At 62.3% G+C, this 56,106-nt stretch carries 55 protein-coding genes, 1 tRNA gene and 1 pseudogene (1 of these 57 only partly in view); 21 read left to right on the forward strand and 36 right to left on the reverse strand.

Going from position 1 to position 56,106, the window contains the following annotated elements:
• Positions 1-108: 108 nt before the first annotated feature.
• Positions 109-528, reverse strand: coding sequence for a response regulator (locus tag BLT42_RS11985; RefSeq protein ID WP_091771117.1), 420 nt, complete (start codon positions 526-528; stop codon positions 109-111).
• A gap of 302 nt (positions 529-830) precedes the next feature.
• Here BLT42_RS11985 and BLT42_RS11990 point away from each other — a divergent pair, with 302 nt between their 5' ends.
• Positions 831-1,307, forward strand: a complete 477-nt coding sequence (locus tag BLT42_RS11990) for a Tat pathway signal protein (protein WP_143024135.1) — start codon at positions 831-833, stop codon at positions 1,305-1,307.
• A 56-nt stretch (positions 1,308-1,363) separates the two neighbouring features.
• Here BLT42_RS11990 and BLT42_RS11995 read toward each other — a convergent pair whose 3' ends face one another.
• Complete coding sequence (locus BLT42_RS11995; RefSeq protein WP_091771121.1) at positions 1,364-1,660, reverse strand: 4a-hydroxytetrahydrobiopterin dehydratase; 297 nt, start codon at positions 1,658-1,660, stop codon at positions 1,364-1,366.
• 98 nt (positions 1,661-1,758) lie between these two features.
• Between BLT42_RS11995 and BLT42_RS12000 the strand changes: the two genes are divergently transcribed.
• A complete protein-coding gene (locus BLT42_RS12000; protein WP_091771123.1) occupies positions 1,759-2,031 on the forward strand; it encodes a histidine kinase in 273 nt (90 codons plus the stop codon).
• On the opposite strand, the gene bioB is transcribed toward BLT42_RS12000, so the two are convergent.
• Positions 2,032-3,024, reverse strand: coding sequence for a biotin synthase BioB (gene bioB / locus BLT42_RS12005; RefSeq protein ID WP_091771125.1), 993 nt, complete (start codon positions 3,022-3,024; stop codon positions 2,032-2,034).
• Positions 3,025-3,109: 85 nt separating this feature from the next.
• On the opposite strand from bioB, the gene BLT42_RS12010 reads away from it, so the two are divergent.
• On the forward strand, positions 3,110-3,433 hold the full coding sequence (locus tag BLT42_RS12010) for a VanZ family protein (protein WP_091771127.1): 324 nt from the start codon (positions 3,110-3,112) through the stop codon (positions 3,431-3,433).
• A 60-nt stretch (positions 3,434-3,493) separates the two neighbouring features.
• Here the strand turns inward: BLT42_RS12010 and BLT42_RS12015 are convergent, their stop codons facing one another.
• From BLT42_RS12015 to BLT42_RS12045, 7 genes are all read right to left on the reverse strand, one after another.
• A complete protein-coding gene (locus tag BLT42_RS12015) occupies positions 3,494-4,981 on the reverse strand; it encodes an alanine/glycine:cation symporter family protein (RefSeq protein WP_091771129.1) in 1,488 nt (495 codons plus the stop codon).
• An 88-nt stretch (positions 4,982-5,069) separates the two neighbouring features.
• Positions 5,070-5,636: a putative pterin-binding protein gene (locus BLT42_RS12020; protein WP_091771131.1), complete on the reverse strand. Its 567-nt coding sequence runs from the start codon at positions 5,634-5,636 to the stop codon at positions 5,070-5,072.
• 68 nt (positions 5,637-5,704) lie between these two features.
• Positions 5,705-6,775 (reverse strand): NAD-dependent epimerase/dehydratase family protein, encoded by a 1,071-nt coding sequence (locus BLT42_RS12025; RefSeq protein WP_091771134.1) that lies wholly within the window; start codon positions 6,773-6,775, stop codon positions 5,705-5,707.
• Between the two features lie 4 nt (positions 6,776-6,779).
• Complete coding sequence (locus BLT42_RS12030; protein ID WP_091771136.1) at positions 6,780-7,355, reverse strand: TetR/AcrR family transcriptional regulator; 576 nt, start codon at positions 7,353-7,355, stop codon at positions 6,780-6,782.
• A 199-nt stretch (positions 7,356-7,554) separates the two neighbouring features.
• Positions 7,555-7,631 (reverse strand) — tRNA-Arg (locus BLT42_RS12035).
• 62 nt (positions 7,632-7,693) lie between these two features.
• The gene (locus BLT42_RS12040; protein WP_091771137.1) at positions 7,694-8,035 is read right to left on the reverse strand and encodes a hypothetical protein; all 342 of its coding nucleotides are present in this window, start codon (positions 8,033-8,035) and stop codon (positions 7,694-7,696) included.
• Between the two features lie 89 nt (positions 8,036-8,124).
• Positions 8,125-9,084, reverse strand: a complete 960-nt coding sequence (locus BLT42_RS12045; RefSeq protein WP_091771139.1) for an ABC transporter ATP-binding protein — start codon at positions 9,082-9,084, stop codon at positions 8,125-8,127.
• A 78-nt stretch (positions 9,085-9,162) separates the two neighbouring features.
• Here BLT42_RS12045 and BLT42_RS12050 point away from each other — a divergent pair, with 78 nt between their 5' ends.
• Positions 9,163-9,360 carry a zinc-finger domain-containing protein gene (locus BLT42_RS12050; protein WP_091771141.1) on the forward strand — a complete coding sequence of 66 codons (198 nt, stop codon included), beginning with the start codon at positions 9,163-9,165 and terminating at the stop codon, positions 9,358-9,360.
• A gap of 48 nt (positions 9,361-9,408) precedes the next feature.
• The gene (locus BLT42_RS12055) at positions 9,409-10,944 is read left to right on the forward strand and encodes an SLC13 family permease (RefSeq protein WP_091771143.1); all 1,536 of its coding nucleotides are present in this window, start codon (positions 9,409-9,411) and stop codon (positions 10,942-10,944) included.
• A 3-nt stretch (positions 10,945-10,947) separates the two neighbouring features.
• On the opposite strand, the gene BLT42_RS12060 is transcribed toward BLT42_RS12055, so the two are convergent.
• Positions 10,948-11,232: a type II toxin-antitoxin system RelE/ParE family toxin gene (locus tag BLT42_RS12060; RefSeq protein ID WP_091771145.1), complete on the reverse strand. Its 285-nt coding sequence runs from the start codon at positions 11,230-11,232 to the stop codon at positions 10,948-10,950.
• Positions 11,229-11,498 carry a type II toxin-antitoxin system ParD family antitoxin gene (locus BLT42_RS12065; RefSeq protein WP_091771146.1) on the reverse strand — a complete coding sequence of 90 codons (270 nt, stop codon included), beginning with the start codon at positions 11,496-11,498 and terminating at the stop codon, positions 11,229-11,231. Before BLT42_RS12065 ends, BLT42_RS12060 begins: the two co-directional genes overlap by 4 nt.
• 156 nt (positions 11,499-11,654) lie before the next feature.
• On the opposite strand from BLT42_RS12065, the gene polA reads away from it, so the two are divergent.
• Complete coding sequence (gene polA, locus BLT42_RS12070; protein ID WP_091771147.1) at positions 11,655-14,441, forward strand: DNA polymerase I; 2,787 nt, start codon at positions 11,655-11,657, stop codon at positions 14,439-14,441.
• 240 nt (positions 14,442-14,681) lie between these two features.
• On the opposite strand, the gene BLT42_RS12075 is transcribed toward polA, so the two are convergent.
• On the reverse strand, positions 14,682-15,011 hold the full coding sequence (locus BLT42_RS12075; RefSeq protein WP_091771148.1) for a GIY-YIG nuclease family protein: 330 nt from the start codon (positions 15,009-15,011) through the stop codon (positions 14,682-14,684).
• Positions 15,012-15,354: 343 nt separating this feature from the next.
• Between BLT42_RS12075 and BLT42_RS12080 the strand changes: the two genes are divergently transcribed.
• A complete protein-coding gene (locus BLT42_RS12080) occupies positions 15,355-16,200 on the forward strand; it encodes a CPBP family intramembrane glutamic endopeptidase (protein ID WP_091771149.1) in 846 nt (281 codons plus the stop codon).
• Between the two features lie 101 nt (positions 16,201-16,301).
• On the opposite strand, the gene gyrB is transcribed toward BLT42_RS12080, so the two are convergent.
• The 9 genes from gyrB to mutM all read right to left on the reverse strand — a co-directional run bounded on the left by gyrB (position 16,302) and on the right by mutM (position 26,938).
• Entirely contained in the window at positions 16,302-18,701 is a 2,400-nt protein-coding gene (gene gyrB / locus BLT42_RS12085) for a DNA topoisomerase (ATP-hydrolyzing) subunit B (protein WP_091771150.1), read from the reverse strand.
• A 62-nt stretch (positions 18,702-18,763) separates the two neighbouring features.
• Positions 18,764-19,387, reverse strand: coding sequence for a LysE family translocator (locus tag BLT42_RS12090; protein ID WP_091771151.1), 624 nt, complete (start codon positions 19,385-19,387; stop codon positions 18,764-18,766).
• Between the two features lie 10 nt (positions 19,388-19,397).
• A complete protein-coding gene (gene recF / locus BLT42_RS12095) occupies positions 19,398-20,516 on the reverse strand; it encodes a DNA replication/repair protein RecF (protein ID WP_233342466.1) in 1,119 nt (372 codons plus the stop codon).
• A gap of 65 nt (positions 20,517-20,581) precedes the next feature.
• Positions 20,582-21,700 (reverse strand): DNA polymerase III subunit beta, encoded by a 1,119-nt coding sequence (gene dnaN / locus BLT42_RS12100; protein WP_091771153.1) that lies wholly within the window; start codon positions 21,698-21,700, stop codon positions 20,582-20,584.
• Positions 21,701-21,845: 145 nt separating this feature from the next.
• Complete coding sequence (dnaA, locus tag BLT42_RS12105; protein ID WP_091771154.1) at positions 21,846-23,273, reverse strand: chromosomal replication initiator protein DnaA; 1,428 nt, start codon at positions 23,271-23,273, stop codon at positions 21,846-21,848.
• A 486-nt stretch (positions 23,274-23,759) separates the two neighbouring features.
• Positions 23,760-24,026, reverse strand: coding sequence for a 30S ribosomal protein S20 (gene rpsT, locus BLT42_RS12110; RefSeq protein WP_091771155.1), 267 nt, complete (start codon positions 24,024-24,026; stop codon positions 23,760-23,762).
• A gap of 108 nt (positions 24,027-24,134) precedes the next feature.
• The gene (locus BLT42_RS12115) at positions 24,135-24,911 is read right to left on the reverse strand and encodes an enoyl-CoA hydratase (protein WP_091771157.1); all 777 of its coding nucleotides are present in this window, start codon (positions 24,909-24,911) and stop codon (positions 24,135-24,137) included.
• Between the two features lie 118 nt (positions 24,912-25,029).
• Positions 25,030-25,971, reverse strand: coding sequence for a TraB/GumN family protein (locus BLT42_RS12120; protein WP_176780352.1), 942 nt, complete (start codon positions 25,969-25,971; stop codon positions 25,030-25,032).
• 103 nt (positions 25,972-26,074) lie between these two features.
• Complete coding sequence (gene mutM, locus BLT42_RS12125; protein ID WP_091771161.1) at positions 26,075-26,938, reverse strand: bifunctional DNA-formamidopyrimidine glycosylase/DNA-(apurinic or apyrimidinic site) lyase; 864 nt, start codon at positions 26,936-26,938, stop codon at positions 26,075-26,077.
• A 232-nt stretch (positions 26,939-27,170) separates the two neighbouring features.
• Between mutM and ubiE the strand changes: the two genes are divergently transcribed.
• Positions 27,171-27,965, forward strand: a complete 795-nt coding sequence (gene ubiE, locus BLT42_RS12130; protein WP_091771163.1) for a bifunctional demethylmenaquinone methyltransferase/2-methoxy-6-polyprenyl-1,4-benzoquinol methylase UbiE — start codon at positions 27,171-27,173, stop codon at positions 27,963-27,965.
• An 11-nt stretch (positions 27,966-27,976) separates the two neighbouring features.
• Here the strand turns inward: ubiE and BLT42_RS12135 are convergent, their stop codons facing one another.
• A complete protein-coding gene (locus BLT42_RS12135; protein WP_143024137.1) occupies positions 27,977-28,378 on the reverse strand; it encodes a hypothetical protein in 402 nt (133 codons plus the stop codon).
• A gap of 128 nt (positions 28,379-28,506) precedes the next feature.
• Here BLT42_RS12135 and ubiB point away from each other — a divergent pair, with 128 nt between their 5' ends.
• The 5 genes and pseudogenes from ubiB (at position 28,507) to cysK (ending at position 33,524) form a co-directional block, all read left to right on the forward strand.
• A complete protein-coding gene (ubiB, locus tag BLT42_RS12140) occupies positions 28,507-30,045 on the forward strand; it encodes a 2-polyprenylphenol 6-hydroxylase (RefSeq protein ID WP_091771167.1) in 1,539 nt (512 codons plus the stop codon).
• A gap of 54 nt (positions 30,046-30,099) precedes the next feature.
• Positions 30,100-30,657 carry a protoglobin domain-containing protein gene (locus BLT42_RS12145; protein WP_091771169.1) on the forward strand — a complete coding sequence of 186 codons (558 nt, stop codon included), beginning with the start codon at positions 30,100-30,102 and terminating at the stop codon, positions 30,655-30,657.
• A gap of 104 nt (positions 30,658-30,761) precedes the next feature.
• Positions 30,762-31,944: pseudogene (gene coaBC, locus BLT42_RS15360) on the forward strand (bifunctional phosphopantothenoylcysteine decarboxylase/phosphopantothenate--cysteine ligase CoaBC).
• A 90-nt stretch (positions 31,945-32,034) separates the two neighbouring features.
• Positions 32,035-32,490 carry a dUTP diphosphatase gene (gene dut / locus BLT42_RS12155; RefSeq protein ID WP_091771171.1) on the forward strand — a complete coding sequence of 152 codons (456 nt, stop codon included), beginning with the start codon at positions 32,035-32,037 and terminating at the stop codon, positions 32,488-32,490.
• An 83-nt stretch (positions 32,491-32,573) separates the two neighbouring features.
• The gene (gene cysK, locus BLT42_RS12160) at positions 32,574-33,524 is read left to right on the forward strand and encodes a cysteine synthase A (RefSeq protein WP_091771173.1); all 951 of its coding nucleotides are present in this window, start codon (positions 32,574-32,576) and stop codon (positions 33,522-33,524) included.
• Here cysK and BLT42_RS12165 read toward each other — a convergent pair.
• Positions 33,494-34,837, reverse strand: a complete 1,344-nt coding sequence (locus BLT42_RS12165; protein WP_091771241.1) for an ATP-dependent DNA helicase — start codon at positions 34,835-34,837, stop codon at positions 33,494-33,496. The genes cysK and BLT42_RS12165 overlap by 31 nt on opposite strands.
• A gap of 82 nt (positions 34,838-34,919) precedes the next feature.
• Here BLT42_RS12165 and BLT42_RS12170 point away from each other — a divergent pair, with 82 nt between their 5' ends.
• Positions 34,920-35,666, forward strand: a complete 747-nt coding sequence (locus tag BLT42_RS12170; protein ID WP_091771175.1) for a HesA/MoeB/ThiF family protein — start codon at positions 34,920-34,922, stop codon at positions 35,664-35,666.
• A gap of 3 nt (positions 35,667-35,669) precedes the next feature.
• Here the strand turns inward: BLT42_RS12170 and BLT42_RS15255 are convergent, their stop codons facing one another.
• Both BLT42_RS15255 and BLT42_RS12180 read right to left on the reverse strand, forming a co-directional pair.
• Entirely contained in the window at positions 35,670-35,846 is a 177-nt protein-coding gene (locus BLT42_RS15255; protein WP_233342469.1) for a hypothetical protein, read from the reverse strand.
• Positions 35,847-35,964: 118 nt separating this feature from the next.
• Complete coding sequence (locus tag BLT42_RS12180; protein ID WP_091771179.1) at positions 35,965-36,885, reverse strand: MBL fold metallo-hydrolase; 921 nt, start codon at positions 36,883-36,885, stop codon at positions 35,965-35,967.
• 168 nt (positions 36,886-37,053) lie between these two features.
• Between BLT42_RS12180 and BLT42_RS12185 the strand changes: the two genes are divergently transcribed.
• From BLT42_RS12185 to BLT42_RS12205, 5 genes are all read left to right on the forward strand, one after another.
• Entirely contained in the window at positions 37,054-37,614 is a 561-nt protein-coding gene (locus tag BLT42_RS12185; protein WP_091771180.1) for an SH3 domain-containing protein, read from the forward strand.
• Positions 37,615-37,707: 93 nt separating this feature from the next.
• Positions 37,708-38,232, forward strand: coding sequence for a 3-hydroxyacyl-[acyl-carrier-protein] dehydratase FabA (fabA, locus tag BLT42_RS12190; protein ID WP_091771181.1), 525 nt, complete (start codon positions 37,708-37,710; stop codon positions 38,230-38,232).
• A gap of 14 nt (positions 38,233-38,246) precedes the next feature.
• Positions 38,247-39,461, forward strand: a complete 1,215-nt coding sequence (fabB, locus tag BLT42_RS12195) for a beta-ketoacyl-ACP synthase I (protein ID WP_091771183.1) — start codon at positions 38,247-38,249, stop codon at positions 39,459-39,461.
• A 38-nt stretch (positions 39,462-39,499) separates the two neighbouring features.
• Complete coding sequence (locus BLT42_RS12200; protein ID WP_091771243.1) at positions 39,500-40,318, forward strand: enoyl-ACP reductase FabI; 819 nt, start codon at positions 39,500-39,502, stop codon at positions 40,316-40,318.
• Positions 40,318-41,094 (forward strand): BglII/BstYI family type II restriction endonuclease, encoded by a 777-nt coding sequence (locus BLT42_RS12205; RefSeq protein ID WP_091771185.1) that lies wholly within the window; start codon positions 40,318-40,320, stop codon positions 41,092-41,094. The genes BLT42_RS12200 and BLT42_RS12205 overlap by 1 nt, the downstream gene beginning before the upstream one ends.
• Here BLT42_RS12205 and BLT42_RS12210 read toward each other — a convergent pair whose 3' ends face one another.
• The 3 genes from BLT42_RS12210 to BLT42_RS12220 form a co-directional block, all read right to left on the reverse strand.
• Positions 41,095-41,724: an MT-A70 family methyltransferase gene (locus BLT42_RS12210; protein WP_091771187.1), complete on the reverse strand. Its 630-nt coding sequence runs from the start codon at positions 41,722-41,724 to the stop codon at positions 41,095-41,097.
• A 215-nt stretch (positions 41,725-41,939) separates the two neighbouring features.
• A complete protein-coding gene (locus BLT42_RS12215; RefSeq protein ID WP_091771189.1) occupies positions 41,940-44,399 on the reverse strand; it encodes a prolyl oligopeptidase family serine peptidase in 2,460 nt (819 codons plus the stop codon).
• Between the two features lie 108 nt (positions 44,400-44,507).
• Positions 44,508-45,725 carry an acyltransferase family protein gene (locus BLT42_RS12220; RefSeq protein WP_091771191.1) on the reverse strand — a complete coding sequence of 406 codons (1,218 nt, stop codon included), beginning with the start codon at positions 45,723-45,725 and terminating at the stop codon, positions 44,508-44,510.
• 181 nt (positions 45,726-45,906) lie between these two features.
• Here BLT42_RS12220 and BLT42_RS12225 point away from each other — a divergent pair, with 181 nt between their 5' ends.
• Positions 45,907-46,758, forward strand: a complete 852-nt coding sequence (locus BLT42_RS12225; protein ID WP_091771193.1) for a LytTR family DNA-binding domain-containing protein — start codon at positions 45,907-45,909, stop codon at positions 46,756-46,758.
• A 66-nt stretch (positions 46,759-46,824) separates the two neighbouring features.
• Here the strand turns inward: BLT42_RS12225 and pnp are convergent, their stop codons facing one another.
• The 4 genes from pnp to rbfA form a co-directional block, all read right to left on the reverse strand.
• Positions 46,825-48,954: a polyribonucleotide nucleotidyltransferase gene (pnp, locus tag BLT42_RS12230; RefSeq protein WP_091771195.1), complete on the reverse strand. Its 2,130-nt coding sequence runs from the start codon at positions 48,952-48,954 to the stop codon at positions 46,825-46,827.
• A 29-nt stretch (positions 48,955-48,983) separates the two neighbouring features.
• Positions 48,984-49,253 carry a 30S ribosomal protein S15 gene (gene rpsO / locus BLT42_RS12235; RefSeq protein WP_091771197.1) on the reverse strand — a complete coding sequence of 90 codons (270 nt, stop codon included), beginning with the start codon at positions 49,251-49,253 and terminating at the stop codon, positions 48,984-48,986.
• 9 nt (positions 49,254-49,262) lie between these two features.
• Positions 49,263-50,237 (reverse strand): tRNA pseudouridine(55) synthase TruB, encoded by a 975-nt coding sequence (gene truB / locus BLT42_RS12240; protein WP_091771199.1) that lies wholly within the window; start codon positions 50,235-50,237, stop codon positions 49,263-49,265.
• 76 nt (positions 50,238-50,313) lie between these two features.
• Positions 50,314-50,733 (reverse strand): 30S ribosome-binding factor RbfA, encoded by a 420-nt coding sequence (rbfA, locus tag BLT42_RS12245; protein ID WP_091771201.1) that lies wholly within the window; start codon positions 50,731-50,733, stop codon positions 50,314-50,316.
• Positions 50,734-51,041: 308 nt separating this feature from the next.
• On the opposite strand from rbfA, the gene BLT42_RS12250 reads away from it, so the two are divergent.
• Positions 51,042-51,536 carry a nuclear transport factor 2 family protein gene (locus tag BLT42_RS12250; RefSeq protein ID WP_091771203.1) on the forward strand — a complete coding sequence of 165 codons (495 nt, stop codon included), beginning with the start codon at positions 51,042-51,044 and terminating at the stop codon, positions 51,534-51,536.
• A 78-nt stretch (positions 51,537-51,614) separates the two neighbouring features.
• On the opposite strand, the gene infB is transcribed toward BLT42_RS12250, so the two are convergent.
• From infB to nusA, 3 genes are all read right to left on the reverse strand, one after another.
• The gene (gene infB / locus BLT42_RS12255) at positions 51,615-54,224 is read right to left on the reverse strand and encodes a translation initiation factor IF-2 (RefSeq protein ID WP_091771205.1); all 2,610 of its coding nucleotides are present in this window, start codon (positions 54,222-54,224) and stop codon (positions 51,615-51,617) included.
• 159 nt (positions 54,225-54,383) lie between these two features.
• The gene (locus BLT42_RS12260) at positions 54,384-55,028 is read right to left on the reverse strand and encodes an RNA-binding protein (RefSeq protein ID WP_407657306.1); all 645 of its coding nucleotides are present in this window, start codon (positions 55,026-55,028) and stop codon (positions 54,384-54,386) included.
• On the reverse strand, positions 54,985-56,106 hold the 3' portion of the coding sequence (nusA, locus tag BLT42_RS12265) for a transcription termination factor NusA (RefSeq protein ID WP_091771209.1). 597 nt of this gene lie beyond the right edge of the window; the window shows 1,122 of its 1,719 coding nt (coding positions 598-1,719); the start codon falls outside the window, past its right edge; the stop codon is at positions 54,985-54,987. Before nusA ends, BLT42_RS12260 begins: the two co-directional genes overlap by 44 nt.

A 56,106-nucleotide genomic window follows, 5' to 3' on the forward strand; every position in this document is an offset into this window, starting at 1 on the left:
GGCCCGACACTCTTCCGAGCGAAGGATGTCCCGCCGAAGCCAGAGGCGCAGGCGGACACCCCGTTTCCCCGTACATCACCGGACTTGGCGCTCGCGCGCGACGCCGGCCTATGCGCCGGCCAGATCGGGCAGGGCCTGGCTGATGCGGGCGACGGAGCTGATGACGCGGCGCCAGGCCAGTTCATCGACCGGTCTCTCCAGGGCGCCGACCACATTAGAGAAGACGCGCGCGCGTTCCGACATGCCGGCTTCGCGTGAGAGCGCAATCACCGGCAATTGACGAAACCGCCGGTCTTCCTGCATTCGCTCCAGCAGCCAGAGGCCGTCACGCGGTCCGGTCAATTGCCCCAGCAGGACGCAGGCCGGCCGCCGGCCGCCTGGTGCCATGGCCCAGCATTGCATCATCTCCCACGCCAGCTGGGTCGAGCGGGCGTGCTCAAGCTGGACATCGAGCGAAAACCGCTCGAACGCCGCCTTTATCTCGGCGGAGTCGGCTTCATGATCTTCAACCAGCAGGATGCGCTTCATTGCTCTTGCACTCCATCCGGCAGGCCCGGCGGGCCGTAACTCGTCAAGCGGCCCTTGCGGGCGGGGCTGTGGGCAGGCCGTCACAAGGACGACCCTGCCGGTTGACCGGCGCATCAGGAATCCGCGCAACTGGCTCGGGCAGGACAGCAACATAAAACATCCTGACCTGCCCATGACCGCGATCACGGAGGGCGCAAAATATTCAATAGTTTCGGGCCCCTTTTTGGAGCCGGGGGGCGTGAGGTGCGCGGTTGAGCCGTGCGCGAACGCTTCTTTTACCGGTCTTGCGCTAGGGTGCAGGCATGAAACATTCAACCGCACTTCCGATACGATCCGTGCTGACCCTCGGCCTGGCGCTTGGCCTGATGCTGGCCCCAGGCGAGATGGCGCTTGCGAAAAGCGGTGGTGGCGGTGGTGGCGACGCGGCTCCGGCCGAGGACAGCCGGCATCGCAGCGTGACATCGTCAGACAATTACCTGCCCCTGCCGCCCCTGATGGCGACGGTGCAGGCGAATTATCGCGCCCGCGGCAATCTACAGATTGAGGCGGGGCTCGAGGTGGAAGATTCCCGGCTTCGCCGCCAGGTGGAGCAGGCCATGCCGCGGCTGCGCAATGCCTATGTCACCGCGCTGAGCGTCTATACCGGCGTCAATTACCGCTATGGCGCCGTGCCCGATGCGGACCGGATCGCCCAGCTGCTGCAGGACGCCACCGACATGACGCTGGGCACGGATGGCGCCCGCGTTCTGATCGGCATGGTGATTGTCAATTCCGACTGAGCCGCCCCAATCCTTGAGGGTCACGGCAAGCCCGAGATCAGGCCCTGGATCTGCAATCACCCGGCAATCGAATCCATGAAACGCGCCAGTTCCAGATCGAGCGTCGTGACGCCGCCGGCGTCATGAGTGGTCAAGGTCACATCGACCCGGTTCCAGACATTGAACCATTCGGGATGGTGATTCATCACCTCGGCCCGGATCGCCACGCGGGCCATGAAGCCCCAGGCTTCATTGAAATCGGCAAAACGGTAGGATTTGTGGATCGCATCCTTGCCCTCGACCGGCGCCCAGCCTTCCAGCTGCGTTGCTGCGGCGGCGGCGCCTACACTCTGGCCCGTGGTCGGTGTCGTCATTGCCTGGCTCCATCCATTGGCAGCGCAATCGCGCGTGAGGCGAAATTTAACTCTCTTGCGAGCATATTACCGGTCAAACCGATGCATGGAGCAAGGGCATGACCCATTTTCTCGTATCCGAGGACAATCCCGACGGGCGCAAGCTCGAGGACATCCTGGTTGAGCTGCGCGCTGACATCCTCACCCGCTGCACCAAGATCTCCAGCGATTTGCGACCTGAAGCCCTGGAAGTAATGGCCAATAACATGGCCATCCTGCAGCATGTCTCCGATGCAATCGAACTGGCCATGGACTCCACAGCCCTGCTCGACCGGGCCTTCGGACCGTCGCAGACGATGAAGGGTGGCCCGCCACGCATTGGCGAAGGCTGATTACTCCGCTGCCGGCAAGGTCGAGGCCTGCAAACCGAGCGCCTTGAACATCGCCATGTCATCATGCTGGTCCGGATTGGGCGTGGTCAGCAATTCCTCGCCGACAAAGATTGAATTGGCCCCGGCCAGGAAGCAGAGCGCGTGCAGTTCACGGCTCATCTCCTCACGCCCGGCCGACAGCCGCACGAAGGATTTCGGCATCATGATGCGGGCCGTCGCAATGGTCCGCACAAAATCGATCCCGTCGAGCGGCTTGCTGTCACCCAGCGGCGTGCCCGGCACGGCGACAAGATGGTTGATCGGCACGCTTTCCGGCTGCGGCGACATGATGGCGAGCTCGGTCAGCAGACCGATGCGCGCATCCTCGCTCTCGCCCATGCCGACAATGCCGCCGGTACAGACATGAATGCCCGCACCGCGCACCTGGGCCAGGGTGTCGAGCCTGTCCTGATAGGTCCGCGTCGAGATCACCCGGCCATAATCTTCCGGCGCGGTATCGAGATTATGGTTGTAATAGTCCAGCCCGGCATCGCGAAGCTTCTCGGCCTGACCATCATCGAGCATGCCGAGCGTGACACAGGTCTCCATGCCCATCGCCTTGACGCCGGAAATCATGGCGCAAACCTTCTCCTCATCGCGCGGCTTCAGCGAGCGCCAGGCGGCGCCCATGCAGAAGCGCGTCGCGCCGCCGGCCTTGGCGCGTTCGGCAGCGACCAGCACTTCGTCGAGCGGCATCAGTTTGGACGCGCTCAGACCCGTGTCGAAATGCGCCGACTGGCTGCAATAACCACAATCCTCGGCGCAACCGCCGGTCTTGATCGACAGAAGCTGGCTGGTCTGGACCTGGTTGGCGACATGGCACCGTCTGTGCACAGACTGGGCTGTGAAGACCAGGTCGTTAAACGGGGCGCGGTAGATTTCCGCAGCTTCAGCACGCGTCCAGTCGGAACGGGCTTGCAAGAGGCGGTCGATATCATTGAGTAATGTGGTCATGGATCATCAGTCCCGAAACAATTCCGGCGACCCTAGAAACAGTGGAGCCGCGCGTCCAGATGCGGGACTGCGCTGGGCCGGTCGTGTGCTGTTTGTGACCACCGGATTGCTGATCACGGATCTGGCGCTGCAACCCGGCCTGCCGACGCCGCCCGAGCTGTTTGGCCCTGACAAGATTGAACATTTGCTGGCCTTCTTCGGGCTCACCGTCCTGGCGCGCATGGGGTGGCCGCGGCGGGTCTGGCTCACATCGATCTTTCTGCTGTCTTACGGTATTGGCATCGAGCTGGTGCAGGGATCGACGATTTTCGGTCGCACCGCTTCGGCCGCGGATTTTGTCGCCGACCTGATCGGCATCAGTCTGGGCCTGGTTTTCGCCCACCTGATCACCCGCCACGCACCGCGCTGACATCCCGACATGAAAAAGGCCCCGCCGAAGCGGGGCCCTCTCACAGTCACAGGTCCAGGCCTATTCGGCGGAGGACGCAGCCTCGGCCTTGGCCGCTTCCAGCTTGGCGAAATACTCCTTGGTCATCTTGAAGACCAAGGGGGACAGGGCCAGCAGGGCCACCAGATTTGGTGCTGCCATCAGTCCGGTCAGAGTATCCGTCGTCAGCCAGATAGTGTTCATCAGCTCGGTGATGTTATCGCCCGCATAGAGCAGCATGGTCGCAGCCATGATCATCGCGATCCACAACCAGCGGAATGGCGTGACGACTTTCTCGCCGAGCAGATACTCCGCACAACGCTCGCCATAATAGGACCAGCCCAGAATGGTCGTGAAGGCGAACAGGGCCAGCGCCGCAGCAACAAAGTGCTGCCCGAAGCCCGGCAGGGCCGAGGCAAAGGCATCACTGGTGATGCGGGCGCCGGTCTCGCAGATCTCCGGTGAACTGCCACCGAGGGCGAACAGGCCGGCATCGCATTCCGCCGGGATCACGCCCGAGGTCAGGATGGCCAGACCGGTGATCGTACACACCATGATGGTATCGATGAAGGTGCCGAGCATGGCGATAATGCCCTGGTCGACCGGATCATTATTCTGTGCCGCCGCGTGAGCGATTGGCGCCGAACCCTGACCCGCTTCGTTGGAGAAGATACCGCGGGCAACGCCGCGCTGCATGGCCAGCATGATCAAGGCACCGGAGAAGCCGCCCGCTGCCGCGCCAAAGCCGAAAGCGTTGGAGAAGATACGGATGAAGGCTTCCGGAATGACGGTGTAATTGAGAGCGACAACGACGAGGCCGACAGCGATATAGGTGATGGCCATCGCCGGAACGATTTTCTCGGCAACACTGGCGATCCGCTTGATCCCGCCCAGGATCACCAGGCCGGCCAGCACAGCGATCACAGCGCCGGTGATCCAGTATTCAACGCCATAGGTGTCACCGATCGTGCGAACGACCTCAACGGTCTGGATCGCATTACCGGTTCCAAGACCCGCCATGACGCCGAACAGGGCGAACAGGCCGCCAAGCCAGACCCAGCTCTTGCCCATACCGTTCTTGATATAATACATCGGCCCGCCGACGCGGCGGCCATCGGCGTCCACTTCGCGGAATTTCACCGCCAGCACGCCTTCGGAATATTTGGTGGCCATGCCGACCAGGGCCGTCATCCACATCCAGAACAGGGCGCCCGGCCCGCCAATGGCGATGGCCACGGCCACGCCGGCGATATTGCCGGTGCCGATGGTCGATGACAGCGCGGTCATCAGGGCACCGAACGGGGTGACATCACCCTCACCTTCGGACTTGCGGCCCTTCATCAGCTCGCCAAAGGCGAAGCCGATCTTGCGCAGCGGCATGAAGCCCAGACCCACAGTCAGATAGATGCCGGTGCCCAGCAGCAGGATCAGCATGGGCGGACCCCACACCATGCCATTTACGAAATCCACATACCCCGTGACGACATCAAGTGTCGTCGCTGCGTCAGCAGCCCCAGTCACATCTTGCATAATCTTCCCCGATTTCTGCTTTGCGGCACATTAGGCAGGAGTGGGACGGATTGGAACAGGTTTTGTGCGGCCACAGCGCAGGACCGGCCTATTGCGACGCTGCAGAGACAAGCTCGATTGCAAACACGCCCCAGAGCCAGTCATCATCAGGCATGTCGGCCAGCGCCGGATCGCTGCCCCGCGGCCAGACCAGCATGGCGGGGCCAAAACCGCCTATCCCCAGCGGTTGCCCGTCCATCCGCAGGGCGAGAATGACGTCATGCTGGAGCACGCGATCCAGCTCGATCTCGCGCTGATAGCCATCGAGCGCAGTCACGATCAGCCTGTCCCCGCGCGGGTTCGCGATCGCGAGCACATCGCGCAGGAGGGGGCCGGAAAAGCGGCGGACCGGACCGCCAAGCGGGAAATCGGTTTCGATCAGATGTTGCTCGAGCGTGGTCAGGCTGGCCCAGTTGAACAGGCAGGCCGCGTCGAATTCCATGCCGAAGGCGCCAAACAGCGGTTCGGTCACCGGATCTACCGGACCGCGGTCCACCGTACCGATCTCGCCATACACAGTGAGGATATCCCCACTGGCCTCATCGCTGCCGGGCGTCGGTGGCTGGCAGGCGGCGACGCCCAGCAACACGGCAGCCAAAATCAACATTCGGCGCATCGCCAACTCTCCATTCTGCGGTGAGACCGCAGTCTAGTCCGGCGTTCGCCCCGCGCAAGGCGTGGCGGCTAGCCCTTGTTCGGGATCAACCGCCCGGCATCAATCAATTGCTGGAACAGCTCGACCACCGACGCCGCCATCGGCCGATATTCGATCCCGAGCTCACGCACGCTTCTGGAATTGTCGGCGTGGAAATCGATATCGACACTTTCTCTGACGCGTTTGCGGGTCAGGGCCGGATTGATGATCGGGCCGAACAGCCAGACGACGAATTTCGGCATGCGCTTGTCCGCGATCCTGAACTGGTCGCCATAATGCGCCCGCAGCGCCGCGGCCATCTCGGGAAAGCCGGAATCATGGGCCGACAGGATATAGCGCCCGCTCGCCTCCGGCGTGAAACCGGCCTTGATGTGGGCCGCCGCGACCTCGCGGACATCGACCATGCCGATGCGGAAATTGGGCACCCCATTGGCCATGGCGCCGGTGCCGAACTGCATCATGATCGCATAGCTCTCGCCGCTGGTGTGCGGATTGATACCGGGTCCTAGAATGAAGGACGGGTTGATCGCAATCAGGTCCCAGCGATCCTGGGCGCCGGCGATGGCCCAACCCTCTTTTTCTGCCAGAGTCTTGGAATAGGCATACGGCTCCTCGGTCAAGCTCGAGCTCGTATTCCACTCGGCCTCCGTCAGCATTTTTTCCGGCATGTGCCTGATATCGGCATTGGTGCTGTAGATCGCGGCGCAGCTCGATGTCATCACCACGCGCCTGACCGTCGGCGTCGCATTGGCAGCATTGAGGACATTGCGCACACCATTGACGGCCGGGTCAACGAGTTCGGTTTGCGGATCCGTGACGTTGAGCGTGAAGGGCGAGGCGGTGTGGATCACCAGTTCACAGCCGGCCATTGGCGCCTCGAAAGAGGCTGCATCCATCAAGTCGGCCCTGAAATACCGGATCTGGCCTGGCGTGCCGGCGGCGACGGCATTGAGATATTTGAGCCCCTCGGCATTGTCGGGATTGCGCACGGTGGCGTGGACGGTATGGCCCGCCTCGAGCAATTGCCTGACGATGACGCCGGCGAGATAGCCGGTGGCGCCGGTGACCATGATCGGGGCCTGCGGATTGATCTGCGTCATGAGCTCAGTCTCCACTTGGGGTGAGGGCAATCCCGCGCCAGAAAATCCCGAAACTGGTGCGGGCAATATCGTCGGCGGGGGCAGCGGGATGGGCGAGCAGAAAGTCGATCGCGGCGCCGATCTGGGCTTCCGCGAGCGCCTTGAGCAGGGCCGGGTCAACCGGACGGATCACGCCGCCCGTCATCGCCTCGCCGATCAGTTCCAGCGTCGCTCCAAACATGTCGATTCCGTGGGCCCGCGCACCGTCGCCAATCTCATCGGACAGTTTCAATTGCCCCAACAGCGCATAGCGATCCGGATGGGTCCGGGCCCAGTCGATCGCACCGGTCCAGTAACCCGCCAGCCGGTCATGAACTTTGCCCGATGGCGGTGCTGCAGCCTGCAAATGCGTCGCCCATGACTGTTTCAGGCTGAGATAGACCGCCTCGACCAGCGCCGCCTTGGACGGGAAATAATTGAACAATGTCCCATTGGCGACACCGGCCTCGCGAGCAATCAGGGCCGTCGGCGTGTCCCAGAAACCGCGCTCGTGAAACAGGCGGATAGCGGTCTCGATCAGCTTAGCGCGTTTGTCGATCATGGGGCAAACTAGATCTGACTGACTAATCAGTCAACCCGACACCGTCTTCAGACAGGACCACGGGGCCGGGAGATTTCTTTGGGGTTACGGTCGAGGCATCCATCGAGCGGGCGGCCGCTCTGCAACGCGAGGAGACCGGGATCTGCCGGCAACCCGCAAAGCGCGTCCGGCGTGACGTCTCAAACAAGGATCAGGGAAATGGTGCACCCGACGAGATTCGAACTCATGACCTCTGCCTTCGGAGGGCAGCGCTCTATCCAGCTGAGCTACGGGTGCGCACTATTTGGCAGGCTTACCCGATGCGCTTGCCGGGCGCAATCTCGTAGCGCGGAGCGGATTCAGTCGCCATCCCCGCCCGATCCGAGATCGCCGAAATGGTCGCTGGCATGATCGTCGCGGCGGCGGCCGGCGCTGTCATGCTGGCCGAGCCCCATCATGCCGATGCCGACACCGGAATCGACGCCGTCGACGCCGCGATTGCGGAAATAGAGTTTCGGGCCGGGCCGGGCGAGCCAGCGATAGGTCAGCAGCGCCATGATCGCACTGCCCAGAATCAGCACCAGGGCGAAGCCGGCACCGACCGCGCCCTGCGGGTGCATGAAAATGCCGAAAAACCAGGACAGGAAGACAAATAGCGGTGCCGCGACCAGGAGCGCGAAAGCCTGCCGGACTACTTTCATGATCGTCTATGCCTCCCTGTTCGGCGGACGCAGCGGCCCGTCCCGTACACTATCGGCGGGAAACATGCCGAAAAAGCGGCGATGCCGGCCTAGGCGTCCTCGCGATTATAGGTCAGCGACAGGAAGACATCTTCCAGATCCGCTTCCTCGGTCCGCAAATCGGCGATGCGGGCACCACTGGCGTGGAAGCGCTCGATCATCTCCGCGACGGAGACTTCGCCAAAGCGGTAGGAGATCGCCAGCGAACCATCGGGCCGGATTTCGGCATCAAGACCATCGAGCGAGGCGGGCACGGCCGGCAGCGCTTCGCCGGGCGTGATGACCAGCGTCTTGCGATCCATGCGCTTGAGCAGGGTTTCCTTGGGTTCGCAGGCGATCACCTTGCCATGATCGATAATGGCGATCTCGTCGCACAATTCCTGGGCTTCCTCGAGATAGTGCGTCGTCAACACGATGGTGGTGCCCCTGGCATGCAGCTCGCGCACGAAATCCCAGAGCTGGCGGCGCAATTCGATATCGACGCCGGCGGTCGGCTCGTCGAGCACCAGGACGGGCGGTGTGTGCACCATCGCCTTGGCGACCAGGAGACGGCGTTTCATACCGCCGGACAATTGGCGCACATAGGCATCGCGCTTGTCGGTCAGGCCGAGCACTTCAAGCAGCTCGTCGGTGCGGCGTTCCTTTTTCGGCACGCCATAGAAACCGGCCATCAATTCCAGCGTCTCATAGGGCGTGAAAAACACGTCAGCGCTGATTTCCTGCGGCACGACCCCGATGGCCGCGCGTGCGGCGCGGCTGTCCTGGTCGATATCAACGCCCCAGGTCCGCGCCGTACCGCTGGTCTTGTTGGTCAGGCCGGCAAAGATATTGATGAAGGTGGATTTGCCGGCACCATTGGGTCCAAGCAGGCCAAAGAATGAGCCCCGCTTGACCTTGAGGTCGATTCCCCTGAGCGCTTCCTTGTCCGGAGCCTTGCCGCCTCCGCGATAGGTTTTGCGCAAATCGGTCGCTTCAAGCGCATATTCGGGCAGTTTTATTGTGTCGGACATGTCGCCTCGGAATTGACGGCCAGCGGGGGAAGGCCATAACTAGGCATCCTCCTATCCCCTGTCCATGAGGGCTAACGCATGGCCGACGCCGCAAACACGATTCCACCGTCCGAATTCATCACGATCACCGGCCACCGCATCGCCTGCGATGGCGGCGGCGGCGCGCTGGGACATCCACGGGTTTTCCTGGAAATGGGCCAGGATGATTTCGTCGAATGCCCCTATTGCGACCGGCGTTTCGTCAAGGCAGGGTCGGCGCAAGACCCGAAAGCCTGATCATTTGCGGCCGCAGGGCTGAGACCTGACCGTCTGGGGAGGCGCTGCATGTCCATGATGTCGAGCCAGAGAATCGGTCTGATCACCGGGATCGCCCTCGCCATCGGCCTGCAATTCATTCCCCTGCCCGACGGGCTCAGCCGCGAAGCCTGGCTGCTCGCCTCGCTCGGCCTGCTGATGGCCAGCTGGTGGGCGACCGAGGCGATACCCATTGCCGCCACGGCGCTGATCCCGATCGCCATTTTCCCCCTGCTCGGCATCACCACGACCGGCGGCGCCACCGCACCCTATGCCAGCCCGATTGTCATGCTGTTGCTGGGCGGTTTCATCGTCGCCCTGTCGATCGAAAAATGGAATCTCCACACCCGCATCGCGCTCAATATCGTCGCCAAATTCGGTGGCCATCCGGCAGCCCTGATCGGCGGCTTCATGCTCGCCTCGGCCCTGCTGTCGATGTGGATCTCCAATACCGCCACCACGCTGATGATGATCCCGATTGCCCTGCGCGTGGCGCAGGAGGTCGAGCGCGAGGGCGTCAGCTCGAAATACTTTGCTCCGGCGCTGGCGCTCGGCGTGGCTTATGCGGCCTCGATTGGCGGTATGGGCACGCCGGTCGGCACGCCGACCAATCTCATCGCCATCGGCTATCTGCGCAATGAATTCGGCCATTCGCTCGATTTCGCGACCTGGATGGGCATGGGCCTGCCGGCCGTGCTGCTGATGATCCCGGTCGGCTGGTTCGTGCTGACGCGCCTGGCTTTCAATCTCAAGGGCGCGCGCGAAAGCGATGCCGCTGAAGACATGGTGCAGCGCGAACTGACCGGCCTCGGCAGGATGACGATCCCGGAAATCCGCGTCGCCACCCTGTTTGGCACCGTCGCCCTGTTATGGATGGGCCGCTCCCTGCCGGCCGAACTTCTGACCTGGACACCCTTCTTTTCCGGCGAGGGCTGGAACTGGGGCTGGAACCCGCTGCTCGCCGGGCTCACCGACAGGCTGGGCATTCCGGTCGCGGTCCAGATGACGGATACCCAGATCGCCGTCATGGGCGCCCTGGCCACTTTCCTGATCCCGGCCGGCGCCAAGGGTGAGGCGCGCGGCGAAGCCCTGATGAATTGGGACGGACTCGCCCGCCTGCCCTGGAATGTCGTCATTCTGTTTGGCGGCGGCCTCTCGCTGGCGGCAGCGCTGTCATCGACCGGTCTGGCAGACTGGCTCGGCGGCCAGCTCTCCTTCGTCTCCGACTGGCCGATCCCGCTGCTCATCCTGGTGATGGTCGCCACGGTCGTCTTCCTGACCGAGCTGACCTCGAATGTCGCGACCACGACCGCCTTCCTGCCCGTACTCGGCGTGCTCGCGATAAGCGCCGGCGTGCCCCCGGAACAGCTCGTCCTGCCGGTCGCGATTGCCGCCTCGACTGCCTTCATGCTCCCGGTCGCAACAGCACCCAACGCCATCGTCTACGCCTCCGGCGCCGTCACCCAGGGCCAGATGATCAAGGCCGGCTTCCGGCTCAACATCGCGGCCATCCTGATCATCACGGCGATCGGGATTGTGGCGGGGCAGTTGGGGTTCGGGGGTTAGGAGTCAATCGGCTTCAGGGAAGAGGCGATTGCCCTGCAGAATGCGTTCGATGCGCATGACACCATCGGCGATACGATAGAAAATCAGGTATTGGCCATGCGGCTGGCCGCGCAACCCCTCGCCCAGTTCGGGCCGGAGGGGAGCCGCTTCCGGGAAGGCCGATAGTCGGGCGCAAGCGCTCCGAAGCTCTGCGATAAAACTCATCGCTCTCAGCGGATTGTCGAGCGCGACATAGTCGCCGATTTCCTCGAGGTCCGCCACGGCCCTATCCGAGAAGACCAGTTTCACAGCAAACCCTGATCCTTGGCCATCTGCTCATACTTGGCCGTGAGCCGTTCAAACACCTCCTCGACAGGTATCCCCGGCCCACTCTCTGACCCCAGCCGCACCGCCTCGCGCAATTCCTCCAGCTCGGAGAGAAATTTCGCCTCTCTTTCCTCGACCATGCGCAACCCGTCGCGCAGGATTTCGCTCTTGGAATTATAGCGGCCGGATTTGACCAGCTCGGCCATCAGAGCTTCAAAACGCGGACCGAGAGAATAGCTGCTGGGCATGGCGGGGCACTCCTGCTGATCGGGATGATAATTATTATCACAAATCGCCCACTCCCGGAATGGCCGCGTGGATGGCATGACCCGCCGCAACTCCCCCATGACCTGCGCCGCGCTCCGCGCTAGTCTGCGCCAAATCGAAATCCCGAGGATTCTCCCATGGCCGTTCAAAGACCTGTCGATGCCTCCAGCCATGTCTATCTGATCGACGGATCGGGCTATATTTTCCGCGCCTATCATGCGCTGCCGCCACTGACCCGCTCCGACGGAACGCCGGTCGGGGCGGTGCAGGGTTTCTGCAACATGCTGTGGAAACTGCTCGAAGACATCAATCACGGCGAGAAACCGACCCATCTGGCAGTGATTTTCGACCATTCCGGCAAGACCTTCCGCAATGACCTCTATCCGCTCTACAAGGCCCACCGCCCGCCGGCACCGGAGGATCTGGTGCCGCAATTCGCCCTGATCCGCGAAGCGACGCGCGCCTTCGGCACGCCTTCAGTCGAAGTCGAGAATTTCGAGGCCGACGATCTGATCGCCACCTATGCCCGCCAGGCCGAGGCCAAGGGCGCGCGCGTCTCGATTATCTCCTCGGACAAGGATCTGATGCAGCTGGTCTCCGACCGCATCACCCTGTTCGACACGATGAAAAACAAACGCATCGATGCCGACGGTGTGTTCGAGAAATTCGGCGTCGGGCCCGAGCGGGTGATCGATGTCCAGGCCCTGGCCGGCGACAGCGCCGATAATGTGCCCGGCGTGCCCGGCATCGGCGTCAAGACGGCGGCGCTATTGATCAATGAATATGGCGATCTCGACACGCTGCTGGAGCGCGCCGGCGAGATCAAGCAGAATGCCCGCCGCGAGAAACTCATCGCCCATGCCGATGATGCGCGTATGTCGCGCCAGCTGGTGACGCTCGATTGCGACAGCCCGCTCAATGCCCAGCTCGATGAATTCGGCATCACCGATCCCGACGCCGAGCCGCTGGTCGCCTTCCTGAAAAAGATGGAATTCCGCACCTTTACCCGCAAGGTGGAAGAAACGCTGGGCGGGCCTGCCGCCGACGAGACCGGTTCGGCGACCGCCCCGATTGACCGTTCGCAATATGAGTGCGTCACCACCATGGCGCAGCTCCAGGACTGGATCGAGCGCTCCTATACCGCCGGCGTCATCGCCGTTGACACCGAGACCGATGCCCTCTCCTCCAATGCCGCCGGTCTGGTCGGCATCTCCATGGCGACGGCGCCCGGCAAGGCCTGCTATATCCCGCTCGCCCATATCGATCCGGCGGCGACCGGCGATATGTTCGACACCGGCAAGGCACCGGAGCAATTGCCCATGGAGGCGGCGCTCGCGGCGCTCAAACCGCTGTTTGAGTCCCCCGCGGTCCTCAAGATCGGCCAGAATTTCAAATATGATCTCGGCGTGCTGACCCGCTATGGCATCGATGTCGCGCCGATCGACGACACCATGCTGATCTCCTATGTGATGGATGCCGGCCTGCACGGCCATGGCATGGACGCGCTCGCCGAAATGCATCTCGGCCACACCTGCGTCCCCTTCAAGGAGGTGTGCGGCTCGGGCAAGAACCAGATCAGCTTCGACAAGGTACCGCTCGACAAGGCGACGGAATACGCCGCCGAAGACGCCGATGTGACCCTGCGCCTGTGGGAGATCCTCAAACCCGCCATGGTCGCCAAGAAGAAATCCACCGTCTACGAAACCCTGGAACGCCCCATGCCGGCCGTGCTGTCGGCGATGGAAAATTGCGGCATCAAGGTCGATCCTGACCAGCTCAAACGCCTGTCCTCGGAATTCGCCCAGAAAATGGCCGGTGCCGAGGCCGCGGCCCATGAGGCGGCCGGGCGCAATTTCAATGTCGCCAGCCCCAAGCAATTGGGCGAGATCCTGTTTGACGAGATGGGCCTGCCCGGTGGCAAAAAAACCAAGACCGGTGCCTGGTCGACCGATGCCGCCATGCTCGACGATCTCGCCGCCGAGGGCCATGCCCTTCCGGTGGCGCTGCTGGAATACCGGCAATTCGCCAAGCTGAAATCGACCTATGCCGACGCCCTCTTCGCCGCGATCAATCCCAAGACCGGCCGCGTCCACACCTCCTTCTCGCTGGCGGCGACGACGACGGGCCGTCTCTCCTCCAACGAGCCCAATCTGCAGAATATCCCGATACGCACCGAGGAAGGCCGCCGCATCCGCGAGGTCTTCATCGCCGAGCCGGGCAATGTCCTGGTCGCGGCCGATTATTCCCAGATCGAGTTGCGCCTGCTGGCCGAGATCGCCAATGTCGACACGCTGAAAGACGCCTTCCGCCACGGCGCCGATATCCACGCCATGACGGCCTCGGAAGTGTTTGGCGTGGCCGTAGAGGGCATGGATCCGATGGTGCGGCGCAAGGCCAAGGCGATCAATTTCGGCGTCATCTACGGCATTTCCGCCTTCGGCCTCGCCAAGCAGATCGATGTTTCACGTGAAGAGGCCAAGAATTTCATCAATGCCTATTTCGAGAAATTCCCCGGCATCATGGCCTATATGGACAAGATGAAGGATGAGGTGAAAGCCAGGGGCTATGTCGAGACCATTTTCGGCCGCCGCTGCCACTTCCCCGGCATTGCCGAGAAGAACCCGAATATGCGCCAGTTCGCCGAACGCCAGGCCATCAACGCCCCGCTACAGGGCGCCGCCGCCGACATCATCCGCCGCGCCATGATCCGCATGCCCGACGCCATCCAGCGCGCCAAACTCGACGCCCGCATGCTGCTCCAGGTCCACGACGAACTCATCTTCGAAGTGCCCGAAGGTCAGGCTGAGGACATGATTGCTTTGTCCAAGAAGGTGATGAGCGAGGCCTGCCGGCCGGCGCTGGAGCTCAGCGTGCCGCTGGATGTGGATGCCAATGCGGGGAAGACCTGGGGCGAGGCGCACTGAATACCTGAACCCATAAATTACATACGGTTGTCATCCCTGACGGGTGCCCCGCGCATGCGGGGCGCAGATCAGGGACCCAGACGCCTGACGTTGATCGCTTCAAGTATACGGCGCGACACAATCTCCCCGCCCCGGCGACACACACAGAGCCCGGCCTCAGAAACCTGAGCGTCTGGGTCCCCGATCTGCGCCCCCGACCAAGTCGGGGGCATCCGTCGGGGATGACAACGGGTGGTGAATTTACCAGTTACGGAGGTGCAGCGGCGCGAGACCGGCCGGCTCGGTCCCACCGATACTGGCAAACAGATCGATCCAGTCCGGGTTCTCACGTTCGATCATCGTCGTCTTCCAGTCACGCCGCCAGCGCTTGATGCGTTTTTCCCGCGTGATCGCCACGTTGATATCCTCATGGGCTTCCCACCAGACAAGCCGTTCCACCCGGTATTTTTTGGTGAAACCGGGCACCTGAGCCGTTTTGTGTTCGAACACTTGCCGCACCAGATTATTCGTGACGCCACAATAGAGCGTGCCATGCCGACCCGAGGCGAGCAGATAGACGAAGTAGAGTATATTACAATTTTAGCGGGAATAGCAATTTTTGTCATCCCTGACGAATACCCCGCGAATGCGGGGTGCAGATCAGGGACCCAGACGCCCGACATTGATCGCTTGAAGCACAAGGCCCGACACAATCTCGCCGACCCAGCGGCAAGCGCGGCGGCCCGCGTGAGAAACCTGAGCGTCTGGGTCCCCGATCTGCGCCCCCGATCAAGTCGGGGGCATCCGTCGGGGATGACAAGGGTATGGTCTTATAGGCGGGGGAGGACCCGGGACGCCGCCCGAAACCTTCCCGCTATCGCACTACCACTCCCGGGCCTAAACCGCCCCGATCATCAGCGCGGGGAGACGCAGCATGAGCACCGACAGCACAGAGCGCCGTAAGGCCTGGACCACGATTGCGATTTTCCTTGTCATCGTCACCGGGCTGAGCGCCGTCTTCCACTACGCCATCGTCAATCTCAACCCGACCAGCCTCTATGTCGGCCCCCTGATGTGGTGTCCGGCGCTGGCGGCGTTTGCGACGCTGGCGATCCGCGGGCGCAAGTTGTCCTCGCTGCCATGGCGATGGGGCAAGTGGCGCTTCAATCTGGGCGCCTTCGCAACGCCCATTCTCTATGTCGCGATCGCCTACGGGCTGATCTGGGGCCTCGGGCTGGGTGGCTTTCCCGATCCGGAAACCCTCGCCGAATGGGCCGGCGAGACGGGGCTGGAGGTCTCAACGCCGGTGCTGATCGCGGTGATGGTGGTGTTGATCGGCACGATTGGCTGTATCCGCGCGGCGAGCACGATTATCGGCGAGGAAATTGGCTGGCGCGGCTTTTTCGTCTGGGAATTGCGCAAGGTGATGCCGTTCGGCGCCGTCGCCCTGTTCAGCGGCGTCATCTGGGCCTTCTGGCACTGGCCGATCGTGGTGTTTTACGGCGGCGGCGAGGCCTGGCTGCAAATGTCGGCCTTCACCGTGATGATTTGCTCAATGTCGGTGATGATGACCTATTTCACCTTCAAATCGGGCAGCCTGTGGCCGGCCGTCTGCTTCCACGCCGCCCACAATGTCTATTTCGACAAATTGTTCAATCCGCTCACCAGCGATGCCGGCAATACGGCGCTCTGGGCCGGCGAATACGGGTTGATGATGCCGGCGGTGACGCTGGTTCTGGCCGTGATTTTCTGGCGCAAGGCGAAAGCGGAGGGACTATAGCCAACCCGCACGCCCTGAATGGCAGACCTGTGGCAGGCTGACGCCGGGCCAGTGGCAGGCGGACAGCCAGCCAGCGCGACGGCCCGCGAAATCCGATCCGATCAGGCGTCGACTTCCGCTTCCAGCGCGTGTTCCTGGATAAATTCACGTCGCGGTTCAACGACATCGCCCATCAATTTGGTGAAGAGCTCGTCCGCCGTGTCGGCATGGGTGACCGAAACCTGCAACAGGGTGCGCACGTTCGGATCCAGCGTGGTTTCCCAGAGCTGTTCCGGATTCATTTCGCCCAGACCCTTATAGCGCTGGACTTTCATACCCTTGGAGCCTGCCGTGACCACAGCATCGACCAATTGTGTCGGGCTGTAAGTCGTCACCGGACCGTTTTTGGAACTGAAAACCGCCGGTCCGATATAGACATCGGCAATCGCCAGGCCACGCTCGGACAGACGCCGGGCATCGGGGCTTTCGCGCAGCGGGGCATTGAGCACCACGGTCTCGGTAACGCCGCGAACATCACGGGTAAACACCAGATTATTATCGGCATTCAGCTCACCGACCCAGGTGTTTTCACCCTCGTCAGCAAAGCCGTTGAGACGCGCAGCCGCAGCCTGGATCGCGTCCGCAGACGGTTCGGGAACCAGGGCTCCCGACAGCGCCGCCGCCTCCAGCGCGAAGCCGGGCGCACGCACCTGGAGCCGGTCAACAGACGCCTTCACGGCCCGCGCCGTACCAACCCGGTCGGCCAGGTCGGCGCCGGTGATAACCTCGCCATTGGCCAGCCGAAGATCGGCCTCGCTGGTGCCTTCCTCGATCAGATAGGCATCCATCTCGGCCTGGTCTTTGACATAGCGTTCCGAGCGGCCCTTGGTGATTTTATACAGGGGCGGCTGGGCGATGTAGAGATGCCCGCGCTCGATCAGTTCCGGCATTTGCCGATAGAAAAAGGTCAACAAAAGCGTGCGGATATGGGCGCCGTCGACATCAGCATCGGTCATGATGATGACTTTGTGGTAGCGCAATTTGTCGTAATTGATCTGGTCGCGACCAATGCCGGTGCCGAGCGCCGTGATCAGCGTTCCGACCTGTTCCGAGCCGAGCATGCGATCAAAACGCGCGCGCTCGACATTGAGGATTTTACCGCGCAGCGGCAGCACAGCCTGATTGCCGCGATGGCGGCCCTGCTTGGCAGAACCACCAGCTGAGTCACCCTCGACGATGAAGATTTCAGACTTGGCCGGATCTTTCTCCTGGCAATCGGCAAGCTTGCCGGGCAGGGAGGAAATTTCCAGCGCCGACTTGCGCCGCGTCAGCTCACGCGCCTTGCGCGCAGCTTCGCGGGCCGCCGCGGCCTCAATGATTTTGCCAACGATTTGCTTGGCTTCGATCGGATGTTCTTCAAACCATTCCGCCAGCGCCTCGCCGACAATGCCTTCAACGGCCGGGCGCACTTCGGAGGAAACCAGCTTGTCCTTGGTCTGGGAGGAGAATTTCGGATCCGGCACCTTGGCCGACAGGACGCAGGTCAGACCTTCGCGGGCGTCATCACCCGTAATGGAGATCTTCGCCTTCGCCGCCAGCCCGGAAGAGGCCGCGTAATTATTGACGATACGCGTCAGAGCACCGCGGAAACCGGCCAGATGGGTGCCGCCATCGCGTTGCGGTATGTTATTGGTGAAGCAGAGAACATTCTCGTGATAGCTGTCATTCCACTCCAGCGCCGCCTCGACCATCACGCCATCGCGCTCACCCTGGATCAGGACCGGCTCGGGGAAAATCGGGGTCTTGGTGCGATCGAGGTGGGAGACGAAGGCCGCGACGCCGCCCTCATAGACCATGGTGTCGGACCAGACCTCTTCCTCGCGCTCATCGCGCAGGGTGATCTTGACGCCCGAATTGAGGAAGGCCAGCTCGCGCAGACGGTGCTGCAGCGTGGGCCGGTCAAACTCGGTCATGGTGAAAGTGTCTTCGGACGGCATGAAGCGCACTTCCGTGCCCGTCTTGCCCGGATCGACATCGCCCATAACCTTGAGATCTTCGTCTGCAACGCCATGGCGGAAGCGCATATAATGCTCCTTCCCCTTGCGCCAGATCGTCAGATCCATCCAGACCGACAGGGCATTGACGACCGAAACGCCAACACCATGCAGACCGCCGGAAACCTTGTAGGAATTCTGGTCGAACTTACCGCCGGCATGGAGCTGGGTCATGATGACCTGGGCCGCCGACATGCCTTCGCCCTTGTGGAAATCGGTCGGAATGCCGCGACCGTCATCGCGGACACTCGCCGAGCCATCGGCGTGCAGCGTCACCAGGACTTCGGAACAATGGCCAGCCAGGGCTTCATCGATCGCGTTGTCGACGACCTCATAAACCATGTGGTGCAGGCCCGAGCCATCATCGGTATCGCCGATATACATGCCGGGACGTTTGCGGACGGCATCAAGGCCCTTGAGGACCTTGATCGATTCCGCGTCGTATTCGTGATTCGGTTGTTCGGTCATGGCGTGATTCTACCGCACACGGAGTCCTCTGGCCATACGCGCGCGCACGCGTGAGTCTTCTGTCAGCGCAGCAGAAGCACGACCGCGATTGCCAGCATCACGCTGCCGGTCAGAATGTCGGCACCACGCCGCACAGCCGGGGTTTTCAGCCAGTCGCGGGCCTTGTGGGCGGCGCCAATATAGGCCCCGGCGGTTGGGACAGCGAGTGCCAGCATAATCAACAGCATAAGGGCGTAAACCGGGGGCGTGATCGCCTCCAGCGGGATGAAGGCGGGCACCAGGGTGAGGTAGAAAATGATCGGCTTCGGATTGGACAATGGCATCGCCAGACCGGCCAGATAGGTTCCGGCCCATCCGCGCCTTGAGCCTGCGGCAAAGACCGGTTTGGGCCGCGCCCCGGTCCAGGCGCTCCAATAGGCGCTTCCTGCCATCCACAACAGATAGCCGGCGCCGACCAGCTTGGCCGCCAGCCACACCGCCTCGAGTTGTTGCGCGACCGCAGAAAGCCCCGTGACCGCCAGCGTGAACCAGAAGATATCGCCGGTCAGAATGCCCGCCCCGTACATCGCCGCATACCAGGGCCCGGCATCGAGCGTGCGCGCAATCATGGCGGCTATGCCGGGTCCCGGCGTCACGAACAGGATCAGCAAGGCGCCGGCGAACAGGAGAAGGTTTTCAACACTCATGCCTGGGGCCTCAATTGCCGGTCCGGGCCGGTTGCGCAATCTGCCCGTTATCGACCTTGAGATATTGTGCCTCTGACCCAAACGGCTCGAACAGGACCCGCTCAACGCCCGTCAGCCAGGCCTGGGAACCGGTCGCAAGGATTTCGCGTGCCAGACCCTCACGCCGGGCGGCGTCGAGATGGGCGCAGGCCTCATCGAACAGGAGGAGGGGCGCGATCGAGCTCCGGACGGCGAGCACCCGGGCCTGGGCCAGTGCCAGGGTGAGGATCAGGGCCTTTTGTTCACCGGTCGAGCAATCGCCGGCGGGCTGGTCCTTGTCGCGATGCCGGGTCGCCAGCTCGGTTCGATGCGGGCCGCGCGTCAGGGTGCGGCCGACAGCGCCGTCGCGGCCACGCCCCTCTCTCAGGGCGCGCGCAAACCGGTCCTCTGCCTCGGCTGCCGCCACGCCGGAGGCGAGATCGGCCTCGACCGCACCATCGAGAGCGAGGTCGGCCTGTGGGAAGGCGCCCTCGGGCCGGGCATCGATTTCTGCCTGCAAGCGGATCAGTGCCTCCAGCCGCGCCGCCGCGACCGCAACGCCATGGCCAGCCATCTCCGTCTCCAGCGCATCAATCCAGACCGGATCGGCGCCTCCGTCATCAAGCAGGCGCTGGCGTCGCATGCGGGTCTTTTCATACGCCGTGGCCGCCTCCGCATGAGCCGGGTCGGCGGCATAGACGAGCCGATCGAAGAATTTGAGACGGTCAGCGCGCGGACCGGCAAACAGCCGGTCCTGGGCCGGGGTCAGCCAGATCATCGGGATCAGCCGGGAGAGTTCCACCTGCTGGGCGGGATCGCCATCAATACGGGTTTCACGCCGGCCGCCACTGCGCGCACCGACCCCGAGTTTGAAGCGGCCCTGGATGTTCTCGATTTCCGCGAATACGGCCCAGGCTTGCGCCGACACACCCTCCTGCTTGCGCGCAACCCCGTCAGCCCCGGCGGATCGCAGGCCACGGCCCGGTGCGAGGAAGGACAGCGCCTCCAGCAGATTGGTCTTGCCCGATCCATTCTCGCCAAACAGCGCCACAGGCCGGGCATCGATTTCAAGGTCAAGGTCGTGATAACCGCGAAAATCAGTCAGCCGCAAACGACGAACCGCCGCCGGGGCGACCGGCGGCGGTGAGTCTGTTTGTTCTGTATCGGCAGGCTTGCTCACACCCGCAGCGGCATCAACACGTAAAGCGCATCCGGATCGCCGCTATCGGTGACGAGCGCGGGCGATGCAGCGTCAGCAAAGTGGAATTGCGCCTGGTCACCCTCGATCTGCGAAGCGACATCCAGCATGTAGCGGGCGTTGAAACCGATCGCGAAGCCTTCATCGCTATAGGAAACGGCGAGCTCTTCCTCGGCCTGCCCGCTTTCCGGATTATTGACCGCCAATACCAGCGTGTCCTCGCCGAGCGAAAGCTTGACCGAACGCGACTTCTCCATCGAAATGGTCGCCACACGATCAACCGCTTCAGCGAAGCGCTTGTTCTCGACGGACATCATGCGCGTATTTCCACGCGGGATGACCCGCTCGTAATCGGGGAAAGCCCCGTCGATCAGCTTCGAGGTCAGTACAGCACGGCCGAGACGGAAGCGGATCTTGCCCTCAGACACCGAAATTTCGACATCGTCGCTGGCGTCTTCCAGCAGGCGCCGGATTTCCTGCACGGTCTTGCGCGGCACGATCACACCCGGCATGCCGGCGGCGCCATCGGGCAGGTCAACCTCTGCCAGCGCCAGCCTGACCCCGTCAGTCGCCACGGCACGCAGTGTCTTGCGTCCATCCTGCTCGGAAGCATGGAAATGGATACCGTTGAGATAATACCGCGTCTCCTCGGTCGAAATCGCGAAACGGGTCTTGTCGATCAGCCGTGCCAACGCGGCAGCAGGCAGCGAGAAACTATGCTCGAGATCCTCGGTCGGCATGACCGGGAAATCCCCCGGCGGCAGGGAGGGCAGCGAGAAGTTCGACCGCCCGGCCTTGAGGACCAGGCGTGGATCTTCACCCGTCATCTCCAAAGTGACGTCAGCGCCGTCAGGCAGTTTGCGCGTAATATCGTAAAGGGTGTGGGCCGGTGCCGTGACCATGCCTTCGCCATCACAGCGCGCCTCAGTGGTCTCAAGGATCTCGATATCGAGGTCGGTGGCCGCGAAACTCGCACCATTGGGACCCGCCGAAATCAGCACATTCGAGAGGATGGGAATCGTGTTGCGCTTCTCAACCACGGCCTGCACATGGCCCAGGGCCTTGAGGAGCGTAGCGCGCTCGATCGTCAGCTTCATATCTCGCGTTCCGCTTTGACGTCTTCATGAGTCGGTGGCGCGCTGGCAAATCAGCCGACACCGGAAAGGGTGGGTAAAAGAGGATACATGAAAAAACACAACCGCAAGACAATTATCCAGCGGGGAGCGCTTTTTCCAGCGAAAATCAGCCCCGCAACTCCCGGGTCAGGCAATCAACGTCCTGCCCGATTGGGTCCCCGGACTCGATCATGGCAATGATCTTGTTGACCGCATGAATGACAGTCGAGTGATCCCGACCGCCGAAACGGCGCCCGATATCCGGCAAGGAGCGCGTGGTCAGCACCTTCGCCAGATACATCGCAACATGGCGCGGACGAACCACGCTCTGAGTGCGGCGCTTGGAACAGATATCCGTCGTGGTGACACCGAAATGGGTCGCAACAGCTTTCTGGATCTCATCGACCGTCAAGCGCTTCTCGGCGCTCAGCGACAAGTCACGCAGGGCCGTCGAAACCGCCTCCATCGTCACCGGCAGACCCAGCAGCGCCGTACGGCAAATGACGTTGTTGAGCACGCCTTCCAGCTCACGCGGGCCGGTGGTGATACGGGCCGCCAGGAAGTCGCGCACCGGCTCGGACACGTTAAGCACCGGATAGTGGCACTTCGCCTGGGCGATCTTGCAGTCGAGAATCTGGCGCCGCAGGTCCAGGTCCGGCTTGCTCAACGGGCAGGCCAGGCCGCCGGTCAGCAAGGAGCGCAGACGATCATCGGCAATGGCCAGTTCGGCAGGCGGTCGGTGCGAGGCCAGCACGACCTGCTTGTTCTCAGCGATCAGCGCCGCAATCGTATTGAGGAATTCGTCCTCGGTCTTCGGCTTGCCGGCAATGAAGTGGACATCATCGATCAGCAGAAAATCGACGCCGCGGACCGTCTCCTTGAACGTGATGGTGTCCCGCGCGCGCATCGCCGTCACAAAACCGGACAGGAATTCCTCTGCCGTGAGATACAGCGCCTTGCGGGGCCTGGATGTTTTGGAGACGGCGCTGGCGACGGCATGCATGAGATGTGTCTTGCCGACACCGTAATCGCCGTAAAAGAAAACAGGATTGAAAGGCGGCGTCGCGGCCGAAACAATGCTCCGCGCAGCGGCAGCCGCAACTTCATTTGCAGGCCCGACGCGGAATGAATCGAAACTGAAACGCGGCTCGATCGCATCATCCTGGCGCGGCGTCGAGACCGGCGACGATCCGCTCACCGCTTGTGGCGCCGGAATCTCGCGCACTACGTCCGATTGTGGTTCAGCCTGACCCTCGGCGAGGACGATCAGGTCGCGATGCATGGAATCCAGCTCCGTCCAAATCGCCCGAATTCGCGCGCCGACATGATCTTCGATCCAGTCGCGATTGAAGGTGCTGGGCGCCAGGACAATGATCGCCCCGGCATCAGACATGCGGACACGCAGACGGGCAATTTCCTGGGAGTAAAGCGCGTCGCCAAGCTCGGTCCGCAGGCGAGCACGGACAGCACGCCAGATAGCCGCGATATCGGTCGCACCTTGCGCCTCGAATGCCGCTGCCTTGGTATCTGAAACTGCCAATTTCTTATATGCCATCGTCCGCCACACTTGTGATCTGCTCCACTTCGAGGTGAGAGCTAGGTGTTTGTTATTATGGCACATTCGCACGCATTCAACACGCCGCTATGCCGCGTTGAAATCGGAATATTTTCCGCATCGGAATGATCGCCCTCAGAGCCTCAAAGGTTACCGCTTCCATAAAGACGGTCAACATGATTCAACGCCCGGATTTCGACATTCTTCGCTTGACAAGGGAAATCCGTGATCGGGTCGAAGCTTGGCAAATGAGATAAAATTTTTCGTCTGCAGCTGGTTCAAATTCACCACAAAAATCCCCCCGAAACACGGCTTCGCTTCGCATGAATATCGCTGCTTAAACAGCTCCGTATCAGGAATAATATATGAGCAGCCGGCCGCAGGTGGCCCGGCCGGGCCAGACTCGGATCGCTGCACACCGGGCAAAAAAATACGCCCGGGACGCGAGTCCCGGGCGTATTCAAATCATTCAGCCTTGAAGCGTGATCAGGCAGCCATCGCCTTGATGCGAGCCGACAGACGCGAGACTTTGCGCGAGCTGGTGTTCTTGTGGAACACGCCCTTGCGAACTGCGCGCATCATTTCTGATTCCGCAGTCACCAGCGCGGCTCTCGCCACAGCCTGATCGCCGGCCGCAATCGCGGTCTCGACTTTTTTGACATAGGTCCGGACGCGCGAGCGACGAGCCTTGTTGACGGCAGTGCGGCGCGCGATCTTGCGGACCATCTTCTTGGCCGAGCTTGTATTGGCCATGGGTTCTAACCTCTTCATGCGACCGGGACGAGAGCCCGATTAAATCCGTGAGCGGCGGCGTATAGGCCCTAGAAGCCGGGGCGTCAACTGCCCCTGCCGCCAGTTTGACTAACGATGCTTGAAATGCGCAGCGCGCTTCTCGGCAAAGGCAGACATGCCTTCGCTTTGATCTTCCAGCGCGAACTGCGACTGGAAGACGCGGCGTTCGAAGCGGACGCCTTCCGTCAAGCCGATCTCATAGGCGCGATTGACGGATTCTTTCGTCATCATCGCCACTGGCAGAGACTTGACGGCAATTGCTTCAGCAGCTTCCATCGCCACATCCAGCAAGTCTTCTGCAGGCACCACCCGCGACACCAGGCCCGAGCGTTCTGCCTCTTCGGCATCCATCATCCGGCCGGTCAGACACATATCCATAGCCTTGGCCTTGCCGACTGCACGTGGCAGGCGTTGCGTGCCGCCAGCGCCGGGCATGACACCGAGATTGATTTCGGGCTGTCCAAACTTGGCCGTCTGCGATGCGATGATGAAATCGCACATCATGGCAATTTCACATCCACCGCCAAGCGCATAACCGGAAACTGCCGCGATGATCGGCTTGCGGAAGCGGGCAACCGCCTCCCAGGTCTCGGCGAAGGGGTCCTGCATGTAGAGGCTAACGAAATCGCGCGCCTGCAATTCCTTGATGTCGGCGCCGGCCGCGAAGGCCTTCTTCGATCCGGTCAACACAACGCACCCAATTCCACCATCCTTCTCGAAGGCGGTGAGAACCGTTGCCAGTTCCGTCGTCAACTCATCGCAAAGCGCGTTGAGGGCTTCAGGACGCGAGAAGGTGATTACCCCCACGCGTCCCTCGGTCTTTACCTGAATTGTCTTGTAGGCCATCTCGGCGCTCCGTATGCCTGCGCGGTTACTCCACGCTGAAAAACCGCGCCGCTATAGCGCAGACCGGGCTGGCGGTCGACACCAGCAACAGTCCGCGACTCAGGCGCCAAGGGTCAAGCTATTGCCGTTCAACGGTAATGCCGGATTCCCGCAAAAGCTCCACGACGCCGTTTTCACCACTGAGATGGGCGGCACCCACGGCAATGAAGACGGTCCCCTCGCCATCGAGCAAAGTCAGGATTTGCGGTATCCAGTCCTGATTGCGCCGAACGATCAGCGCCTCATACATCTCGGGCGTCTCCTCGCGCATGTCCGCATTCACGATACGCTCAATGGCCTCGACATCACCTGCCGCCCAGGCGCGGACCATCTCGTCGAGCATGGCCGGTGTGCGTTCCATTTCGCGCAAGCCTTCGGCGAAACCGCGCACCTGGACCTCGTCCGGCAAGTCGGCAAGCACTCGGATCTGCTGTTCGGCGGTCTCGAAATAGCCGACTTCGGTATCGCTGCCGGCAATGGCGGCGAGCAAGGCCTTCTCGACCCCGGCCTCGGGGTCGAGCCCCAGCGTCTGCATCTGCGCAACAGAGAGGACAATCTGAGCCAGCCACGGGCGCATCGGCTCCAGCATTTGCGGCGTGGCCCCGACCGTAGGGGCGACATTGGCGAGCAAGGCCACGGCCTCTGCGTCCAGGATCGAGGACAGGGTTACGCCTTGCGGATTGAGGCCAAGCTGGACGACCAGCGCCTGCAGCCGGGCCTGCGCGGCGTCGCTTTGAACATCCGCTTCAAGATACAGGGAATCGGCGCTGGCGAGGCGGGCGCGCAACTCATCGGTCTGCCAATCCAGGCTGGGTGGAAGAAGGTGGAAGGTGCCAAACAGATAAATCTCCGAGTCCGCATCGGCCAAGCGCCACATCGCCGGTGAGGCCTCGAGGCCGGAATAGTCGACCGATTGCGCCTGGGCCGCGGCGACAATGCCAGAGAAGGCCAGGCCCGCGGCGACAAACATCGCCCCACAGGCCGATGTCAGGCGGTGAAGAAACTGGATAGGACGATGCATGTGGCAGAGCTCCGGGTCAGGTTTGAGTTGTTTTGACGATATTAGCCAGTTCTGCCGAAATTGCGGCAAGAAATGAGTGGTGCCGCGGCCGCACCTCCCGGGGCTAGCGCTGACAGGCCGGACAATAGAATGTTGATCGGCCAGCCTGGACAATCCGCCTGATCTCGCCCGCACATTGCGGAGTCGGGCACGCGGCCCCCTCGCGTCCATAGGCGCTGAAGCGGTGCTGAAAATACCCCAGCGCACCGTCCGCACCGGCGAAGTCTTTCAGCGTTGATCCTCCGGCAGCAATCGCTTCCTCGATCACATTCCGCACCGCATGGGCCAGACGTTCGGCCCGCACGCCCGGAATGTTGCGCGCCTCCCTGAGCGGGCTGATGCCGGATCGGTGCAAAGCCTCGCAGACATAGATATTTCCCAGCCCGGCGACGACGCGCTGATCAAGCAGGGCCGACTTGATCGGCGTGCGTTTGCCGGCCAGTGCCTCGCCGAGAGCAGCGCCCGAGAAGGCGTTCGAGTTGGGCTCGGGCCCGAGACCGGCGAGATTGGGCTGCTCATCCTCGCTGGCGGTCGCAAACAACAGCATGAAACCAAACCGCCTCGGATCATTGTAGCGCACTGTCACCCCACCCTCGATCTCGAAGACGGCGTGATCATGTTTCGGATTGGCCGGCGCAGCGTGGACGAAATCCCCGGGCTGCCGGCTGGCGGCGTCGGCTTCGATCGAGAAGCGGCCCGACATGCCCAGATGAACCAGCAAGGTCTCGTCGCCCGACAGGCGAAGCAGGAGATATTTTGCGCGACGGTCAATGCGCTCAACCCGGCGCCCGCCCAGGCGCTCAGCCATGCGTTCGGGAAACGGAAAGCGCAGATTGGCGCGATTGAGTTGCACCCGTTCGATGAGGCGGCCCTGCATCGCCGGAATCAAGCCGGTCCGGACCGTTTCCACTTCAGGCAGTTCAGGCACTGGCGCTCCAGTTCAAGTCGCCGCCGGGGACTGTGCTGCATAGCAAGACCGACACGGTTGATGTAAATTGACGCCGCCGGATCAAACTCGAAACTGGTGCGCCTTGTTATACTCGGCCACAGCCCCGCCGCAGGGGCAAGGCCGCCATCATGCGGCACACAGGCACGGCCTGCGGCATCACGGACCGCCGAGGCCGCTTTGCCTCGCGGCCCGCTTCACTTATTGTCTGCTCATGAGCAATTCTCCCGATACTGCGGCTCCAGCCGAAACCGTTCCCTTCGGCTTTGAAGACGTCGACCGCACTCAGAAGGCGGGCCTCGTGCGCAATGTCTTCGACCGCTCGGCACGCCGCTATGATCTGATGAATGACCTGATGTCGCTGGGCGTGCACCGCGCCTGGAAGGACATGGTGATGACCCGCGCCAACCCGCAGCCCGGCGAGCGGTTGCTGGATGTGGCCGGCGGCACTGGCGATCTGGCGCGCAGCTTCCTGACCAAGGCGGACCGGGCCGGAAAGCGGCGCGCGGACCCGCGCCGCGCCGAGGCGATCGTGCTGGACATCAACGAGCAAATGTTGCGAGCCGGCATCAAGCGCGGCGTCGAGCCCAGCCATACGGGCCGGATTGAATGGGTGACCGGCAATGCCGAATGCCTGCCGCTGACGGACCACAGTTTCGATTGCGTCACAATCTCGACCGGAATCCGCAATGTCACCGACCGTGCAGCGGCGCTGAAGGATATGCGACGCGTTCTGAAGCCGGGCGGCCGCTTTTTGTGCCTGGAATTCTCGCGCCCGACCAGCCGCGCCTGGGAAAATCTCTATGACGCCTGGTCATTCAATGTGATGCCCGAACTCGGCGAGCATGTCGCCAAGGACCGCGCCAGCTATCAATACCTCGTTGAATCCATCCGACGTTTCCCGGACCAGGAAAGCTTCGCCACGGAATTGCGAACCGCCGGTTTCAGCCAGGTCAGTTACACGAATTTTTCGGGCGGAATCGCTGCGCTACACACGGGCTGGGCCTGATCACCCCACGCTCAGCGCGCCGCCCGGCTCGCGAGTATCCAGGCCTGGGCCTCGGCAATACTGTCGAACAGTTTCAGCCCCGCGGGGTAATCGCCATCGCCGAGTCCGATCCAGTATTTGATAAGGGGCAGCTTGATCGGGTCCGCACAAACCTGGGCGCTCAACGTCGGCTTGCCCCCATAGGCAGCACTCAGGACCTCGCCCAAGGCCACCTTGCCGCGCTGCACGGCCTCGACGTCCAGATCGCCCAGCAAGCCATCACTATAGTCAATGATGCGGTCCCACGCAGGCGACCACTCAGGAAACGAGACTGATGTCTTCAGCAAGGCCACCGCCTCGTCGATAAGCAGAGGCCCGCGAAAGCGCGTCAAAACCCATTTATTCTCGTGGTCGAACTCGATTGTGTGGCGCATCTCAAGCCTAAACTCCTGCCTGAGTCTAACCTCTGGTTGGCCGGGCGCAAGCTGGCTGCACTCCCGTCCACGCCGCGACTCCACGCCGCCCTCGCCAAGCGCGGCGTCGCCCTCTAAACAGCTCAAATATGTTCGCGACCCTTGCCTCCTTCGCGCGATTGCTGCGCGCCCTGCTCACCCTGGTGCGCCACGACGCCATTCTGCCCGTCGAATACCAGGCGCTGTACCCGGCGCCGGCGCGGCTGGCCGGTCGGCTGGCGCGGCTGTTTGCCCGGCGGGATGCGGCCGATAATCCGGGCGAGCGGCTGGCCCGCGCGCTGGAAACGCTCGGCCCCTCCTATGTCAAGTTCGGCCAGATCCTCGCCACACGCGGCGATGTGATCGGCGAGCGCTTCGCGCGCGGCCTGTCGCGGCTGCAGGACCGGATGCCGCCCTTCGACGATGCCGAAGCCCGCGCCATCCTCGCGGCCGAGCTTGGCGCGCCAGTCGAGACCCTGTTCAAAACTTTCGGACCACCGATCGCCGCCGCGTCCATTGCCCAGGTTCACCGAGCCACAACGCAAGATGATGTCGAAGTGGCTGTCAAAGTCCTGCGGCCCGATATCGAGCTGCGCATCGCCCGCGATATCCGCACACTCTCGCTGGGCGCCGCGCTCGCGGAAAAACTGGCACCGGCCAGCCGCCGCCTGGAGCCCCGCAAATTTGTTGCCACGATTGCCCGCTCTCTGAGCTTCGAAACCGATTTGCGGCTTGAGGCCGCAGCCGCATCGGAATTGTCCGAGGCTGCCATGTCAGTCGAGCATTATCGCATCCCCGAGGTCGAGTGGACCTTGTCGTCAAAACGTATTCTGACCACACACTGGGTCACGGGCGCGCCGCTCAGTGACCCGGCCCGGGTGGAGACGCTTGGCCTGGACAAGGCGGCACTGGCCACGACCCTCACGCGCGCCTTTCTCGGCACGGCCCTCGATCGCGGCGTGTTTCATGCCGACATGCATGCCGGAAACCTGTTCGCGTCGGCCAATGGCGATCTCTGGGCCGTTGACTTCGGCATTATGGGCCGGATTGGCCGGCCGGAACGCCGTTTTCTGGCGCTCATCCTGCACGGCTTTCTGACGCGCGATTACATGGCCGCAGCGCGGGCGCATTTCGCCGCCGGATACGTCCCGGACGAGCATGCCGTAGCGGACTTCGCCAGTGCACTTCGAGCGGTAGGCGAGCCGATTTTCGGCAAGCGCGCCGACGAAGTGCCGATGTCGCGCGTCCTGATGCAGTTATTCGAGATCACCGACTTGTTCGACATGCGCCTGCGGCCCGAACTGGTGATGCTGCAAAAGACCATGGTCCAGTGTGAAGGCGTCGCACGCGGCCTCGATCCGCAACACAATATGTGGGCCGCAGCGACACCGGTGGTCGAAGCGTGGATGAAGCGCGAACTGGGGCCGGAAGGCCGGATCCGCGATATTGGCGAGGATCTGGAGCGCCTGTACGGCGCCCTGCGCGTCCTGCCCGATACAATCGAGGACTGGACCGAAATCGCCGCGCGGCTGAAGTCAGGCGAACTCGCCCTGTGCACGGCTCCCGCGCCACGGCCCTGGGCAATCCGACTCGCCTGGCTGGGCGCCGCGGCCCTGGCCGGCGCTGCTGTCATGTGGGCAATTCTGTAAAATCCGAAGCCTCTGTGACACGCTCCGGTAATACTCTTGTGCTTTAGTGTGGGCATGACACTGAACACAAGCCCCACCCCCGAGCATCTCGAGCTTCAACGCGAATTTTTCCGTATCGACGCGGCGACTGTCGCGCGCGTGCAGCGGCTGAAGCCGCGCATCATGGGCTATGCGGCCGAGACGCTTGAAACCCTGTTTGATCACCTCACCTCCAATCCCGAGGTCGGAGATTATTTCGAGATTTCCGACAATACGCGCTATCTGCGCGATGGCATGCTGGCCCATTGCGAACTCGTCTTCTCGGCACGCTTTGACGCCAAGTATTACGACGCCGTCGATCAGATGGGCCTGCGTCACAGCAAGCTCGACTACCCATCGCACGCCTATTCCTCGGCCTATGCCAATCTGATGACCGGCATCATGCGCCTCGGCCTGGAAGCCGACCGCAAGCTTGACGCCGAGGATTTGTCCGCGATCACGCGCATCTCGATCTATGACATGGAATTGACCATCGCCGCCTTCTTCCGGCACCAGCTGGACAAACAGGCTGCGCTCTATGCCGACACGGAAAAAGTCCGCGAAATGATGACTGAGCGCCGCCTCGCCAGCTGAGACCGGGCACCGGCGTCCCGCCTTAAGGCTACGAGCCGAGAAGGGGCTTGGGATTCCGCGCGCAAACCGCTAGTTAGTCCCGGTATCGACCTGGGAGCACACTCGTGTCCGACAAGCGGATCCTCTTGATCATTGGTGGCGGGATCGCCGCCTATAAAAGCCTGCTGCTGATCCGCGAATTGCAGCGTCGCGGCATTGGCTCACGCTGTATCCTGACCTCTGCCGGCGCTGAATTCGTCACCCCGCTCAGTGTCTCGGCGCTGTCGGGCGAACGCGTTTTCAGCCAGCTGTTCGATCTCACCGACGAGTCCGACATGGGCCATATCGAACTCTCGCGCTCGGCCGATCTCGTCGTCGTCGCCCCCGCCACCGCCGACCTGATGGCCAAGGCGGCCCAGGGCCTGGCCAATGATCTCGCCTCGACCACGCTGCTGGCGACCGACAAGCCGGTCCTGATGGCGCCGGCCATGAATGTGCGCATGTGGGAGCACAAGGCGACCCGGCGCAATCTGGCGACACTCCGCAGCGACGGCATCCACTTTGTCGGTCCCGATGAGGGCGAGATGGCCTGCGGTGAATTCGGCCCCGGCCGCATGGCCGAACCGGTCGCGATTGCCGATGCCGTCGAGGGCCTGCTGCATGGCTGAGCCGCTCGCCGGACGGCATGTGCTGATCACCGCCGGCCCGACCCGCGAACCGATTGATCCGGTCCGCTATATCTCCAACCATTCCTCCGGCCAGCAGGGCTATGCCATCGCCGCGGCGTGCGCCGCACTCGGCGCGCGCGTGACGCTTGTCTCCGGCCCGACAGCCCTGCCGGACCCCGACGGCATGACCGTGGTGCGGGTTGAGACCGCGCTCGACATGCTTGCCGCCGTCGAGGCAGCCATGCCGGCCGATGTTTTCATCGCCGTCGCCGCCGTCGCCGACTGGCGTCCCGCCGCCCCCTCCGACACCAAGATCAAGGCCGACAAGTCGAGCTTTGCCACCCTGCCCCTGATCGAAAATCCGGACATTCTCAAGACCATCAGCCATCTCGTCAGCGGACGCCCCGGCCTGGTGGTCGGCTTTGCCGCCGAGACCCATGATGTCGAGGCCCTCGCTACCGCCAAGCGCGTCCGCAAGGGCTGTGACTGGATCGTCGCCAATGATGTCTCGGGCGATGTGATGGGCGGCGCCGAGAATGCTGTCACCCTGGTCACGGAGGCGGGAAGCGAGCACTGGCCGCGCGCGCCCAAGGGCGAGATCGCGGCCCGGCTGGCATCCCGCATCGCCGAAGCCCTCTAGTTTTCCCCAACCAGCCTGCCGCGCGCACTGGCCAGCCAGGCGCTGCCGGGCTTCAATCACCCCTTCTGCCACTGCGCCGGACCCGAGCCGATGAAAACCATCCACGTCCAGATCAAACCGCTGCCGCATTATGAGGGCCTGGCCCTGCCCGCCTATGAGACGCCGCAATCGGCCGGCATGGATCTGCGCGCCGCCATCCCGGCCGATGAACCCATCATCATCCCCCATGGCGAATGGCGCCTGGTGCCGGTCGGGATCGCCATTGCCCTGCCGGATGGTTTCGAGGCCCAGGTGCGCCCCCGCTCCGGCCTGGCGGCCAAAAAGGGGATTTCCTGCGTCAATTCTCCCGGCACGGTCGATGCCGATTATCGCGGCGAGATCCGGGTCAATCTGATCAATCACGGCAAGGAAGACTTCGTGATCAATCGCGGCGACCGTATCGCGCAAATGGTGATCGCCCCGGTGATGCAGGCGCTGTGGCTGGTGACCGACGAGCTGAGCGAAACCCAGCGCGGCACGGGCGGTTTCGGTTCCACCGGCGTGTGATCGAGAAAGCGTGATCGCAGCGCGCGGTGACACATGCGTCCCGGGCACCTACATAGCCACCAGCTTCCATTGAGGATTTCCCCATGACCGACACTCCGGGCCGCGGCCGCATCTACAGCTCCATCGCCGACACGGTTGGCAATACGCCGCTGGTCGAGCTGTCCAGGCTCGCTGCCGCGCACGGCGCCAAGGCACGCATCCTCGCCAAGCTGGAATTCTTCAACCCGCTCTCCAGCGTCAAGGACCGGATCGGCGTCGCCATGATCGATGCGCTCGAGGCCGCCGGCAAGCTGGGCGAAGGCAGCGTCATGATCGAGCCGACCTCGGGCAATACCGGCATCGGCCTCGCCTTTGTCGCTGCCGCACGCGGCCACCGCCTGATCCTGACCATGCCGGAAAGCATGTCGATCGAGCGCCGCAAACTCCTGGCCCATCTCGGAGCCGAGCTCGTACTCACCGATCCCGCCAAGGGCATGAATGGCGCCATCGCCAAGGCCCAGGAACTGATTGATGCGACACCCGGCGCGGTGATGCCCAGCCAGTTCACCAATCCGGCCAATCCGGAGATCCACCGCAAGACTACCGCGCTGGAAATCTGGAATGACACGGCGGGCGAGGTTGATGTCTTCATCGCCGGCGTCGGCACCGGCGGCACGCTGACCGGCGTTGCCTCGGTGCTGAAAGCCAAAAAGCCCGGCGTCCACATCATCGCGGTCGAGCCGACCGACAGCCCGGTCATCTCCGGCGGCAAGCCCGGTCCGCACAAGATCCAGGGCATCGGCGCCGGCTTCATCCCCGACAATCTCGATGTCTCCCTGATCGACGAAACCGTCCAGGTCACCAATGACCAGGCCTTCGCCATGGCCCGGGAAGCGGCCCGCAGCGAAGGCGTGCCGGCCGGCATTTCTTCAGGCGCCGCCATCCAAGCGGCACTGGACGTCGCCCGGCGCGACGACATGGCGGGCAAGACGATTGTGGTGGTGCTGGCGAGTTCGGCGGAGCGCTATCTGTCGACGGCGCTGTTTGAGGATTGACCCATCACGCTCAGCGGCACCGGGTCACAAAAACTCTTCACGTCAAAGATCCGCGCATCGCAGATGATATCGCCCGGGGTGAGCGGTCGCGATAATTCCAGACCCTCGAGCGTGCGGGCGCGTGACAGCGCCACATAGGCCTGGCCATGCGCGAAGAGGCGGCGGGCGAGGTCGAGATAGACCTTGTCGAGGGTGAGGCCCTGGGCCTTGTGGATGGTCATCGCCCAGGCCAGACGCAGCGGGTATTGCGTGAAGGCGCCGGCGGTGGTCTTGGTCAGGGCGCGCGTCGCCTCGTCGAAGGCATAGGCATTGCGCTCCCATTTGGCTGGCTCGATCGACCAGACATTCTCGCCGATACGCACGCGCACGGCCTTCTCGTCAAAGCCGTCGACCTCGGCCAGCGTGCCATTGACCCAGCGTCCCTGCGGATCATTGCGTGTCATCATCACGCGAGCGCCGATCTTGAGCACAAGCGGCTCCTCGGCCGGGAAGAGGCGCTGGTCGAACTGGCCCTCGACCTTGGCGTTGAAGGCATGCGGCGTGGTCGGCAGGCCCTCGAGGCGGGCATTGTTGATGCGAAAGGCGGTCTCATTGGTCGCCGTCAGCACGACATGGCTCAGGCTCGCCTCCAGCCCGGAGCGGCCGGTGACGCGCTCATTGAGCCGTTCGGCCTCGTCGGCCCTCACATCGCCTTCGCGGACCACATTGAGCAGATGGATGAAATCCTCATCGGTCTGGCGGAACACCTCTTCCAGTTCGACCAGCGCGAAACCGGCCTCGCGGAAGCATTGCGGATTGAAGAAGAAGGGCCCGCCATGGGTGTTTTCGAGATATTCCGCCTCACCGCCCTGCACCACTGGCGGCAATTGCGCCAGATCGCCGACAATCACCATCTGCACGCCGCCGAAGGGTTCATTGCACTCGCGATTGAGCCGCAGGGACTGGTCGATCGCCCACATCATGTCGGAGCGCACCATGGAGATTTCGTCGATCACCAGCGTCTCCAGAGCCTTGACGACGCGGCTATGGCGCACCTTGCGGATATCGCGGCCGGTAATCACGCGCGGCGGCAGATGGAAGAAGCTGTGGATCGTCTGCCCGCCAGCCTGCATCGCGGCGACGCCGGTCGGCGCCAGCACAGCGGCCTTATTGCCCGCCTGACGCAGCAGCTCGCGCATCAAAGTCGTCTTGCCAGTACCGGCGCGGCCGGTGAGGAAGATGTTCGGCTTGTCGCGCCGCAGCCAGCCCAGCAGGTTGATCTGGGTTTCGGACAGAGTCGGTTCGGCACGGGTGGTGAGCGTGTTGTCAGACATGACAGCAAACTGCGTCTGTTCGCCGCTCAAGCCAACCGGATTGCACTTGATTGACGGCAGCTTCTCGGCCACCTGTGCAGGCATGAGCCCTTCAATCGATATCGAGCGCTTCGCGCGCCACATCGTCCTGCGCGAGATTGGCGGCCCCGGCCAGCAGGCGCTGGGCCGCGCCCGGGTGGTGATTGTCGGCGCCGGCGGGCTCGGCGCTCCGGCGAGCCTCTATCTGGCGGCCGCCGGAGTCGGCCAGATCACCCTGATCGATCCGGACACGGTCAGCCTCGACAATCTGCAGCGGCAAATCCTGTTTCGCACTGATGATGTCGGCCAATCCAAGGTCGAGACCGGGGCCGCGGCACTGCAAGCACTCAATCCAGGCACGCGGGTCCGGCCAATCCAGACCTCGCTCGAGTCCGATAATGCGGCCGAGCTTCTGGCCGGCGCCGATCTGGTGCTCGATGGCTGCGATAATTTCGAGACCCGTTTCGCCGTCAATGCCGCCAGCCGGGCGCTGGGCATCCCGCTGATCTCGGGCGCACTGGGGCGATGGGACGGCCAGGTCTCGATGTTCAATGCCGGCCCGGATGCGCCCTGCTATCGCTGCTGGGTGCCGGAAATCCCGCCCGATGCAGAGACCTGCGCCCGCGTCGGCGTGGTCGGTGCCTTGCCCGGCCTGATCGGTTCGATGATGGCACTGGAAGCGGTCAAGCATATCTGCGGAGCGGGCGAGACCCTCGATGGCCGCATCCTGCTGTTCGACGGGCTGGCGATGGAGAGCCGGACCGTGAGACTCAAGCGCGACCCCGATTGTCCTGGATGTCGCGCCAGCTGAGCGTCAGGGCCGCGCAGTCAGGAGCAGGCCGATACCGATCGCCACCCCCGGGGCGAGGCCAAACAGAAGGCCCAGCCAGGCGTTTCCTGTACTCAGTGCGATAATCAGCCAAAGCAGCAGGCCGGCGCCCAGGCCTGCGGCCAGACCCAGAAATTTGCGGGGCTCGGGCAAGCGGGGCAAGGAGTGGTTTTTGTCAGACAGGTTCATCAACCCAATATGGGGAGCCTGACCACACGAGAAGCTGGGGACAGGTTTAAATCTTCGTCAGAAACCTGGCCTCGCTCACCCTCACATCGCTTTATTCGTAGGAAACAGCATGACCGGTCGCGTCATTATAGAGCGTCTGCACCATGCGGTCGGTGGTGATGAAACCCCAATTCCACTCGTCGTGGAAATCAGCGAGGGGCGCCGCAGCGCGGACAGCCTCCAGATCGGCGCCACCCTCGACGAGTGTGCGAACACGGAAGGCCGCTTCACGCAGCATATCGAGGGCCGCTGCCAGCTCAATACGGGTCGAGAGCGGTCCGTGGCCCGGGATGATCCGGGTCTCGTCACCGGCGATTTCCAGCCCGCGCTCCATCGCGGCGATATAGCCATCGACCGACCCGCCGGCCGCAAGATCGATGAAGGGGAAGATTCCGGAGAAGAAGGTGTCGCCCATATGCAGGACATTGGCCTCGCGGAAATACACCATCGCATCGCCATCGGTGTGGGCCGCAGGAATGTGGACCGCTTCAACCGTCTGGCCATTCATGTGGAAGGTCAGGTCCTGACCAAAGGTGAGGATGGGCAATGTGCCCGGCGCCTGGGTCCACTCATCCTCGGCCGCGTCGAGGCGGGCGCGGATATTATGGTGCGCCGCGATGGTGGTGCCCTGCTGGGCAAAATGGGCATTGCCGCCGGTATGATCGCCATGCCAGTGGGTATTGACGATGAAGCGGGGGGCATCCCCGCCTGAAATCTCGACCACGGCCCCCTCGATCAGATCGCCAGTATTGGGCAATTGGTCATCGACCATGACGACACCATCGGGGCCGTTCAGGACAGCCAGGTTTCCGGCCATGCCGGTCGACAACATGTAGAGACCGTCGCCAAGCGCGGTCGAGTCGACGGCGATTTCCGCCGGCTCGTCCTGGGCCTGGGCCGGACTGGTCAGCACGGGCAGTGAATTGGCGGCCAGCAGGGCCGCGGCGGTCGAAATAGCCAAACGAAAGCGCATGATTTTCCCCTCGCGATAACAGCCGGCCTGACGGTCCGGCGCTTCGGCACAGGATATAGGGTGTGTTTCGCCGATTACACCCTCACCGGCGATATCATCGCCTCGCTCGCGGAAAATTTACCCGGTCTTCACCCGGCCGGGCACAGGGATAGGAGTCAGGAGTCTTCCATGCGCCCTATCGCCGCCCTGCTCATCCTCGCTTGCCTGACTGCGCCGGCCCCGGCGCAGCAGGACGACCAGCCGACGCCGTCCGGCCAGGCCGTGCCGCGCTTCGTGAGCCTCAAATTTGATGTCGCCAACGGCCGGTCGGGGCCAAGCCGGGCTCATCCCGTCGCCTGGCGCTATGTTCGCGCCGGCCTGCCAATGGAAGTCGTGGCTGAAACGCCCGATTGGCGCCGCGTCCGCGACCCCGGCGGCGAACTGACCTGGATGCACCGATCCATCCTGTCCGGCCGTCGAACCGTTGTCACCATTGATGAAACGCCCCTGCGCGCCCGCGCCGATGAAGACGCATCCGCCGAGGCTATTGCCGAGACCGGCGTGGTCCTCACGCTTGAGCGTTGCCGAACCGGCTGGTGCCGGGTTGAAGGACAGGGATATCGCGGCTGGGCAAGGGCGGAGGCGCTCTGGGGTGTGTATGCCAATGAGCGCGGCGGCCAACCGGAAGCCGAAAATGACGGCAGCCCCGCCTTGAGCGGTCCCCCGGCGCGTGATACCGCTCTGCGCTGATCCTCCCGGTTTTCACGCAAGACCGGGTCCCCATTCCCAGCCCGGCGAGGGGTAGCGTGTGCTGCCCGCCCCGAGGCGCAGCCGATCGGTTACATGACTGAACGCCAAAGCTCTTTTAGCTACGAAGATCTGATCGCCGCCGGAGATGGTGGCATGTGGGGTCCCGACCGGTCACGGCTGCCCGCCCCGCCCATGCTGATGATGGACCGGATCACCCATATCGATGATGATACGGGCGATCATGGCAAGGGCTATATTGTCGCCGAACTCGACATCAATCCGGACCTCTGGTTTTTCGCCTGCCACTTCAAGGGCGACCCGGTGATGCCAGGCTGCCTCGGCCTCGATGCGATGTGGCAGCTGGTCGGTTTCTTCCTGTGCTGGAAAGGCAATCCCGGCAAGGGCCGGGCGCTTGGCGTTGGCGAGGTCAAATTCACCGGCGAAATCACACCGGAAACCAAAAAAGTCCGTTATGTCATCCACCTGAAACGGGTGATTCAGCGCAGGCTCATCATGGCCATTGGTGATGGCCACGTCGAAGCCGACGGCAAGATCATCTATACGGCCAAAGACCTGCGTGTGGGCCTGTTCCAGCCTGCCGAAACTCAAGAAGACTGATCCAGGAGTTCGCGATGCGCCGTGTTGTTGTCACCGGTCTCGGCATAATTTCTCCCATCGGGAATAATGCCGCCGACGTCACCCAATCCCTGCAAGAAGGCAAAAGTGGCATCCGCCACATGGAGAGCTTCGCGCAGTATAATTTCCGCTGCCAGGTTGGCGGCAAGCCGACGGTCGATCCGGCCGAACATGTCGACAAGCGGATTTACCGCTTCATGTCGGAAGGTGCCGGCTGGAATTACATGGCGATGGCGCAGGCAATCGCCGATGCGGGTCTGCCTGAATCGGATATTTCCAACACCCGCACCGGGATCATCATGGGTTCCGGCGGCCCCTCGGCCGGCACGATTGTCGCCGCCGCCGACATCACGCGCGAAAAGGGTCCGAAACGCATCGGGCCGTTCGCCGTGCCCAAGGCGATGAGCTCCACCGCTTCGGCGACGCTGGCAACACCGTTCAAGATTCTCGGCGTGAACTATTCGATCACCTCCGCCTGCACGACCTCGCTGCATTGCATCGGCGCGGCCACCGAGCAGATCCAGTGGGGCAAGCAGGACGTGATGTTCGCCGGCGGTTGCGAGGAGATCCATTGGGCCCTCTCCAACCTGTTCGACGCCATGGGCGCGATGTCGACCAAATATAATGATACGCCGGAACTCGCCTCGCGCGCCTTCGACAAGGACCGTGATGGCTTTGTCGGCGGTGCCGGCGCTGGCGTTGTCGTGCTGGAAGAATATGAGCGCGCCAAGAAACGCGGCGCGACGATTTATGCAGAAGTCACCGGCTATGGTGCCACCTCGGACGGCTTCGACATGGTTGCGCCATCCGGCGAAGGCGCGGTGCGCTCGATGAAACTGGCGATGGAAACCGTCAACAAGCCGATCGACTATCTCAACCCGCATGCCACGGCGACGCCGGTGGGCGACATCAAGGAGATGGGCGCGGTCAAGGAAGTGTTTGGCGATAATGCGCCGATGATTTCCGGCACGAAATCCATGACGGGCCACTCGCTCGGCGCGGCCGGCGTGCATGAAGCCATCTATACGCTGCTGATGATGAAGCACGGTTTCGTCGCTCCCTCGATCAATATTTTCGAGATGGACCCCGAAATCGCGGCACTCAACCTGCCCATCATCACCGAAACGCGCGATGCCGATATCCAGACCGCCATGTCGAACAGCTTCGGCTTTGGCGGCACCAATGGCACGGTCGTATTCCAGAAAGTCTGATCCCACATTACCTGTGATCGCAGGCGAGGAGATACATGATGAGTGAGAACCAATTCCCCACCGGGACTCTGATGAAGGGCAAGCGGGGCCTGATCATGGGCGTCGCCAACAAGAATTCGATCGCCTGGGGCATCGCCCAGCAACTCGCCGCCCAGGGCGCTGAAATTGCCTTCTCCTATCAGGGGCAGGAACTGGAACGCCGCGTGCGTCCGCTGGTCGAAAGCCTTGGCGGCGAACCTTTCATGGTCGCTGCCGACGTCACCGACGAAGCCTCGATGGATGCCTGTTTCAAGGCGCTCGAGGACAAGTGGGGCACGATCGATTTCCTGGTCCATGCCATTGCCTTTGCCGGCAAGGACGAGCTGGTCGGCTCCTTCACCGAGAACACCACCCGCGAGGGCTGGCGCCGGGCGATGGAAATCTCCGCCTTCTCCTTTGTCGATGCAGGCAAGCGCGCCTCGCACATTATGCCCAATGGCGGCGCCATGGTGACGCTGACCTATCTCGGCTCGGAACGTGTCGTGCCGTCCTATAATGTCATGGGCGTCGCCAAGGCGGCCCTGGAAGCCTCGATGCGCTATATGGCGCGCGATCTCGGCCCTGCGGGCATCCGCGTCAATGCGCTCTCGGCCGGACCGATGCGCACCCTCGCCATGGCCGGGATTTCCGGCGGCAAGGCGCTGATGCGCACCGGCCGCGAATGGTCGATGATGAAGGAAGACACCAGGATGGAAGGCGTCGCCGGCGCCGCCCTCTATCTGCTCAGCGATCTCGGCCTGTCCTGCACCGCCGAAACACTCCACGTCGATGCCGGCTTCCACGCTGTGGGCGTGCCGAGCATGGAAGGGGATGACTAATGCTCGATAGGCTCCGCGAGATTGGATTCGATGTCGGGTGCTATCACCACGCCGACGCCCTCCTGAGCGGCGCCTTTCCCGGTGCAATGGAAGAAATTGAAGACACACTCGCGGCCTTTAAGCTTCCGATGTCGTCGCTCATCGGAAGTGGCGGTGGCGAGTCCGAGGGCACGCAGCGGCTGCGACGTGAGCTCAGCGGGCGCGGCTGGGTTAAGCGGACGATACAGGTCGAGAAGACAGTTGTTACGTTCGAAGGCACCGCAGGAAAGAAAAGCTACACGGAGCTGGGTCGAGCGACGGTAGCGTCACTTTCGCACGAAATTGACCACGTAAAGAGCTTTGAGGCAGGAACTATCTTACTCGAGATTGAATGGAACAATAAGGATCCGTTTTTTGATCGAGATCTGGAGAACTTCAAGCGCCTTCATGCTGACGGGGCAGCGAATATAGGGATACTCATTACTCGCGGCCAATCATTTGAGGACAATATTACGGCGTTCGTGAAGCGCTACGCTGAGAATCATGAACTCAATTCTCTCGATGCCCTGACGGCCCACGGATTGGAACCAACGCGGCGGCAACAGAACGATATCGATCGAGCTGTCGTCCGAGCTGGTGGCTTTGCTGCCGGTTGGGCCGCCGCATTTGTTTCAGACAAATATGCCAGCTCAACAACGAATTGGGCGAAGCTTGAAGATAGAATGCGGCGCGGGGTGGGTAATCCCTGCCCATTGGTCGCGATTGGAATCCCAAGCAGCGTCATTGTCGAGGACTAGTTACTCTGCCGCATCTGCCCGGGAATTGTAGGCATAGGTATTCCAAGTCGGCTCATAGGCCTCGGTGGCCTCATTACCCCAACAAGTCCAGTTGGGTCTCGTGCCTCGAGAAAACATCTCCAAATAAGGCCCCCGACTGCAAGATTCAATCAAAGGGTATTGCTCATCTGGCTTTCGAGAGTGTTCGCGCTTCCGAGTCGCAATGAAATTCACCTGGCTGCGGCCAGGAGCAAGCGTTCGGGCATTTTTTCCCCGAATTCCAAACAGCAAAAGCTCGGTCACATTTCTAAAATAGAACCCCACACCGCGGCCATCAGGGCCACCATCTTTGCGGATTTTCTCCCAAACAATATTAGATTTATATTCAAAGCCCCACTCCTTCATCACCCGAAGGCCATCGGGCAACAACGCATTAGGTACCCAAAGGTACAAATGAGCAGGATCCGCCGCAACTTCAGAAACGGGCATCGCGCAAATATCATCCAGGTGCATCGTCGAATAGCGTGCAAGGCGCTTATGCTCAGGAGCAATTTTGCCCGTTCGGTTTGCGAACTGCCATGGCGGGTCGGCCAAGATCGTTCCGAACTTCTGCCCGTTGAGCGGTTTCAGTATGTTTGTGTTCGCGTCCATGGCGTCATTAGATCTCGTTTTGTTCTGTTTGGCTAGCGCTATTTCCCTAATGATGAATCACGATTCGTTCCATAACTCTCACCTTGTTGTCGGATATGCGCTTTCTATGGCTGTAGACAGTCTCCTTCGAAGCGCTCCAACCCAGTAACCCGCAGCAAAAAACCCCACCAGATCACTCTGGTGGGGCTTCTCATTTAGTTCGGGTGAGGGAATCTTCACTCCATCGGATCGCTCTCATCCTCCGCGTCATCCTCGCCGCGCGGATCCTCAACCGGCTTCACCCAGCGGTCGAGCCAGTCAATGCTCTCGGCGAGGACGTGGAGCACGCTCTCACGGCCTCGATAGCCATGGCTTTCATAGGGCAGCATGACCAGGCGCGCCGTGCCGCCATTACCCTTGACCGCGGCAAACATACGCTCGGACTGGATCGGGAATGTCCCGGAATTATTGTCGAGCGCGCCATGGATCATCAGAAGGGGCTCATTGATGTCATCAGCATGCATGAAGGGGCTGAGCTCGAAATAGACCTCCGGAGCGGCCCAGAAGGTGCGCCGCTCGGACTGGAAGCCAAACGGCGTCAGGGTCCGGTTATAGGCGCCGGAGCGGGCAATACCGGCGCGGAAGCGGTCACTGGCCGCCAGCAGATGCGCCGTCATGAAGGCGCCATAGCTGTGACCGGCAATGGCGACGCGTTCACCATCGCCAAAGCCGAGCGCGACGGTTTCATCAATGGCGGCATCGGCGGACATGACCAATTGCTCGATGAAGGTGTCATTGACGGTCTCGGGATCATCCCCGATCACCGGCATGGTGGCATTCTCGAGCAGAGCATAGCCCTGGGTGACGAGGAAGCGCGGGCTGGTGCCTGAAATCCGGGTGAACTCCCAGGGCGAGCCGCGCACCTGTCCCGCCGTGGCGGCATCGTTGTATTCACGCGGATAGGCCCAGACCAGAACCGGCAGGCTGTCACCCTCCACGTAATCGGCCGGCAGGTAGAGCGTCGCCGAAAGCGAGACACCATCGGCCCGTTCATAGGTGATCATCCGGCGTGAAATCGCATTGAGTTGCGGGTGTGGGCTGACGAATTGCGTCAGGGCCACTTCGCCATCGCCGGAATGCAGGTAGAGATTGGCCGGCGTGACCGGATCCTCGCGTGAGGTCAGGAATGAGGAGGCGTTCGGTGCGACCAGGCTGATGACGCGTTCATAGACCTCACCGCTATTGCGCCAGATTTCTTCGGCCTCAAATGTTTCGAAACTGACGCGGCGCAGGAAGGGCCGATTGCCCTCGGGCGTCGCCCCGTCACCGGCGAAATACATGAACCCATCCTCTACGCCGATCACGCTCTGGCCGTACTGATTGCGTACGGTGAGCGGGTCACCGGGATCGGCATAGCTGTCCTGGTTATTGCGTTCCTCGACCAGGCGGGGTTCGGTATCGGGATTGGCGAAATCCACCAGCCAGCGACGGATCTCCCGCGTGTCGCGATCATACTCAACCGCAAAGCCGGTTTCGCCGATATTGGTGAACTGGGTTCCGAAATACCGATCTTCGGTGCGCAGAATTTCCCGCGGCTCACCATCGAATGGGGCTTCCAGGGCCCAGACGCTGTCGCGCTGATCGATCTCCACGCGTGGATCGCCACCATCGAGCGCTTCGGTCCAGACCAGGCGGGCCGGATGCGAGGCCTGCCAGCCAATATTGCGGCGACCGGTGATCACGCCGCCAATGGGCACGGAATCAGCGATGGGTTGCTGGGCGATTTCGGCGACGACGCGGCCCCGCAAATCAAGCACCTGGCTCTGATCGGCGAGGCGATACCAGGGCTGCAGGAATGAGAAGGGCCGGCGGATCGATTCGGCGAGGATATATTCGCCGCCGGGGGCCGGGCTGGCGCTGTAATAGAGGCCCGGCTCACCGACCCGGCGCTGATTGCGGCCGTCAGCACCGATCAGGACGAGCTGGCTGCTTGCCAACCAGGCGAAGAGATCCGCATCATCGCTATCGCGCAGCAGATCCTGATAGGTCCGCACAGGGGATTCCTGTCCACTGGCCTCCTGGATAACCGGCCCGTCGGGCACACGTGAACGCACAGGCCGTGGACCGCGCTGCGGTGAAACCAGGCTGACCAGCAGGGTTTCGCCATCAGGCATCCAGCTCAACGGCGAAAAGACCGCATTGACGCCGGATCCGATGATCTGACGCGCCCGCGCCCGGGCGACATCAACAACCCAGACACTCAGTTGGTCACCACGGGTAACAACCATGGCGATCTTCGACCCGTCATGGGACCAGCTGACATTTGAAATCCCGACATTCTCGGGCAGGACCACAGGCCTTTCCTCGCCCGTTGCGATATCCAGCAGGCTCAAGCCCACGACACTCCGCGGTCCGTGACGGCCATTGGTTTCAGCGTCGAGCCGCAACCCGGCCAGCCGCTCCATCGGCCGGGCCAGTTCGGAAACCGGGGGCAGGCTCTCGCGCTGCAACAGGGCAATCGTGTCGCGCGCCGGAGAGGCCGAGGTCCAGGGGGTGGGCTGGGCGTCGACGATGTCGACAATTTCCTGCGGCGGCAGCCGGTAGGGTTCCTGGGCCTGGGCGATAGCGCCCAGCCCTGCCAACACCACAGCCGCCGCGCAGGCGCCCGTCTTCCACCACTCCTGGATTGCCGTCATTGATCACTTCCCTCCGCTCCCGGGGCGCGAATGCGTCCGTAGATTCTTCCCGTCAACCTAGTTGAGATGAAGGTCTGCGAGTCTGACATTTTGGTAAGGTGGCGCCAACTAGATCGTGGAACTCACGGCGCGACCGCTCTTGGACGATCCCCTCCATTTCAGACCCATGACGGGCCTCAGCAAGGGTACGCGCTTCACCACTTCATAGCCCAGCACACACCCGAACACGGTCATTGCGACAAGCAGGCCAAACTCGGTCCACACATCCAGTCCCATCCCGCTGAGCCAGAATCCGCCGACCACAGTGATCGTCTGGTGCAGGATGTAATAGGGGAAAACGGCTTCGCTGAGATAGCGCCGGGCGGCATTGTCATGATTGAGGAAACGGCGGGCGAGGCCCAGCAGCGTCAGGATAATCGCCCAGGCATAGATGATGCGATCAATACGCGCGGTCCAGACAAGTGGCAGATTGTCTTCAATCGCCGGCCAGGTGGAATAGGCCGTGTAGAGAAAGGCAAAGGAGGCCAGCGTCAGGGCGCCGACCCAGGGCAGGGCGCGGTCGACTGCCCGCCACAGGGTCCCATTCTTGGCGAACATATAGCCGTAGAGCAGGATCGTCAGGCTGCCGGCATGATTGGCCCAGTCGCTGGTCAGGTCATGCGTGGTGGGAAACTGCATCGTCAGCGTAAAGCGGATCAGCAGGAAGGGCAGAACCGGCAGCGCCACCATCAGCAGAGGTCCGACAAGCGGCCGCGCGAACAGGGCGCCCAGCGCCGCGAGGGCCCGGCTGTCGGCGATGGCACGCAGGGCAGGCACGAGCGGGGCCAGAAGCATGCAATAAACGAACAGATAGACGACATACCAAAGGTGATTCCAGGTCGGCGTATGCTCCGACCAGGGTCCGTCCCACTCGAAGGCATAGCTCTGATAGAAGGTCCAGAAATCCGGCCCGATTTCACCGCCGCGTTGCAGCTCGACCCATAATTGGGGCGGCACGATCACATACATGCCGAAAACGATAACCGGGAAGAGGCGGAAAAACCGGTCGCGGGCGAAACGACCGGCGCCAAGCTTGTCGGACAGGAAGCGGATCGCAACGCCTGAAATGAAGAAGAGCATGGGCAGGCGCCAGGGGCTGGACAGCCACATCAGCGGCTCCATCGCACCATTCATATGCCCGCTCTTGGCGTGCCAGTCCTCCGTGTTGAAGAACATGCCAATATGATAAAAAATCAACAGTCCGAAGACGATGATCCTGAGCCAGTCGAGATCATAGCGACGGGTGTTGGTGGCTGTCTCGGACGGGGTGGCGGCTGGGTGTGACATGCGGGATCTCCAATAACATTGCCCCCATCCATCACATCACCAGCCAGGACCGCCAGCCCGCCGGGATCATGACCGGCTCGACGGGACCAAATACTGGCGTGCGGGGACGGGCGGCGGAAATCCGGGGCGAAACGCGCAGTGCCCGGCTTGCCACAGCGCCCGTCAATGGCATGATCGCGCGATGACCACGCTGGACTTTCAGAACGAGCAAGCGGCCGAGCGGCGCGCAGGGCTCCATGCCCTGCTCGCCTATAGCGTCATGACGCTCGCATTCTGGGCCGTCAACGCGACCTCGATCATCATGGAGGCCGCCCGCGAGGGCGTGGCCTTCAATGCGTGGGAGGCCTGGTTTATCGAGGGCACGAGCGCAGCCTATCTCCTGATCCTGTGCTGGACAGCGGTGCGCCCGCTGGAGCGCCGCTTTCCCGTTGGTGCCACTCGCTGGACCCGGTGGTTGCCGGCCCATATCGGCGGTCTCCTGGTGTTCTCAGCGCTTCATGTCGGGGCCATGGGCCTCACACGCGAGGCGCTCTTCCCCATCCTGTTCAATCATAGCTACCAATTCTTCGAAGACCCGCTCTGGCAGACCTTCATCTATGAACTGCGCAAGGATGCGCTGAGCTATGCCTCGGTCGTGCTGATCCTGACGGGCTTCCGAACCATTCAATGGCACCGGCTTGAGGCCGCCGCCGCGCGGACCGAGGCGCGCACCCATCATCGGGTCAATCTCAAATGCGGCGGCCGGGTCATGCATCTCGCCGCGTCGGAATTCAGCTCCGCCAAGGCGGCCGGCAATTATGTCGAGGCCCGCTTTGGCGAGCGCGAATACCTCGCGCGCATGACGCTGAGCGAGCTGGACAATCTGCTGCGCGATGCGGCGGTGGATGCCGTGCGCGTGCACCGTTCCTGGCTGGTCAATCGCGACATGATCACCGAGACCGTGCCGACCGGCGAAGGCGATGTCACCCTCACCTTGAGCAATGGCGAGACTATCCCCGGCAGCCGCCGTTATCGCGACCGGCTGGCGGCATAGAAAAACCCGCCGGATTGCTCCGGCGGGATCTTCATTCAGCACTTGATCGTCATGAATGCGAGTGGCTTACGCCTGCTCGGCATCCTTGGCGATGTCGAGGCCGGTTTCCTGGTCGACGACTTTCATCGACAGGCGAACCTTGCCACGATCGTCAAAGCCCAGGAGCTTGACGTAGACTTCATCGCCTTCCTTCAGCAGGTCGGACGGATGGTTCACACGCTCGGCACGAAGCTGAGACACGTGGACCAGGCCGTCTTTCGGGCCGAAGAAGTTCACGAAGGCACCGAAATCCATGACCTTGACGACTTTGCCCTTATAGATCTTGCCTTCTTCAGGCTCGGCGGTGAGGCCGATGATCCAGTCGAGCGCAGCCTTGATCGAAGCCGCATCCGAAGACGAGACCTTGATCACGCCTTCATCATTGACGTCGACCTTGGCGCCGGTTTTTTCGACGATCTCACGGATCACCTTGCCGCCGGTTCCGATAACGTCACGGATCTTGTCGGTCGGAATGGTGATGGTTTCGATGCGCGGCGCAAATTCGCCGAGCTCGGACCGCGAGGTGTCGAGTGCCTTGGCCATTTCGTCGAGAATGTGCAGACGGCCACCCTTCGCCTGGGCGAGGGCTGTGTGCATGATCTTCTCGTCGATACCGGCGATCTTGATGTCCATCTGAAGCGAAGTGATGCCTTCAGACGTACCGGCAACCTTGAAGTCCATGTCACCGAGGTGATCTTCATCACCCAGGATGTCGGACAGCACGGCAATGCCTTCTGGATCCTTGATCAGGCCCATGGCGATACCCGAAACCGGGCGCGTCAGCGGCACGCCGGCATCCATCATGGCCAGGGATGCACCGCAAACGGTCGCCATGGAGGACGAACCATTGGACTCGGTGATCTCGGACACGAGACGGATCGTGTAAGGGAAATCGACATGTGATGGCAAAACCGCACGAACAGCGCGCCAGGCAAGCTTGCCATGACCGATTTCGCGACGGCCTGGAGCCAGGCGGAAAGAGGTTTCACCGACCGAGTAAGGCGGGAAATTATAATGGAGCATGAAGCGCTCCTTATAGGTTCCTGTCAGATCGTCGACGAATTGCTCGTCTTCGCCGGTGCCGAGTGTGGCAACGACGAGAGCCTGGGTTTCACCGCGGGTGAACACGGCCGAACCATGGGTGCGGGGCAGAACGCCGGCCTCGGACACAATCGGACGAACCGTGTCGAGGGCGCGGCCATCGATACGCTTGCCGGTCTTGATGATGCCGCCACGCACGATGGAGGCTTCAACGGCCTTCATCACGTCCTTGAGCACCGTGCCGGGCAGACCGTCAGGGTTTTCTTCGGAACGGGCCAGAGCTGAGACAGCTTTTGCCTTGGCAACGCCAACGGCCGCATAACGCGCGGTCTTGTCGACATTGGTGTAGGCGGCAGCCAGTTCGTCGCCAATCAGGTCACGAACCTGGGTTTCAACGGCGGAATGATCTTCCGGCTCGTAATCCCAAGGTTCTTTGGCGGCTTTTTCAGCCAGACGGATGATCGCATCGATCACCGGCTGGAAAGCAGCATGGCCGGCCATGACAGCGCCAAGCATGACTTCCTCGGAAAGCTCCTTGGCTTCCGATTCAACCATCATGACGGCATCGCCGGTGCCCGCGACGACAAGGTCGAGCGCGCTGTCGACCATGTCATAGACAGGCGGATTGATGACGTATTCGCCATCAAAATAACCAACGCGAGCCGCGCCGATCGGACCCATGAAAGGCAGACCCGACAGGACCAGGGCGGCGGAAGCGCCGATCAGGCCGACAATGTCAGGATCGTTTTCCATGTCGTGCGAGAGCACGGTCAGCATCACCTGGACTTCGTTCTTGAAGCCTTTGGGGAAGAGCGGACGGATCGGACGGTCGATGAGGCGCGAGGTCAGCGTCTCTTTTTCCGATGGACGGCCTTCACGCTTGAAGAACCCACCCGGGATCTTGCCGGCGGCAAAGGTTTTTTCCTGGTAATTGACCGTGAGAGGGAAGAAGTCGGCCCCTTCCTTGACGGTCTTGACGCCAACGGCGGTGGCGAGAACAGTCGTCTCGCCATAGGTCACCATGACCGAACCGTTGGCTTGGCGGGCTACGCGCCCTGTTTCAAAAGTAAGAGGGCGGCCCTCCCACTCGATCGTTTCTTTTTGAATATCGAACATATCGTCTTTCGTACGGATGCGGTCGCGGATCAGCGGCGCAGGCCAAGCTTCTCGATGATTGCCCGATAGCGGGCATCGTCTTTATTCTTCACGTAATCGAGAAGACGGCGGCGCTGGGAGACCATTTTCAGAAGGCCGCGACGCGAGTGGTTGTCCTTCTTATGGGTCTTGAAATGCTCTGTGAGGTTGGCGATCCGCTCAGTCAGGATGGCCACCTGGACCTCCGGTGAGCCGGTATCGGCAGTACCACGGGAATGCTCTGTGATGAGCGCGGCTTTGCGCTCTTGCGTAATCGACATCGGGTTCTCCTAAACTCTGTCGACCCCTGTGAGGGGCAAGTTGAATACACGCACGGGCTGAAACCTTCCGGCCCGCGCCTCGCCGAGCGCCACTGCTTGCCCGTCCAGGGTCGCCAGAGCCATGAAAGAACAATCCTTGCCCGCTATCATGAGGGGGCGCCGAAGGGCTTTCAGCTCTTGCGCTTGACGCGGGAGCAGGACGATCGACCGTCCTAGCTTCAGGTTTGATGCCTCCTCGCCGGTGATGGCCAGCGCCGGGATGTCGTCCAGCGCGGTCTGTACCGGGAGCAGAGCTTCCGAAGCGGCGCCCTTATGAGCCATTTCTCGCAATCCGTCCAGCGTTGTGGATTCTGCCTCTACGAAGCCCCCGACAACCAGCCGTCGCAGGGCCACGACATGGCCCTCCGAGCCGAGGGCATGAGCGATGTCGCGCGCCATGGCACGGACATAGGAACCCTTGCCGCAACGCATTTCGAACACGGCATGATCGGCATCGGGACAATCGACCAGTTCAAGCGCATCGATCCGGATGGCACGCGCTTCAAGCTCGACCTCTTCACCGTCGCGGGCGAGGTCATAGGCGCGCTCGCCATTGACCCGGATGGCCGAATAGATGGGTGGAATCTGCTGGATCTCACCGGTGAAGTCCGGCAGGACCGCTTCAATAGCGCTGCGCTGCGGCCGCACCTCGGAGGTCGCGATCACCGCGCCCTCGGCGTCGAGCGTATCGGTGCGCTCGCCCCATTTGACCGTGAACCGGTAGACCTTGGCGCCTTCCATGGTGAAGGGGACCGTCTTGGTCGCCTCCCCCAGTGCGATGGGGAGAATGCCGGTCGCGAGCGGATCAAGCGTACCGGCATGCCCGGCCTTGTTGGCATCAAATATGCGGCGAACCGCCGAGACGGCCTGGGTCGAGGTCATGTCGAAGGGCTTGTCGAGGATCACCCAGCCATGGATGTCCTGACCCTTGTTCTTGCGAGCCATGTCTGTGCCTCAATTTCGATCGAAAGGACGGCGGCGTGAAACCTCACGCCCCCCGATACCATCAGTGCGTGACGGCTTATTCCTGGCTATCGCCATCATCGTCAGCCTTGAGGTCGCGCTGTACCTGCGGTCGCGCCAGGAGCTGGTCGACATGGCTGGCGGTCTCATAGCTGTTATCGGCATGGAAATGCAGTTCCGGGGTGAATTTCAACTCGATCTCACGCCCCAGACGCCCGCGCAGGAAGCTGGCTCCCCGGTTGAGCGCCTTGGCCAGAGCGGCCGGTTCGCCCGGCCCGAGCGGCGCGACATAGACTTTCGCAACCCGCAGATCGGAGCTCATGCGCACTTCGCTGACCGTGATCAGGGCCTTTTCAAGCGCCGGGTCGCGCAGATCGCCGCGCGCCAGCAGGGTCACCAGCGCATGCCGGATAATTTCGCCCGCGCGGAGTTGCCGCTGCGTGGCTGTCTTCGGTTCGCGGGTTGGTCTACGGGCCATAACACCTCTCCGAGGTCGGCGGCACAGACGTCAAATCGCTGCACCGGCAAGGCGCGCGGGTGTACGCCGGTTGTGCAGGGGATGCAAGAGCCTGCGATTGAAGCAGGGAAAGGGCTTGGCTTACAGCGCGTTTAGGAAGCACGCGCGATTGTGACCGCCGCGCGCAGCCTCCGATCTTGCAATCACAGCCCTGCGCGCCGCAAAGAGGACTATCCGGGATTTAGCGACGACCGACCTCGCCACCTGCCAGGCGCTGCCGACGTCCTTTGGCTGTCTGGATCAGCAACGCTTCAAAGCGGGAGAGAAGAATGAACCATACCCTGGCGGCCCTGGCCGCGATCATGACCCTGTCGACCGGTGCCCTGGCGCAGGAGATTGCCGACGCTGAAACCACCGCCCGCGCCTATATGGCGCACTACTCGGCCGTGGATTTCGATGCGATGGAATCCTACATGGCCGAGGATTTCGTGTTCGACGATTCCACGGCGCTCGGCGACGGCGTTGGCCCCGACGGCCTGCATCACGAGGGCCGCGAATCCAGCTTGGCCATGTTGCGGGACTTCGCCCAAACCTATCAGCCGATCGAGCTTGGCTTCGTCTGGGACACCGTTTTCCAGAGCAATGACCGTGTCGTCTTCATGGGTGAGGTCAATGCCCTCTACCCGACCGAGACCGAGGGCCAGACCTTCCGCTGGCGCGCGCCGCAGGTCACCGTCATCACGGTGCGGGACGGCCGCATCACCCATCATCAGGACTTCGCCAATTACGCCACGCCGGACCAGAGCCTCGTCATCGGCCAATAGGGCTGACACGAGCCACGACACAAAAAAGGGCGGCTCGATGGAGCCGCCCTTTTCATATTCCGGATCAGAAAGTTCGGACTAGCCATTGCTCTCAAGCTTGCGAGGCACTTCGATGATCTCGAAGCACTCGATCTTGTCGCCCTTCTGGATCTCCTGATACTCGATGAAGCCCATACCGCACTCGGTGCCGGCTTTCACTTCCTTCACTTCTTCCTTGAAGCGTTTCAGGGTCGACAGATGGCCCTCGTGCACGACCGTGTCGTTGCGCAACAGGCGCACACCACAGCCGCGCTTGACGACGCCTTCGGTCACACGGCAACCGGCAGCCTTGCCGAAGCGGGTGATGTTGAAGACTTCCAGGATGTCGGCGTAACCAATGAAGTTTTCGCGCTTCTCCGGAGCCAGCATGCCTTCCATCGTATTGCGCACATCATCGATGACATCATAGATCACCGAGTAATAGCGGATTTCGACTTTCTCACGCTCGGCAAGGTCGCGGGCCTGTTTATTGGCGCGGACATTGAAGGCGAAGATCGGCGAGCCCGAAGACTTGGCCAGCAGGACATCGCCCTCATTCACGCCGCCTGCGGCAGCGAGCACGATTTTCGCCTGGACCTCGTCATTCCCGAGACGCTCAAGCGATTGCTTGATGGCCTCGGCGGAGCCTTGCACATCTGCCTTGATCAGCAGCGGCATTTCCTTGGTCTGGTTTTCCTGCAGGCGCGCCATCATCTGCTCGAGCGATGTGCCCAGGCCGACATTCTGGCCGCCACCGGCGGAACGGGTCTTGCGCTGGCGGTACATCGCGATTTCGCGAGCCCGGCCTTCATTCTCGACCACGGCAAAGACTTCGCCCGGATCCGGAGCGCCATCGAGACCGAGGACTTCAACGGGAACCGACGGGCCGGCTTCAGCCAGGGTCTGGCCACGCTCATTGGTCAGGGCGCGGACACGGCCCCACTGACCGCCAGCGACCAGGAGGTCGCCACGCTTCAGCGTACCGCGGCGAACCAGAACCGTCGCGACGGAGCCGCGGCCCTTGTCGATCTTGCTCTCGATCACAACACCTTCGGCATCGCGGTCCGGATTGGCTTTCAGATCCTGCAATTCGGCCTGAAGCAGAATGGCGTCGGTCAGGTCATCAAGGCCGGTCCGCTTTTTCGCGGAGATATTGACGGACTGGACGTCACCGGACATGGCCTCAACGACAATGTCGTGCTGCAGCAGGTCAGTGATGACTTTTTGCGGGTCGGCTTCGTGCTTGTCGATCTTGTTGACGGCGACGATGATCGGTGTGCCGGCCGCCTTGGCGAATTTGATCGCCTCGATGGTTTGCGGCTTCACGGAATCATCGGCAGCCACCACAAGGATGACGATATCGGTGGCTTCGGCACCGCGCGAACGCATGGCCGAGAACGCCGCGTGGCCAGGCGTGTCGAGGAAGGTGATCTTGTCACCCGACTTCAACTGCACCTGATAGGCGCCGATATGCTGGGTAATACCGCCAGCTTCACCGGAGACAACATCGGTCGAACGCAGGGCATCGAGCAGCGAGGTCTTGCCGTGATCGACATGACCCATGATCGCCACGACGGGTGCGCGCTTGACCTTGCTCTCTTCCGGATCATCGCTGGCAATAAAGCCGGTCTCGACATCGGATTCAGAGACGCGTTTCACCGTGTGACCGAAGTCTTCAACGATCAGTTCCGCATCATCGGCCTCGAGCACGTCATCCATGCGGACCATCTGGCCCTGCTTCATCAGGTATTTGATGACATCCATGGACCGCTCGGCCATCCGGTTGGCCAGATCGGCAACCGTGATCGATTCCGGAATGATGACTTCGCGGGAAATCTTCTCGCGCGCCGTCGTACCGTCGCTGCGGCGTTGTTTCTCACGTTCGCGGGCGCGGCGGACCGAAGCCAGCGAGCGTTGACGCTCTTCATCGCCCTCGAGAATATTCTGGATCGTCAGCTTGCCACGGCGACGGCTGTCCGCCTTGGCGCGCGCAGGCGTTTGTTGCTGCCCCGGCTTGACCGGACCGGCACTGACTGGCGGACCCTTGCGCTTGATACGGCCACCCATGGCGTCGAGCGTCGCGGCTGGATCGGGAAGATCGGCCCCGTCCATCGGGCGCTGCGGGCGCTTTTCGGCGGCGGGTTTGCGGCGCACTTCGCCATCACCCTTTTTCGGGCCGTCATCGGCATCACGCGACGCATCGGCTTCAGCGAGACGGCGAGCCTCGGCTTCGGCTTCAGCAGCGCGTTGTGCCTCCTCGGCCTCACGGGCTTCGCGGGCTTTCAGATCATCAAGATTCTGGCGTTCGGCATCGGCACGGGCCGAGCGTTCTGCCTCTTCCTGTTTGCGCTTCGCGTCGCGTTCGGCAGATTCGGCACGGGCGCGGGCAATCGCCCGCTGACGCGATACGAGTTCTTCCTCGGACAATCCCAGCTGACGGGCTTTCGCGGCAAGCGCGGACTCACCCTTGCTGGCGCCGGCGCCACCAGGACCTCTCCCGCCGGCCGGACCGGAGTCCTTGCCAGGGGTCACCACACGTTTGCGCTTCTTCTCAACCACCACGGCTTTCGAACGTCCGCGCGCAAAACTTTGCTGCACGGTGCCCGCACCGGGTCGTTTCAGAGAGAGCGGCCGGCGGCCGGAGGAATTATTGTCGTCTGCGTCGCTCATGCGAGCCTTCCAAGTTCGGCTATCGTTTGACGGGCTTTTCCGGTAGCCGAGTGCCGGAAATCCGCGCTGTTCATACCTGATCCGGCCTGAAGGCTCGCTAACCTAGCGACCTCCACCCCGTATTCAACCGCTGTTGCGGCACGCGCCGCAGCTTCCGGTTCAGGAAGCCGGCGGCCGGAAGCCCTGGAGCTTCCCCATTGTCACCCCGAAAGCCCGCACCTGCGAACCACCGGTAAGCACTCCATGCACGACCGAGCCGCGTCCCAGCGCCTCGCCCAATTGCTCGGCGGTAAAACCACCGGCAACCGGAATATCGCCCCAGGCGGCCTGGGTCAGACGGTCGAGCTTGGTACGCCCGTCCTCGGCCCCGTCAATCGCCTCGATCCGCCAGGCCGGTCGTCCGGCCTTCAGAGCGATACGCGCCGCGTCAAATCCGAGCGCCACCTCGCCGGCCCGCCGCGCCAGGCCGAGAAGGCTCAGCGCGCGTGCCGTCAATTGCGCCTCGATCATATCGGCCAGCCCGTCGGGCACCTTGACCGCTCGACCGGCGGACCGGTTGAACAAGCCCTTGCGGGCTGCGGTCTCGACTGCCGTGCGATCAGCACTGACCCATATGCCTCGGCCGGGCAATTTGGCGGCGATGTCAGGGAAGACTTCGTCTCCCGGGCCAATCACGAGACGGATGAGCTCCGCCTCGTCCTTGACCTCTCCGGAAGCGATGCAACGCTTCTCCCGGATCGCCTGTGTCGCCGCCTTCGGATTACTCAGCCTTCTGTTCCTCCTCGTCGGCGTCAGCTGCGTCAAGGTCGAGGCCCAATGCTGCGGCCTCGGCTTCCAGCTCCGCCAGATCCATATTCTCAACGTCGAAGACATGGGCGTCAGGATCTTCATCCTCGACTTCCTCGACTTCGCGCACCGGCAGGTCCTCCTCGGAGATCCAGCCTGCAACAACGCGGGCGCGCATGATCAGCATTTCGGCATCATCGGCGGAGAGCTCGAAACTCTCCAGCACGCCAGGCTGACGCACGCGTTCGCCATTGACGCTTTCAAACCAGCCGCGCAGATCGTCGGTCACGAGACCGGCCAGATCCTCGACTGTCTTGACGTCGTTTTCGCCGAGCGCGACGGCCATGGGCAGATCAATACCCTCGACCTCAAGCAGGGCGTCCTCGACACCGAGTTCCTTGCGCTTGGCATCCTGTTCGCCGGCGAGACGCTCGAGATAATCACGGGCACGCGCCTGGATCTCTTCAGCCGTATCGTCGTCAAAGCCTTCAATGGCAGCAATTTCGCCAAGACCGACATAGGCGATCTCCGACACGTCGGTGAAGCCTTCGGTCGCCAGCAGCTGGGCGATAACCTCGTCGACGTCCAGCGCACCGGTAAACAGGGCGGTCCGTTCGGCGAATTCGCGCTGGCGGCGTTCGGATTCTTCTGCCTCGGTGAGGATGTCGATCGACCAGCCGGTCAGCTGCGAGGCGAGGCGCACATTCTGGCCGCGACGGCCAATGGCGAGCGAAAGCTGCTCGTCAGGCACAACGACTTCGATGCGGCGGTCTTCCTCATCGAGGACGACCTTGGACACTTCGGCCGGCTGCAGCGCGTTGACGATAAAGGTCGCCGGATCATCGGACCAGGGGATGATATCGATCTTCTCGCCGGCCAGCTCAGAAACCACGGCCTGGACGCGCGAACCGCGCATACCGACACAGGCACCGACCGGGTCGATCGAGGCGTCATTGGAGATGACGGCGATCTTGGCCCGGCTGCCGGGATCGCGGGCAACGGCCGAGATCTCGATAATGCCTTCATAGACTTCCGGCACTTCCTGCGCGAACAGGGCAGCCATGAAGTCCGGATGCGCGCGCGACAGGAAGATCTG

The sequence above is a fragment of the Maricaulis salignorans genome (assembly GCF_900103475.1).
Taxonomy (GTDB): Bacteria; Pseudomonadota; Alphaproteobacteria; order Caulobacterales; family Maricaulaceae; genus Maricaulis; species Maricaulis salignorans.

Bases quoted from the DNA above. Each gene is read 5' to 3' on its own strand.
- infB (WP_091771205.1), bottom strand. From the start codon at position 54,224: ATGAGCGACGCAGACGACAATAATTCCTCCGGCCGCCGGCCGCTCTCT.
- rbfA (WP_091771201.1), bottom strand. From the start codon at position 50,733: ATGGCCCGTAGACCAACCCGCGAACCGAAGACAGCCACGCAGCGGCAA.
- BLT42_RS12210 (WP_091771187.1), bottom strand. From the start codon at position 41,724: ATGGACGCGAACACAAACATACTGAAACCGCTCAACGGGCAGAAGTTC.
- BLT42_RS12200 (WP_091771243.1), top strand. From the start codon at position 39,500: ATGAGTGAGAACCAATTCCCCACCGGGACTCTGATGAAGGGCAAGCGG.
- BLT42_RS11985 (WP_091771117.1), bottom strand. From the start codon at position 528: ATGAAGCGCATCCTGCTGGTTGAAGATCATGAAGCCGACTCCGCCGAG.
- BLT42_RS12170 (WP_091771175.1), top strand. From the start codon at position 34,920: ATGAGCCCTTCAATCGATATCGAGCGCTTCGCGCGCCACATCGTCCTG.
- gyrB (WP_091771150.1), bottom strand. From the start codon at position 18,701: ATGACCGAACAACCGAATCACGAATACGACGCGGAATCGATCAAGGTC.
- polA (WP_091771147.1), top strand. From the start codon at position 11,655: ATGGCCGTTCAAAGACCTGTCGATGCCTCCAGCCATGTCTATCTGATC.
- BLT42_RS12215 (WP_091771189.1), bottom strand. From the start codon at position 44,399: ATGACGGCAATCCAGGAGTGGTGGAAGACGGGCGCCTGCGCGGCGGCT.
- BLT42_RS12185 (WP_091771180.1), top strand. From the start codon at position 37,054: ATGCGCCCTATCGCCGCCCTGCTCATCCTCGCTTGCCTGACTGCGCCG.
- ubiE (WP_091771163.1), top strand. From the start codon at position 27,171: ATGAGCAATTCTCCCGATACTGCGGCTCCAGCCGAAACCGTTCCCTTC.
- bioB (WP_091771125.1), bottom strand. From the start codon at position 3,024: ATGACCACATTACTCAATGATATCGACCGCCTCTTGCAAGCCCGTTCC.
- BLT42_RS12020 (WP_091771131.1), bottom strand. From the start codon at position 5,636: ATGCGCCGAATGTTGATTTTGGCTGCCGTGTTGCTGGGCGTCGCCGCC.
- BLT42_RS12145 (WP_091771169.1), top strand. From the start codon at position 30,100: ATGACACTGAACACAAGCCCCACCCCCGAGCATCTCGAGCTTCAACGC.
- BLT42_RS12225 (WP_091771193.1), top strand. From the start codon at position 45,907: ATGACCACGCTGGACTTTCAGAACGAGCAAGCGGCCGAGCGGCGCGCA.
- dut (WP_091771171.1), top strand. From the start codon at position 32,035: ATGAAAACCATCCACGTCCAGATCAAACCGCTGCCGCATTATGAGGGC.
- BLT42_RS12015 (WP_091771129.1), bottom strand. From the start codon at position 4,981: ATGCAAGATGTGACTGGGGCTGCTGACGCAGCGACGACACTTGATGTC.
- BLT42_RS11995 (WP_091771121.1), bottom strand. From the start codon at position 1,660: ATGACGACACCGACCACGGGCCAGAGTGTAGGCGCCGCCGCCGCAGCA.
- BLT42_RS12220 (WP_091771191.1), bottom strand. From the start codon at position 45,725: ATGTCACACCCAGCCGCCACCCCGTCCGAGACAGCCACCAACACCCGT.
- BLT42_RS12090 (WP_091771151.1), bottom strand. From the start codon at position 19,387: ATGAGTGTTGAAAACCTTCTCCTGTTCGCCGGCGCCTTGCTGATCCTG.
- BLT42_RS12120 (WP_176780352.1), bottom strand. From the start codon at position 25,971: ATGCATCGTCCTATCCAGTTTCTTCACCGCCTGACATCGGCCTGTGGG.
- BLT42_RS12180 (WP_091771179.1), bottom strand. From the start codon at position 36,885: ATGCGCTTTCGTTTGGCTATTTCGACCGCCGCGGCCCTGCTGGCCGCC.
- BLT42_RS12135 (WP_143024137.1), bottom strand. From the start codon at position 28,378: ATGCGCCACACAATCGAGTTCGACCACGAGAATAAATGGGTTTTGACG.
- fabA (WP_091771181.1), top strand. From the start codon at position 37,708: ATGACTGAACGCCAAAGCTCTTTTAGCTACGAAGATCTGATCGCCGCC.
- BLT42_RS12205 (WP_091771185.1), top strand. From the start codon at position 40,318: ATGCTCGATAGGCTCCGCGAGATTGGATTCGATGTCGGGTGCTATCAC.
- BLT42_RS12025 (WP_091771134.1), bottom strand. From the start codon at position 6,775: ATGACGCAGATCAATCCGCAGGCCCCGATCATGGTCACCGGCGCCACC.
- dnaA (WP_091771154.1), bottom strand. From the start codon at position 23,273: ATGGCATATAAGAAATTGGCAGTTTCAGATACCAAGGCAGCGGCATTC.
- BLT42_RS12050 (WP_091771141.1), top strand. From the start codon at position 9,163: ATGGCCGACGCCGCAAACACGATTCCACCGTCCGAATTCATCACGATC.
- BLT42_RS12045 (WP_091771139.1), bottom strand. From the start codon at position 9,084: ATGTCCGACACAATAAAACTGCCCGAATATGCGCTTGAAGCGACCGAT.
- BLT42_RS12055 (WP_091771143.1), top strand. From the start codon at position 9,409: ATGTCCATGATGTCGAGCCAGAGAATCGGTCTGATCACCGGGATCGCC.
- BLT42_RS12030 (WP_091771136.1), bottom strand. From the start codon at position 7,355: ATGATCGACAAACGCGCTAAGCTGATCGAGACCGCTATCCGCCTGTTT.
- BLT42_RS12080 (WP_091771149.1), top strand. From the start codon at position 15,355: ATGAGCACCGACAGCACAGAGCGCCGTAAGGCCTGGACCACGATTGCG.
- ubiB (WP_091771167.1), top strand. From the start codon at position 28,507: ATGTTCGCGACCCTTGCCTCCTTCGCGCGATTGCTGCGCGCCCTGCTC.
- rpsO (WP_091771197.1), bottom strand. From the start codon at position 49,253: ATGTCGATTACGCAAGAGCGCAAAGCCGCGCTCATCACAGAGCATTCC.
- BLT42_RS11990 (WP_143024135.1), top strand. From the start codon at position 831: ATGAAACATTCAACCGCACTTCCGATACGATCCGTGCTGACCCTCGGC.
- BLT42_RS12040 (WP_091771137.1), bottom strand. From the start codon at position 8,035: ATGAAAGTAGTCCGGCAGGCTTTCGCGCTCCTGGTCGCGGCACCGCTA.
- truB (WP_091771199.1), bottom strand. From the start codon at position 50,237: ATGGCTCGCAAGAACAAGGGTCAGGACATCCATGGCTGGGTGATCCTC.
- BLT42_RS12165 (WP_091771241.1), bottom strand. From the start codon at position 34,837: ATGTCTGACAACACGCTCACCACCCGTGCCGAACCGACTCTGTCCGAA.
- cysK (WP_091771173.1), top strand. From the start codon at position 32,574: ATGACCGACACTCCGGGCCGCGGCCGCATCTACAGCTCCATCGCCGAC.
- fabB (WP_091771183.1), top strand. From the start codon at position 38,247: ATGCGCCGTGTTGTTGTCACCGGTCTCGGCATAATTTCTCCCATCGGG.
- BLT42_RS12250 (WP_091771203.1), top strand. From the start codon at position 51,042: ATGAACCATACCCTGGCGGCCCTGGCCGCGATCATGACCCTGTCGACC.
- BLT42_RS12065 (WP_091771146.1), bottom strand. From the start codon at position 11,498: ATGCCCAGCAGCTATTCTCTCGGTCCGCGTTTTGAAGCTCTGATGGCC.
- dnaN (WP_091771153.1), bottom strand. From the start codon at position 21,700: ATGAAGCTGACGATCGAGCGCGCTACGCTCCTCAAGGCCCTGGGCCAT.
- BLT42_RS12000 (WP_091771123.1), top strand. From the start codon at position 1,759: ATGACCCATTTTCTCGTATCCGAGGACAATCCCGACGGGCGCAAGCTC.
- pnp (WP_091771195.1), bottom strand. From the start codon at position 48,954: ATGTTCGATATTCAAAAAGAAACGATCGAGTGGGAGGGCCGCCCTCTT.
- rpsT (WP_091771155.1), bottom strand. From the start codon at position 24,026: ATGGCCAATACAAGCTCGGCCAAGAAGATGGTCCGCAAGATCGCGCGC.
- BLT42_RS12115 (WP_091771157.1), bottom strand. From the start codon at position 24,911: ATGGCCTACAAGACAATTCAGGTAAAGACCGAGGGACGCGTGGGGGTA.